Here is a 57,436-nt window from a genome sequence, read left to right as displayed (position 1 = left end):
CGGTGCACGACGAGCTGTCCTCCCTGCTCGGTCACCCGGTGACGGCCGCGGGCTCCGGCCCCGTGTCGGACCCCGGTTCGGTCCTCCACGGGTACCGGGAGGCGGCCCGCTGCCTCGACGCGATGACCGCGCTGGGCGCCGTGGGGACCTCCGCCTCCACCCACGAGATGGGGTTCGTGGGGCTGCTGCTGTCGGACCAGCTGGACGCCGAGAAGTTCATCGAGAGCACCATAGGCGCCGTACTCGACTACGACGAGCAGCGGTTGACCGAGCTGACCCGCACCCTGGACGCCTACTTCGACACCGGCGGCAGTCCCACGTACGCCGCCGAGAAGCTCCACGTCCATCCCAACACCGTGGCCCGCCGGCTGGAGCGGATCGGTGATCTGATCGGCTCCGACTGGCAGAAGCCGGAACGGTCGCTGGAGGTCCAGCTCGCTCTCCGGCTGTCCCGTATACGGCGGGTGCTGAGGGAGCGCGGGGAGCCGGCCGGCCGGCTTGCCGGGAGTCAGGAGGCATAGCCGAGTTCGCCGTCGTCCGGGTCGCCGAGGGCCGCCAGGACGTGCGCGGCGGATGCGAGCGTGACGTGCCGGTGCCAGCCGCGGTAGGAGCGTCCGGCGAAGTCGCGGATGCCCACCTGGTCGGCGACCCTGGCGAAGTCCCGCTCGACCCGGTGCAGGGTCCCGCGCAGCCGCATGAGGGACGCCGGCGGAACCGACGTCAGGTCGGTCAGCCACACCTCCCTCGGCCAGCGCCGGTCGTTCTCCCCCACGCCGAGGAGCAGGAGGTCCCCGAGCCGTGACCGCCGTCCCCGCTCCCCGGGCCGTGCGGGCGCGGCGGGCAGCGTCACCCGCACGGCGGCGACGAGCCCCGACTGCACGGCCGGCGTCCCGCTGTCGCCCGGCCACAGGACCGGCCTGCGCAGGGCCCGGCTCGCCCCGGTGATCTGGCGCACCGACCTCGGTGCGGTGTCGAAACCGGGCAGCGCCGGGTCCAGCACCCTCAGCCGCACCGAGTCGCTCACCCGGAGCATCAGCGGCATGCCCGTGGCGCGGATCCCCGCCACGGCCGAGGCGACGTCCACCTCACGGGCGTCCATCACCACGGGCCGGGCGGGCAGTCCCCACCCCGCCGCCTCCTGGTAGGCCTGCGCCGCGCACTCGCCGAGGGACTCCGCGCACGCGTCGTCCGGAATCGAGGCACGCCGCCGCCGGTCGTCGTCGAGCCAGCTCGTTGAGAGCTGCAGCCGCCAGTTGAGCGGCATGCTCGTCTCCTCGGACACCGCCCAGACACCCACGGCCTGCTGGGCGTTGAGCATCTGCCCGTGCTCGGGGAAGAAGCGCCGTTCCACACCGACCGAGTGCCGGCCGGCCTTCGGGATGACCATCGGGCGGACCACCCACGCCTGTGGTGGCAGGACACCGACCGCGAACCGGGCGAGGGCCCGGCGCACCGGCACCCACTCCCAGCTGGAGTCGCTGATGAAGTGATGCAGACTCTGTTCCGTCGCCTGTCCCCCGACCAGCGCGGCGATGTTCCGTATCGATTTTCGTCCCCGTGCCTCCAGTAGACCTCGTATGTACTCCATGCCCTTGCGACGTTGGTCGCTGCGGGGCAGGGAGGCGAACAGGAGCGAGCACAACTCCGGCAACGACACGTTGCACGAAGACACGTACGACGGCTCGCACGTGGTCGGACTCTGCGCTTGGTCAAGGCCCAGCGCGACCACATTCATGAACGGACCCTCCATCATGGGTAGACGGGAGACGATCCGAAGGGCTGCCCCACCAATGTGCGGTGCGCCGGGCACCGTTCCCAGGTCCACGGAGCACAGACTTACGGCGGCGGGCGGTGGTCGGACCAGCATCCCGTCCCGTGCGCCCCCGCTCCCCCGCCCCGGGGCCGGCCCGCGGGGTGTGCCCTCACCACCCCTCCCCCGGCCGACGTGCCGTATCGGGGGCCCCACAAGGGCACTTGACTCACGGTCGCGGCACGGTCACGGCCAGAACGGCGGTGTCGTCGTCCACGCCGGCGGCGAGGGTGTCCAGCAGGTCGCTCAGGGCCGCGACGGCCGCGGACGCGGTGGTGGGGGCGAGGGAGCGGGCGAAGTCCAGCAGTGCGTCGTCACCGTAGCGGCCGCCCGAGGCGTCGGTGCGGGCCTCGGTCAGTCCGTCGGTGTAGAGGAGCAGGGTGTCACCGGGGGCGAGGTGGACGGTGACGGTGGCGATGTCGGCGTCGGGCAGGGCGCCGATGAGCTGACCGCCCGGGGTGGGCAGGTAGTCGGCGCTTGCGTCGGCGCGCATCAGCAGTGCGGGCTGGTGACCGCCGCTGGCCAGGGTGACACGGAAACCGCCCTGGTCGTCAGGGGTGAGCACCCCGAAGGCGACGGTGCAGAACCGGGGTTCGGTGTCGTGGTACTCGTGGGTGAGCACGGTGTTGAGGTTGTCGAGGACGACGGCCGGGTCGGGGTCGTAGACGGCGGCGGCCCGCAGGGTGTACCGGGCGAGCGAGGTGACGGCCGCCGCGGCGGCGCCCTTGCCGCACACGTCGCCGAGGAACAGTCCCCAGGTGCCGGCGGCCAGGGGGAACAGGTCGTAGAAGTCGCCGCCCACCTCGTCGACGGAGGCGATGTGGTAGTGCGCGGCCACCTCGAGGCCCGGGACGTCGGCCAGCGCGGGCGGCAGCAGGGTCTTCTGGAGGGTGGTCGCTAGGCGTTGCAGGCGCTCGCGTTCGCGATCGGCCTCCTGGCGGGCGCGCAGCAGCTCGGTCTCGTAGGCGCGGCGGTCGGAGGCGTCGAAGACGGTGGTGCGGATCAGGAGGGGCTCGCCGTCGGGGCCGGTCTTGACGGTGGAGGTCACGAGGACGGGCCGGCGGCTGCCGTCCGCGGCCTTCAGTTCGAGCGCGATGCCGCTGATCTCGCCCTGCATGCGCAGCAGGGGCGCGAAGTGCGTCTCGTGGTAGAGCTTGCCGCCGACGGTGAGCAGGTCGGTGAAGCGCCGGCGTCCGACGAGGTCTTCGCGCCGGTAGCCGAGCCAGTCCAGCAGGGTGGCGTTGATCTTGGCGATTTCCCCGTCCATCAGGGTGGAGAGGTAGCCGCAGGGCGCGTTCTCGTAGAGGTCCTCGGCGCTGTCCTCCAGCAGGGCGGAGACCGGTGCCCGCTCGTCGGCCGCCTCCGTGCCGGGCTCACCCGCGTCTTCGGTCCCCCGCATCACCGGCTCACTCGGGACGCGAACGCGCCGATCGCCGCGGCGGTCGCCTCCGGGGCGCTGAGCTGCGGGCAGTGCCCCGTCGCGGTGAGGGTGACCAGTTCACTGCCGCCGATGCGGGCGTGGACGTAGGCGCCCACCTCCGGCGGGGCGATCGCGTCGCTGGAGCACTGTGCCACCAGGGTCGGCACGCTCACGTGGGCGAGGTCGGCGCGGTTGTCGGACAGGAAGGTGGCGCGGGCGAAGATCCGGGCGATCTTCGGGTCGGTCCGGCAGAAGCTGTTGGTCAGTTCCTCGCTCAGCTCCGGCCGCTCGGGATTGCCCATGACGACCGGGGCCATCGCCGCCGACCAGCCGAGATAGTTCGACTCCAGCGACTCCAGCAGTTCGTCGATGTCCTCGGCGCTGAACCCGCCCCGGTAACCGGCCGCGGGGTCGTCGATGTAGCAGGGCGAGGGGGTGAGCAGCACCAGTCCCGCGAAGCGCTCCGGCTCGGCGACGGCGGCCAGCGCGCCGATCATGGCGCTCACCGAGTGCCCGACGAAGGTCACGGGTCCCATGTCGAGGTCCCGGCACAGCTCCAGTACGTCCTCGGCGTAGCCGTCCAGGCCGGTGTACCGCTCCTCGCTCCACGCCGAGAGGTCCGAGCGGCCGGCTCCCACGTGGTCGAAGCGGACCACCCGGAAGTCCCGCTCCAGCGCCGGGACGACCAGCCGCCACATGTTCTGGTCGCACCCGAAGCCATGCGCCAGCATCACCACCGGGCCGTCCTCGCGGCCACTCACCGTCACATGGTTCCTGGTGCGTATGTCCATACCGGCAATAGTGCACTGTTCACCCACAAAGCTGCACATACTCGACCCAAACCTGTGTGCGGGCGGTCCACCGGGTCGATTCGCGGGCCGCGGTTCTCGCCGTTCCGGTCGCGGCACCCCTCGCGCGAGGGACAATGGTGGCGCCAGATCCCACCAGCGGAAGGCAGTCGTACACGTGAACGACTTCGGTCGCGCTGGGCGGCGCCGGCCGGCGTCCCCCACGTCCACCCCTGCCGACGGGCGGGACGACGTCCGGAGCGACGGCCGAGCCGCCCCGCAGTCCGAGTTCTGGGACCACCTGGTTCTGCTGAACGAGGCGAGCGCCAGCGTCGGAACCACGCTGGACCTGCAACGGACGGCGAAGGAGTTCGCGGACTTCGCCGTACCGCGCATCGCTGACGGCTGCGCCGTCGACCTCCTGGAATCGGTGCTGCGCGGCGAGGAGGGCGCCCGCTGGACCGGTTCGCAGCCTCCCGTGCTGCGGGCCATGGCGGTGGCCCAGATCGACCAGCTCGGGAGCCTGGAGCCCGACCCCGTCGGGGAGACCGCCACCAGCGACCCCACGCTCGTGGGCATGCAGTGCCTCATGGCCCGCGAGCCTGTCCTGATCAGCACGATCGGCGAGGACGACTACGAGCGGATCGCCGTCACCCGCAGCGCCGCGGCGGCGATGCGCAAGACCGGGGTGCACAGCTACATGGCGATCCCGCTGATCGCCCGCGGCGTGCTGCTCGGCCTCGCGGACTTCGTCCGCTCCACGGGCCGTCCTCCGTTCACGCACACCGACCTGGCCCTCGCCGTGCAGCTGGCCTCCAAGGCCGCCGTCTTCGTCGACAACGCGCGCCTGTACAGCCGCGAGCGGGACCACGTCGTCACCCTGCAGCGCAGCCTGCTGCCGCGCTCCACCCCGGCCACCCCCGGGCTCGACGTCTCGACCCGCTACGCGCCGAGCTCCGATCCGGGCGGCGTGGGCGGCGACTGGTTCGACGTGGTGGCGCTGCCCGGCGGGCGCACCGCCCTCGTCGTCGGCGACGTGATGTCGCACGGTCTGCCCGCCGCCGCCACGATGGGGCGGCTGCGTTCGGTGGCGCGCACACTGATGGCGCTGGACATCGCCCCGGAGCGCGTCCTCGCCCGACTGGACCTCGCCGCCCGCGACCTGGAGGAGGACCAGATCGCGACGTGCCTGTGCGTGGTGCACGACCCGTTCGACGGCGAGTACACCGTGGCGCGGGCCGGTCATCCGCCGCCGCTGCTGGTGAGTGCCGACGGCACGGCCCGCTACCTCGACGTGCCGGCCGGGGCGCCGCTCGGCGCCGGCGTGATCCCGTACGACGCGGCGCGCGTCGCGGTGGAGCCGGACAGCAGGCTGGTGCTGTTCACCGACGGCGTGATCAAGACACGCTGCGACGACATCGACACCCAGCTCCAGCGGCTGCTCGACGCGGTCGGCGGCCCGCGGACCCGGGAACTGGACGCGGACGGTCTGATCAGTGCCTGTCTGCCGCCCCAGCCCCGCTTCGACGAGGCGGTCATGGTCGTGGCGCGCAGTACGGCACCCGTCGCGGGCCTCGACACCGAGGAGTGGGGGCTGCCGGGCGACGGGTCGGCCGCCGGGGCGGCGCGCCGCCTCGTGCGGGAACGGCTGGAGCACTGGGGGCTTACGGACCTGGCCGACGTGACCGAGCTGGTCGTGAGCGAGCTGGTGGGCAACGCCCTGCGGTACGGGTCGGCGCCCGGCCATCTGCGTCTGCTGCGCCACGAGCGGCTCGTGGTCGAGGTGTCGGACACGGGACCCGACCTGCCCCAGATCCAGCACACCACCCTCAGCGACGAGGGCGGGCGCGGCCTGCAGCTGATCAACATGCTGTGCCGCCGCTGGGGGTCGTGCCGCACGCCCACCGGCAAGGTCGTCTGGGCGGAGCAGGACATCCCGGCCACGGCCCGCCCGCCGTCCTGACGGTCCGGCGCTCTGCGGGCGGTGCCCGCCGTTCCGTGCCCCCTCAGCCCCCTCCCGTGCCTCCCGTACGCCCACTTCGTGCGTTTCTGCCTCCCGTCGTGCGCCTTGTTCCTGGGGCAACAGGAGCCCGATCCTGACACTTCAGGACTGTGCCTCAAGGTGGTCACCGTGACGACGAGCAGTACCGACGACGACCCGGCGCCCGGCTCCGAACCGGCCGCGCAACCGCCCCCGGACTCACGCCGACGGCTCAGCAACGCGGCGACGCTGGCCTACGCGGTGACCGTCGTCGGTGCCGTGGCCGCCGCCGTGCTGAGCCCGCTCGGGGAACACGTCGTCCAGGCCTTCCTCGACGAGCCGACGTGTCCGGGCGCAGCCTGCGAGGGGAAGAATCCGCAGAACGAGGGGTGCGGCGACGACGCGCGCACCGTCAAACCCGGCGTCGGCAACCCGGCCGCCCTGCAACTGCGTTACAGCGAGAGCTGCCGTGCGGTGTGGGCGAGGATCCAGCAGGGCAACCCCGGTGATCTGGTCACCGTGCGGGTCGACGGGGGCACCGAGCGCTCCGCCGAGATCGAGTACGGCAACGACAAGTTCACTCCCATGGTGAGTGTGAAGGACGGCGAGTTCCGGGTCACGGCCTGCGCGGTCCCGAAGGCCGGGGGTGCCGGAACCTACGAGCGCTACTGCATCCACGGGACCGAGGCGTCGGCCTGGCGGTGAACGGCGGCCCGGCCGCGGCCCGGACTCAGCCCGGATTCGGCCCGGCACCGGGTGAGGGCCGCTGGGCCCTTCGGGGCCGGTGCCTGCTGAAACTCAGGTAGGCGAAGCTCTCTCCGTCGCGCGGGGCCCGGGACCAGGATCGCGTGGTGAACGTGTGGAGTCTGCCCCGGGTCAGCGCGAAGCGCGGCAGGGACAGACCGAGTTCGGTGTGCAGCGCCTTCACCATGCGCAGCTCCCGGTCCTGTTCGGTGTCCTCAGGGTGGAACAGCCGCTCCGGGTCCAGCGCCTCGGGTATCGCGCCGGAGCGCTGGATCTCCGTACCGCGCACGGTGAACGCGTAGACCTCCTCGCCGTGTTCGGCCACCGACAGGTGGAACGCGGCGGGGCGGTCGTCCGCCGACGTGTGCCGCGGGTCGCGCCACACCGCGACGGCGCGCCCTGCCGAGGAGGCGGCCGGAGCGAGGGACTGGGCCAGGCCGGACAGGTAGCGGCGGGAGTGGGCGTCGCACGCGAAGGCCCACCCTTCGTCCGTACGGCCCACGGCGACCACGGCCCGGTCCTCCCAGAGCTCGACGCCTTCCCTCTCATGGGGCTTGGGGGCCCTCCAGGACGCCGCGTGGCAGTCCGTCGGCGCGCTCAGTGCGGCGCCTTCCTCGCCGATCAGAGCGGGCAGGCCGGTGGGGTCGACGCCCTCGACCCAGACGCAGCGGTATCCGTCGTGCACCCGTCGGCGCGCCGCGGACTCCGTCAGCCAGGCGAGGCCCGGCGGGTCGAGGTCGGGCACCGGCTCCGGAACGGGGCCGCTCGCGCCCGCTCGCGGTGTCGCGAGCATCTCCCGCCCGCGCTCCGGGGTGACCAGGGGTCCGAGGACGGGGTCGGCGAGCAGGCCGATCGGGGCGATCAGCAGGGGCCCGGGGGCTTCCCACAGCGGCAGCGCCTCCCGCAGCAGCCGCCAGGCGGCGTCGGTCGCACCCCAGCGGGCGGACTCCCGGGCCTCGGCGACGGCGCGGCCCCACGCACCGGGAGGCGCGTAGCGATGCGTGCCGTCCCGCACGGTACGCAGGGCGTCCTCGGCGGCAGCGCGGTCGACCCCGCGGGCGGCCATCATCCTGAGCCAGTGGTCGCCCCCGCCGAACCGGTGTTCGTGGCGCGCCGGCTCCAGGGCCTCCACGGGCAGCACCTCGTGCAGGTAGCGCGGGTCGGCCGCCAGGTCGCCGTAGCCGCAGGAGCCGCCGGGACGGGACAGTTGGCGCAGCTGGTTCAGCAGTGCCCCGCTCCGGGGGCGCCCGAAGGACAGCGCTTCCTCCAGCAGGCGCAGGGCCTCCTCGTGCCGGCCGCTCAGGGCCAGCATGCGGGCCTCTTCCACGCGCGCGTCCTGGGCGCGTGTCGTCGCGTTCACGAAGTCGGGACGGTCCGCCCGGTCGGCGTGGAAGGCGCGGTACATGGCCTCCATCCAGGCGCGGAACGACGGGTGGCGCTCCGGCGGTTCGCCGCCCCAGCCCTTGTGGACGTAGAGCGCCCACTCGCCGTCCGCGTCGGTGTCGCCCGGGTCGAGCAGGGCGTGCGACATGTCGGAGTCCGTCTCCAGCCGCAGCGCGCGTCGCCACATCCCCGCCAGCAGGATGTCTTCCTCGCGCGCGTGGTCGTCCAGGTTCTGCTCGTACATGGGGGTCATGTCGAACGGATCACGGAACCAGTCGATGTCGGTCGTGCCGCCGAGTTCGTAGATCCCGGCCGTCTGGTCCACGTGCCACCCGTCGCTGACGGCGAGGAACTCCCGGTACGACGGCGGCAGCCGGCGTCCCAGCCGCTCCTCGGCCGCGGCGATCGCCGCCGCGTCCGCCCTTGGCCGGCCCGGCGGGGCGAAGGCGTCCTCGCTGTCGTCGTCCGCGCGCGGAACCCATTCCTCCTGCCAACGCCCCAGGAATTCGCGCCAGTTGAAAGTCTCGCCAGTCATGACCGTGATGGTTTCACCCGGCACTGACAACGCGGCCGCCCCGCTCACGGGGGTGGGCGGGGCGGCGGCGTGCGGTGGCCGGTGGGCTCACCGGCCGGTGTGCGGCATCAGGGCAGGGTCCATTTCTGGTTGGGGCCGGTGTGGCAGGACCACAGGTGGACGGGTGTGCCGTCACCCCAGGTGCCGCCCGACGCGTCGAGGCACTTGCCGGACTGCGGATTGCGGACCGTGCCGTCCGGCTGGGCCGCCCACACCTGGGCACCCGTGCCGTTGCACGTCCACAACTGGATCCGCGTACCGTCGGCACTCCCACCGCCCGAGATGTCCAGACACTTGCTCAGCGCCCGCAACGTCCCGTCACCGGGCACCGACCACCGCTGCGCGGCCGTCCCGTTGCACGCCCAGATCTGCACCTCCGTACCGTCCGCCGTCGAACCACCGTCCACATCCAGGCACTTGCCACCCACACCCTTCACCTCGCCCGTGCGGGGGCCCGGTTGCTGGGGGCCGCTCTGCTTGATGCGGATGTCGCGGAAGGAGACCTCGTCGCCGTCGCCGTGGTTCTGGATGCCGATGTGGCCCTGGGTCAGGCTGCGGGCCGGGTCGGTGTTGGTGAAGTCGTTGATCTTGCGGCCGTTGAGGAAGATCTCCAGCCGCTCGCCGGTGACGCGCAGTTCGTAGGTGTTCCACTCCCCCGGCGGGTTGAGCGCGGCGTCCCGTGCGGTGATGTCGGCCGACTTGTAGCCGTAGACGGAGCCCGTGGTGCGGTCGGCGGCGTCGGTGGCGTCGATCTGGATCTCGTAGCCGTTGTTCACCGCCGACCAGGGGTCGTCGGAGGCGGGGAAGCCGAGGAAGACGCCGGAGTTGTCGTCCCCGGCGGCCTTCCAGTCGAGCTTGAGGGAGTAGTCGCCGGTGAACTCCTTCGCGGAGTACCAGAGCATGCCCAGTCCGCCCTGTGAGGTGAGGGTGCCGCCCGCGAGGGTGAAGCCGCCCGGTCCGGCCTGCCGCCAGCCTGTGGTGGACGAGCCGTCGAAGAGGGAGGTGTAGCCGGTCTCGGGGCGGCAGTCGGCGTTGGTCCGGCCGGCGGCCCAGCGGATGCCGCCGAGCAGGTGCCGGCGGAAGGCCGGCTCGGTGTACGACTCGTCGGTGTGGCCGCCGCCGGTGTAGAAGGCCCGCCCGCCCCGGTAGTCGCTGCACCAGGCGATCGGATGGTCGCCGGACATGTTCCCGCCGGAGTAGCTGGACTCGTCCAGGGAGGCCAGGACGTGGGCGGTGGTGCGCGGGTTGGTGCGGTAGTTGTACCACTCGTCGGTGCGCTGCCAGGTCTCGCCGAGGTGGGCGGTGGCGTCGTGGGCCCGGTCCTCCACCTTGACGGTGGCGGACTGGATGGCCGGGTGCGAGTGGAAGAGGGCGCCGGCGAGTCCCGCGTAGAACGGCCAGTCGTACTCCGTGTCGGCCGCGGCGTGGATGCCGACGTATCCGCCGCCGCCCTGGATGTACCCCTCGAAGGCGGTCTGCTGGGACGCGTTGAGCACGTCGCCCGTGGTGGAGAGGAAGACGACCGCCTGGTACCGGGCGAGGTTGCCGGAGGTGAAGGTCTGGGCGTCCTCGGTGGCGTCGACGGTGAAGTTGTTCGCCGAGCCGAGGTCGCGCAGCGCGGCGATGCCGTCGTCGATCGAGGAGTGCCGGAAGCCTGCCGTCTTGGAGAAGACGAGGATCCGGTACGCGGGGTCGGCCGCCGCCCGTGCCTCACGAGCCGTCGTCGGGGCCTTGCCCTGTGCCGAGGGCTGGGCCACGGCCTGCGGGGTCAGGCAGAGGACGGCGGCGGTGAACAGGCCGAGGGCCGCTTTGAGTCGGGTGCGCATGTCGGTCGCCTCCTTTCTACGGCAGGGTCCATTTCTGGTTGGCTCCGGTGTGGCAGGACCACAGGTGGACGGGTGTGCCGTCACCCCAGGTGCCGCCCGACGCGTCGAGGCACTTGCCGGACTGCGGATTGCGGACCGTGCCGTCCGGCTGGGCCGCCCACACCTGGGCACCCGTGCCGTTGCACGTCCACAACTGGATCCGCGTACCGTCGGCACTCCCACCGCCCGAGATGTCCAGACACTTGCTCAGCGCCCGCAACGTCCCGTCACCGGGCACCGACCACCGCTGCGCGGCCGTCCCGTTGCACGCCCAGATCTGCACCTCCGTACCGTCCGCCGTCGAACCACCGTCCACGTCCAGGCACTTGCCACCCACACCCTTCACCTCGCCCGAGGTGCTTCCGCCCCCGGTCGTGGTGGTGAAGGAGAAGTCGTCGACGTCGAACAGCGAGCCGCTGCCGCCCTTGAACACGAGGTGGAGCGTGGTCGATCCGGCCGGTTGGCCGCCGAGCGTGGCGGTCACGTCCTGGAAGGTCTCCCAGCCGCCGGTCACCGGTACGGTCGCCGTGCCGAGCAGCGTGCCCGTCGGGGAGCCGGCGCGTACCTCGATCGTGCCGCCCGCGCCCGCCGAGGAGACCCGTGCGGTGAACTTGGTGGCGTTGGCCAGGGCGTACGGCTTGAAGGAGATCCAGTCGCCGTTCTCGATGTGGCCGACGGTCTTTCCGCCGTGCGCGGGCGTGTGGTTGACGACCTGGACGCCGGCGGAGTCGCCGTAGTGCTCGGCCTGGCGGTGGCTGGGCTGGGTGACGTGCTGGTCGTGCGTGGTGAGCGCGGGCTGGCCGTTCGCGCCCTTGTCCGTGTACTCGGCGTCGACGACGCCGAAGATGTTGGCGTTGGGGTCGTGCTCCCCGTCCGCGAGGGTCCGCAGGGTGCCGGTGCAGCCGGTGGCGGAGGTCTGCGGATGTCCGTGGCTGTCGTGGCCCACGATGAAGGTGACCTTCACCTTGGTGCAGTCGATGGTGCCGTCCTCGGGGTCGGTCACCGTCACCTTGAACGGGATGGCGTCCCCGAAGTCGTGGATGCTGCCGTCCACGGGCAGGTCGAGCCGTACGGTGGGCGCGGTGTTGCCGACCGTGATCTGCACCGACGCGGTCGCGGACTTTCCGGTGCCGTCGGTGACCTTCAGCGTGGCCGTGTACTGGCCGTTGGCCGTGTACGTGTGGGAGGGGTTGGCGGCGGTGGAGGTGCCGCCGTCGCCGAAGGTCCAGGCGTAGCCGAGCGCGTCGCCGTCGGCGTCGGAGCTGCCCGCCGAGGAGAACGACACGGCCAGCGGCGCCTTGCCGGAGGTCACGCTCGCCTTGGCCTGCGCCACCGGGGCGTGGCCGCCCGTGACGTGCTCGATGCGGTACAGGGCGGAGTTCGCGTCGCCGTTGAAGTACCCGGTGCCGTAGTCCAGGACGTACAGGGCGCCGTCCGGTCCGAAGGCCATGTCCATCACCTGGGTTCCGGTCCAGGGGAAGGAGTTGATGGACTGCACGGTGCCGTCGCCGGCGGACTCGATGCGCTTGATCCAGCGTCGGCCGAACTCACCCGCGAAGAAGTCGCCGTCGTACTCCTGCGGGAACTTCACCTCGGAGGTGGAGGAGGCGTCGTAGCGGTAGACGGGGCCGCCCATGGGGGATTCGGAGCCGCCGCCGAACTCGGGGACCGAGCCGCCGTTGTACGGGATCCACGCCGGCTGGGCGGGCGGCAGGTCGGTGAGTCCGGTGTTGTTGGGTGACGTGTTCTTCGGCGCCGAGCAGCTGAACTTGGCCCCGGAGGCGCCGGTGGCGAAGTTGTAGTCGGTGTAGGCGTCGTTGTTGCCGGTGCAGTACGGCCAGCCGAAGTTGCCCGCCTTGGTGATCCGGTTGAACTCGACCTGGCCCTCCGGACCCCGCGCGGGGTTCGCTGTGCCCGAGTCGGGGCCGTAGTCGCCCAGGTAGACGATGCCGGTGGCCTTGTCGACGCTCATCCGGAACGGGTTGCGGAAGCCCATCGCGTAGATCTCGGGCCGCGTCTTGGCGGTGCCGGGCGCGAAGAGGTTGCCCGCGGGGATCGCGTACGAGCCGTCGGCGTTCACCTTGATCCGCAGGACCTTGCCCCGCAGGTCGTTGGTGTTGCCCGACGAACGCTGGGCGTCGTAGGCGGGGTTGCGGGTGGAGCGTTCGTCGATCGGGGTGAAGCCGTCGGAGGCGAACGGGTTGCTGTCGTCGCCGGTGGACAGGTAGAGGTTGCCGGCGGCGTCGAAGTCGATGTCCCCGCCGACGTGGCAGCAGATGCCCCGGGACGCGGGCACGTCGAGGATCTTCTTCTCGCTGGCGAGGTCCAGGGTGCCGTCCGTCTTCAGGACGAACCGGGACAGCCGGTTGACCCCGTCGAAGGGGGCGAAGTCGGCGGCCGTCCCGTCCGCCGGGGCGTCACCGCCGGGCGTGCTGAGCTTGGGCGCGTAGTAGAGGTAGACGTGCCGGTTGGACGCGAAGCCCGGGTCCACGGCGACGCCCTGGAGGCCCTCCTCGTCGTGGCTGTAGACGTCCAGTTTGCCCGCGACGGTGGTGGTTCCCGCGGCGTTGGTCAGCCGCAGGGTGCCGTCGCGGGAGGTGTGCAGGACCGAACGGTCCGGCAGCACCGCCAGCGTCATGGGCTCGCCCGTCTCGGCAACGCCCTTGGCGAGCGTGACCTGTTGGAACTCGGGGTCGGCGAGCGCCTTGGCCGTGCCGCCCGGGTCGTCCGGCGCGGCGGCGGCCGGGGACACCGGCAGCAGACAGCCGACGGCGCAGGCCACGGCGGTCAGGAGGATGCGGACACGTCTGTGTCCGAGCGGTCTCGTGCGCACAACGGTCTCCCAATTGTGGGGTGGGATGGCACGGCAGGCCGCACCGGCCTGCCGGTGTTGCGGGCGCGCGCCGTCGCGCCGTCGAGACCGGTCGACTGGCTCAAGACCGGCTCATTTCAAGGAAGTTAGCGGTCTTTGTTGAGCTCCGTAACCTCTTCGACGCAAGATCTCGTTACTTTTTCTTCACTAAGGACAAAGTGGGTGGCGTGCCCCGAGGGCGGTGAGCAGGGCGTCCGCCGGGAGGGCCGGTGCGGTCCGGCCGCCGAAGCCGGTGGTCGTCGTGGCGGCGAGCAGGGAGTTGAGCACGGCCTCCTCGACGCCGTCCAGCACCGCCTCGAAGAGGGGGCCCAGTTCGGCGTCGGGCAGAGGGCTGCCGATGTCCGGTCGCGTGCCGAAGGCCACGGCGTAGTCGCCGCTGCCGTGGCTGTAGGCCGCGCCCGTGCGGGCCAGGGCGAACACGGCGCGGCGTGCGACGCGGGTCAACTGGCGGGCGTCGAGCGGGGCATCGGTGGCGACGACGATCATGCAGGAGCCGGTCTCCGCGGCCGCCTCCGGGGCGTCGGTGACGAGCCCGAGGGAGCGCGGGGTGACGGTACGGCCCAGGACGCGCAGGGTGCCGCCGAAGTTCGCCTGCACCAGAACGCCTGCCGTGCGGGGCGATCCACCCAGGTCGAGTGTGCGTGAGGAGGTCCCGATGCCGGCCTTGAACCCCAGCGCGATCGTGCCGGTTCCGGCGCCGACACAGCCCTCGGCCACCGGCCCGCCGCGGGCTCCGTCGAGGGCGGCGCGCACGTGCTCCTCGTGGACGGGCCGGGAGCGGATGTCGGAGAGGTGACCGTCGTTGCACTCCCCCACGACGGGGTTGAGACTCACCACGTCCTCGCAGCCGGGCCGTTCGAGCATCCACCCGACGAGGGCGTCGGCGACGCGGAAGGCGGACAGGGTGGAGGTGAGCAGCACCGGGGTCTCCAGCGCGCCGAGTTCGGCGACCTGGGTCGTGCCGATGAGCTTGCCGTAGCCGTTGCCCGTGAAGACGCCCGCGGGCAGCGGCGTGTGCGGCCCGACGGTGTCGGGCACGACGGCGGTGACTCCGCTGTGCACGCCGGGTGGCCGACGGACGGTGGTGTGGCCGACGCGGACGCCCGGTACGTCGGTGATCGCGTTGCGGGGCCCGGTGGGACCGCGTCCGACGACGAGGCCGAGGTCACGGGCCCGCCGCCTGCTGCCCGGTTCCTGGGCGGAGGGAGCGGTGGATTCCATGGGGCGGGACTTTACGCACCTGCGCCGCCGGCGGCCGTGGCCGCGTCCGCGCTCTCCCGCGCGCCTGTCCGGGTGACCGGGTTCGGCGTGCGGTAGGTGCGCAGCGGCGCGTTGGTCGCGGCCACCAGCGCGACGGCCAGTACGGCGGACAGGCCGCCGCTCACCAGGGCGAACGAGGCGGAGGTGGCCGAGGCGAGCAGGCCGCCGCGGAAGTTGCCGAGTTCGGGAGCGGCGACGCCGATGACGTGCTCCACGGAGGAGACCCGCCCCCGGTACGCGTCCGGCGTCTCCAGTTGGATCAGGGCGCCGCGGGTGACGACGGACACCGTGTCGGCGGCGCCTGCCACGGCGAGGCAGCCGAGTGCACACCACAACGGCCCGGCGACACCGAATCCGGCGAGCGCCAGACCCCAGACGCCGGCCGCGGTCAGCTGCACGAGCCCGGCGCGGCGCACGCGTGTCACGGTGCCGGAGAACAGCCCGGCGGTGATGCCGCCGACGGCGACGGCGGAGAGGACCAGGCCGAGGGTCCGCGGGTCGCCGCCGAAGCGGATGTCGTTGACCAGGGGGAAGAGGGCGATGGGCATGGCGAGCAGCGTGGCGGACAGGTCGGTGGCCAGGGAGCCCCAGAGCGTCGGGCGGCGCAGCACGACGCGCAGGCCGCCCCGCTCCGGCCGGCGCACCCGGCCCGCCGCCGCGGCGCCCTCGGGCTTCATCGCCGGGAGCCGGTACAGGGCGAGCACGGAGATCGCGACGGTCGCGGCCTGTACGGCGTAGGCGGCGGGGAAGTCCCAGCGGGCGATGATCAGTCCGGCCAGCGCGGGGCCGGCCAGCATCGACGCCTGGAAGGAGACGCTGGTCAGCGCGAGCCCGGCCGCGACCTGGTCGGCGGGGAGCAGCCGGACCGGGAAGGTGCGCCGGGCGGGGGCGCCGAGCGCGCTGCAGGCGGCGCCCGCGGCGACCAGGACGAACAGCAGCAGGACGCTGCGGTTGCCGGCGAGTGCCTGGGCGCACAGCCCCGCGGCGGCCAGGAGTTGGCCCGCGGTGGTGGCCCGCACGAGGGTCCGGCGGTCGACCGCGTCGGCCAACGTGCCGCCGAGCAGCCCGAAGAGCACCATCGGCAGTCCGGTCGCGAGTCCGATGGCACCGGTTCCCACGGGGCTGCCGGTCAGGTCCCAGACCTGGGCGAGCACCGCCACGGTGGCTGTCTGCCCGCCGAGTTGGGACGCGGAGGAGCCGATCCACAGATCGCGGAACGCACGGCTGTGGCGAAGCGGCCGGGTGTCGAGCAGGCGAAGCCGCCCGCTCATCGTGGTGGCTCGTCGAGGTGCCGCACGATGCGCTGCCGCATCGACCGCCGTTCCAGCGCCTGCCGCAGGTCGGCGACGACGGCGGTCAGGGCGTACGGGATCTCGGCGTCCAGCTCGGCCACCGTCGCGTGGGTGGCGCGCCACTCGGCCTCGAGGAACGGCACGAGCGACCGGCCGCGCTCGGTCAGGTCGATCCGCCGGGTGCGGGCGTCGGGCCCCGGCTCGGAGGTGACCAGGCCCTCCTTGCGCATGGCGGCGACGGTCTGGCTGATCGCGGAGTGCGACCGGCCCAGGGACGCGGCGAGCTCCCGGATGGTCAGCGGCCCGGTGTGGGCGAGCCGGATCAGCGGAAAGGCGAACCGAGGCCGCACACCCTCGATGCCGCGCTCGACGTAGACCTGTTCGATCTCGGCGTCCATGGCGGCCAGCAGCTCGTGCAGCGAGTGCCAGGGGTCGGGCAGGGCTGTGGGGTCAGGAGATGTCACAGCGCTAATATAACAGCGCTTGCACAATCGCCCGGCGGCCCTGAGCCAGGAATGGGCGCCGGCTCACGCCGCTCCGGCGCGGAGGCGACGTACGAGGAGGTGTGCGCGCGGATCGGCGTCGAAGTCCGGCGCGGTGAACGCACGACGGTCGCCGCACCGGGTGTCCGGTGTGGCGACCGTCGGTTTTCGCGGGTGTTACTCCGTTATCTTGAGCAGCTTGTTCGGCGTGCCCTCACTCGGGTTGGTGATCTTGTCGGCCGTCGCGCCGTCGGTCAGGGCCGTGGCGACCTGGTCCGGCGTGGCGTCCTGGTGGGCGGCGAGGTAGACCGCGGCGGCACCGACGACGTGGGGGGTCGCCATCGACGTGCCGGAGATGGTCTTGGTGCCCTCGTCGCTGTCGTTCCAGGCCGAGGTGATGTCGGAGCCGGGCGCGTAAAGGTCCACGACCTCACCGAAGTTGGAGAAGTCCGACTGGGCGTCCTCCTTGGTGGAGGAGGCGACCGTGATGGCCTCCTGCACCCGCGCCGGCGAGCCCTGCCCGGCGTCGGTGGACTCGTTGCCCGCCGCGACACCGAAGGTGATGCCCGCGGCGATGGCCTTGCGCACGGCCTCGTCGATGGCCTCGTCGGCGCCGCCGCCCAGGCTCATGTTGGCGACCGACGGGCCCTGGTGGTTCTGGGTGACCCAGTCGATGCCGGCGACGACCTGCTCGGTGGTTCCCGAACCGCTGTCGTCCAGCACGCGCACGGCGACGATCTTCGCCTTCTTCGCGACACCGTGCGAGGCACCGGCGATGGTGCCGGCGACGTGCGTGCCGTGGCCGTTGCCGTCGTCGGCGGACTCGTCGTTGTCCACGGCGTCGAAGCCGTGGGCGGCGCGGCCCTCGAAGTCCTTGTGGGAGATGCGGACTCCGGTGTCGATGACGTACGCGGTCACGCCCTCGCCGGCGCCGTCGGGGTAGGTGTACCTGCTGTCCCCGGCGGTGTCGGCCTGGTCGACCCGGTCCAGACCCCAGGACGGCGGGTTGTCCTGGGTGGCGTTGATGGAGAACTTCTTGTTCTGGACGACCTTGTCGACGGCCGGGTCGGCGGCGAGGCGCTTGGCCTCCGTCTCCGAAAGGCCGTTGGCGGAGAAGCCGTTGACGGCGGAGCTGTAGCTGCGCTGCAGCTTGCCGCCGTATTCCTGGGCCAGGTCCTTCTTGTTGGCCTTCTCGTCGAGGAGGACGACGTAGCTGCCGGCGACGGCACCCTCGGCGTTGGCGCCGTAGACCTTGCCCTCGGCCGGCTCGGCCGCTCCGGCGAAGGACGTGCCGAGCACGCCGACACCCGCTGCGGCGGCGACGGCGGTGACGGCTGCGGCGAGCTTGAATCGGCCCGTGCGCTTATGAGTTGTCATGAAGAGGGAACTCCTCGTCATTTTTTGTGGGGGGATGGACCCCGGGGAGAAAGATCTCCCGGGGCTGGCTCGAAACCCTGACGGATTGACGCGTCTACTTCAAGCCCCCGAGGCAGCTGTGATTCATGCAACAAAACGTCAAAAAATGGAACCTCGGTGCACGGACACATTCGTCACACACCGGGCACACAATGGGAGCGCTCCAACACGGATGAGAAAAGGGGAAATTCGCAAGCTTTCCCTGTGTTGTCCGTCATATCGCTGCCCGGCGGCTACTGGATGCGGTCCCCGGCGGCCGCAAACGGCGAGGCTCGGGTGGCGACGGTGAACGGCGCTCGATGGGGCATGACTTGAGCGGACGCGACGCAGTCCGCGACTACTCCGGCTTCGACTGCTCCGGCTTCGGCTGCTCCGGTGGGGTCATGGCCCACCGTATGGTCCGCGTCAGGGCGTGACCCGTGGGGCGTACGGCGATGTCCTCGGCCAGTCCGACCAGGGGGAGGCGGGGCAGCCACAGCATGCTGCGGGCCCAGGGCGGGAGCAGCACGACGGCGTTGGCGGCGAGGCCGCCGTAGAAGGGCCTGGCCGCCAGGGGCAGGGGCGGCCGGAGCAGCACGAAGCGGGCGGCGGAGAGGGCTTCGGGGGTGGCCCGGAGCTCGGGCCGGTACGCGTCGAGCCGCTCGGCCAGCTCCCGCCGGTTCCGGGGCGGATCGGTCACTCCCAGGGCCTCGGCGACCCGGGCGGTGTCGGCGACGTAGGCGTCGTAGCCGGCGGCGTCGAGCGGGTGGGCTCCGTAGCGCTCGTGGGCGCGCATGAAGCAGTCCGTCTCGGCGGCGTGCACCCAGCCGAGCAGGTGCGGGTCGGCCGCGTGATAGGCGAGACCCTCGGCCGTCGTCCCGCTGATCCGCTGGTGGATGCCGCGGACACGGTCGACGGCGAGCTGGGCGTCCTCGGCGAGGCCGAAGGTGGTGACCGCCAGGAAGGTGCTGGTGCGTTGCAGCCGGCCCCAGGGGTCGCCCCGGAAGCCGGAGTGGGCGGCGACGGCAGCCATGGCGAGGGGGTGCAGGGACTGCAGCAGCAGGGCGCTGAGCCCGCCGATGAACATCGACGCGTCGCCGTGCACCGCCCGGATCGGACGGTCCGGACCGAACCAGCGCGGTCCGGGTGCCTGGTGGATCCGGGCCCGGGTGGCCGCCCCGTCGGGCCCCGCCACCCGCCGGAACAACGCCCTGCCCAGGCTCGCGCGCACATCCACCGACATCGCTGCCTCCCGATCCCTCTCCCTCAGTGTCCTCCATGCCGGGAGGCCGGGGACGGGGACGGCCAACGGTACGGGTACGGGCGCCGTCGTGCCCCCTTTCCGGGCACCGATAGAGCTGCCGCCCACCCCCTGCGTCCGCCAGAATGGGGGCATGGACGTTCCCCGGCTGCTGGAGGCGGCCTCGCTGCTGGTGCCGGTGGAGGTGGCCGCCGAGAACGACGTCACGGTGGACGACGTCTGGGATTGCCTCGCCCACGACGAGTGGGAAGTGGCGCTCGGGCTGCTGGAGGAACTCGGGGACGACGTCCGCCCGCTTCCGCTCGGCTTCTGGCAGGCTCTCGCCGGCGCCGCCGAGCGGTTGCGGCTGGAGAGGAGTGCCGCCTGGTGCCACTGGCGCTGTGGCGAGGCGCGACACGGCGTCGTCCGGGCCGATCTCACCCTGAGGCCCGCCCACGAAGCCCGTCGGCGGACGCCCTTTTCGGGGGCCGGGGTCCTGCGGCCCATGTGGGACATCGGCCGTCGCACCCCCGCCGGCGAACCGGACCTCTGTGTCGCCGGACTCTGGGTCGAGTTCATGCCCCTGTTGGAGCCCGGCGGCCGGGCCACCGTACGTCTTGCCCCCCTCACCCCGTCGAACTGGCGGCACCTGCGGCCCGGGCAGGTGATCACCATGCACGAGGACCGGAGCATCGCCGGGACGGCCGTGGTCCTGGAAGTGCGGCGGCCTTGAGCAGCGCGGTCACGGGGTGCAGGCGTCGGCGATCGACAGGCTGTTCTCGTAGAGGTGGTGCCGGGTGATGCGGCCGTCCTCGACGGTGAGGCGCAGCGCGAACGGGCCCTCGAAGGACTTGCCCGTCGCCCGTACCCTCCCCGACAAGTGGCCCGTCAGCACGGCGTCGTTGCCGTCGACGAGGAAGGCGTCGACGCGGGCGCGCGCGTCCTCGGGCACGGTGTGTTCCGTCAACTCCGTGAACTGCGCGGCGCATTCGGCGGCGGTGGACCGGGGGCGGATCCACGGTACGGCGGGATTCTCGGCGAGCAGCCAGTCGACCTCGTCGGCGAAGAGCTCGACCAGCCGCCCGGTGTCCCCGGCCAGCCGGGCGGCGAGGAACTCCTGGACCACGGCCCGGGTCGCCTCGGCGGTGGAATGCGCGGTGCCGGAACTCACCTCGTCCACGGCGGACTTGACGGTCATGGCGCTCTCCTCCTGATGGCGGCCGGATCCCGACGGCGTCGTTCCGTCGGTGGTCTCGATCCTGCCGGTGGAGGGCGCAGAGGTCGATTACCTCGGAGGTCATCATGAGGGCAGGGACGAGCGGCCCTGTGCCGGCCCGCGCCTACGGCTTTCGCGCCAGGCCCGCGGCGATCAGGTGTTCCCAGACGGTGAGTTCCCGTTCGCCCTTGCCGTCCCACGGGCCGTCGACCGCGTCAGGACACCACAGGGGCGCCGGCACTATCCCTGGTACGAGGATGTCGAGGCCCTCCAGCAGCGACGCGATCTCCTCGTCGGTGCGCCAGCGGCCGCGGCCGAACGTCCGCTGGAGGACGCGCTCGGCCTCCGCCGTCTCCGCGTTGCCCCCGGAGCGGAAGTGGCTGACGAAGAAGTAGCTCCCCGAGGGCACGTGGTCGCGCCAGTGGCGGACGATCCCCGCCGGGTCCTCGTCGTCGTTGACGTGGTGAAGGACGGCACTGAAGATGACGGCGACGGGGCGGTCGAAGTCGATCAGGTCCAGGGTGTCGGGGTGGGTGCGGACCGCCGAGGGGTCGCGTACGTCGGCCATGACGACCCGGGTCCGGTCGTTCTCCTCCAGCAGCGCACGGCCGTGGACCAGCACCTGCGGGTCCGTGTCGACGTACACGACGCGGGACTCGGGAGCGTGCCGCTGCGCGACCTGGTGCACGTTGTCGGCGGTCGGAAGGCCGCTGCCCAGGTCGACGAACTGCCGTACGCCGGTGGTCGTCGCGATCCGGCGCACCGCCCGGACGAGGGCCGCGCGGTTGGCGAACGCGATGGCCACCGAACCCGGGAGGTCACGCTTGAACACGTCTCCGACCTCGCGGTCCACGGCGTAGTTGTCCTTGCCGCCGAGCAGGTAGTCGTAGACGCGGGCGATACTGGGCCGGGTCGCGTCGATCGCAGAGGCTGCATCCGTCACAGCCGTCATCCTCCCCCTCACCCCTTCCCGCCGCCCGCCACTTGGGAATCCTTGACGCACACGTGGTGGCCGCGGCGGACGGAGCCCCGGGAAAAGGGTGTGCGGTTCCCGCCGCGCGCACGCTACGGTTCCCGTGTTCAGGTGCGCAGGCTGCGGCTACTTCGCCTCTCAAGCGGGTAACGCGGGTTCGAATCCCGCCACCGGCGCCGTGCCGGTGTCGTCCAGCGGCCCAGGACGCCTACAGTGCGCCGCTGCCGACCTTGATCTCTGAACACCTGCGGCATCAGCCGTCCCCCGCCCGGGGGCGGCCGGCCGGCGGTGTCCGGCGGCTTGCCGCGTTGCGGACACGGCGGGTCCGGCCGCGTTCGGCTAGCAGTCGGAGCGCGTCCGGGTCGAGCACGGCCGGCATCGCCGCGACCGTACGCCGGCACCAGTCGGACGCGCCGACGAGTTCCTCGGCCGTCCATGGCTCCCCCAGGACGACGGCTCTGACCAGCCGCCATTCGCGCAGGCGGCGGGCGGGGAAGTCACGCCCCGCGATCACCTCTCCCACGCGCCGGGCCCAGTCCGCGAACCCCGGTTCGGTCAGCAGCCGCGCGGCCCGCCGGTCCGGATGGCGACCCACCGCACTGTCGGCCATGACCTTGTCCGGGTCGCGCAGCACGGCGGCCACCAGCTCGGCCTCGACCGCGTCGAGCGCCCGCAGATGGTCGGCGAAACGCCGGTGCTCGGAGGGCTCTTCCTCGAAGGCTTCCACCGTTGGCTCCTCAGTCTCCACTCGAAGCCCGCACCCGCAGTTCCGGAAGGATGGACACCTGCCGTCGGGGACGATCAGGTTCGGTCACCCGGGCCGCGAGGAGTTCCACCGCGGAGACGCCCACCTCGTGCTTCGAGGGTGCGACGGCGCTCAGGGGGAGGTCGCCGAGGCCGGCGACCTCGTCGTCGTACGACACGATGGCCAGGTCGCCCGGGACCGTGAGGGCTCGGGCCCTGAGCCGTTGCAGGAGTACGAGCGCGTCGCCGTCGGGGTGGACCACGGCCGCGTCGATGTGACCGGCCGCCACCGCGTCCAGGAAGCGTCCCATCGCGCTGTCGTACCGCGGGGTGCCGGGGCGGTCCGTCCCCAGGTCCAAGTGGCCGACGTCGGCGGGCGGTTGGAGTCCCGCCAGGTGAAGGCCCGCGTGGAAGCCCTCCTCCAGGAGCGGGGCGGTGGGCGTGCTGCCGCGGGTCAGCAGCGCGATGCGGCGGCGGCCCCGCGTGACCAGGTGGTGGACGGCGAGGCGGGCGCCGTGGACGTGGTCGGTGACGACGTGCTCGACGGCGGGGCCGACCAGCCGGGGGCGCCGCTCCACGAGGACGAGCGGAATGCCGAGGTCCTCGTACCACGCGGAGTCGGTGTGGGTCGCCGCCGCGGCGGTGGGCGCCAGCAGCAGGCCGTCCACGCCCGCCTCGACCATCGCCCGGACCTGCGCGCGCTCGCCCTCCACGTCGTACTCGGAGATGCGCAGCAGCAGACGGGCTCCGCGCGCCGCCGAGGCCTCCCGCACGGCCTTGATCACCTCGGGGTAGTAGTACGTGGCGGACGGCACGACCATGCCGAAGGTGAGCTCGCCCGTCGTGTGCCGGGGCGCGGCGCCGGCGGTGCCGGCGGGGGACGGCGTCCAGTCCTCGGGGAGCCTGGCGCCGCCGTGGACGCGTACCACGAGCCCGCGTTCGGCGAGGGCCTCGACGTCCTTGCGGACGGTGACGGGTGACACCCGCAGTTCCGCCGCGACCTCGGTGACCCGCATCGAGCCGTGGCGGCGCACCTTGCGCAGGATCGCCTGAAACCTGTCCTCGGCGTGCACGTGAACTCCCCCTCGTCGTCCTGGCCCACGGGCCGCACCCTACGCGCCCGGGTGTCGTTTCCGCACGTTCGATTTCGAAAAACGAAGAAGTGAGCGAATGAGCGACCAAACCGTTGCTGATCGATGAAAGCGCGTGCTAGAAACCGCGCACCACCGCACCACTCCCCCACTGCGGAACACCGTCGCGCTGCACCCCGGAGGTTTCCCCGTGCCCTCAACCTGGTCCCGCCGTGCCTTCGTCCAGGCCGCCGCCACGGCATCACTCGCCGCCGCCGTCACCGGCGTCACGATCCGTCCTGGTTTCGCCGCGGAATCGGCCACCGGCAGCGCCGAGTTCGCGGCCCTGCGGGCCAAGTGGCGCGAGCTGATGCTCGGGACCGCGTTCAACCCGGCCGCCGAGCCGTTCCGCAGGCTCCTCGCCGACCTCGGCGCCAATGCGCGGACGTACCTCGACACCATGGCCCCCGCGTCCGGTTCGCTCTGGCCCGACCTGGTCTGGGCCGATCCGGACCCCGACACCGACTCCGAGTCCTACACCTACTCGGCGCGGATCGTCACCAGCTACAACCGCCTCAACACCATGGCCCAGGCCTACTGCCAGCCAGGCACCGGCCTGACCGGCAGCGCCGAGGTGCGCGACGCCGTCATCGCCGGTCTCGACCACGTCAACTCAGAGGTCTACAACGACCGCACCGCGTGGTACGGCAACTGGTGGAGCTGGCAGATCGGCGCCCCGCAGGCGCTCATGGACACCTGCGTGCTGCTCCACGAGCACCTCACGCCGACCCGGATCGACGCCTACTGCCGCGCGGTCGACCACTTCGTGCCCGACCAGGTCTTCGACAGCTACACCGGCACGAGCACCGGCGCCAACCGCGTCGACCTGTGCCGCAGCGTCGTCCTGCGCGGCATCGTCGGGGAGAGCCCGGACAAGGTCGCCCTCGCCGCGCGCTCCCTCGACCCGGTGTTCCCGTACGTCACGTCGGGCGACGGGTTCTACGCCGACGGATCGTTCATCCAGCACCGCAACGTGCCGTACATCGGCGGCTACGGAGCGGTCCTGCACGACGGCGTGGGCCGTCTCATGGCGCTGCTGAGCGGCTCGTCGTGGGAGATCGGCGGCCGGGGCGCCCGATTGTTCCTCGACACCGTCGACCGTGCCATCGCCCCGTTCATCTACAACGGCCTGATGATGGACAACGTCTCCTCCCGGGGCATCAGCCGGGCGGGCACCTCCGACCACAGCCGCGCACACGCCCTGATGGCCACCATTCTCCTGGTCGGCCAGGGCGCGACCGCGGAGGAGAACGCCCGGTGGCGTGCGATGGTCAAGGGCTGGCTGCGCCGGGACTACCACTACCCGGCGCTCAGCAACCCCGGCCTGGGTCTCACCCGGACGTCGCTGCTCCAGACCTTGCAGGACGACGACTCCGTCAAGGCCGCGCCCGAGCCGACGGAGCACCGGCTGTTCCACAACATGGCCAGGGTCACCCACCGCCGCCCGGGCTGGGCCGCGTCGGTGTCCATGGCGGCCAAGCACATCGCCCACTACGAGTTCGGCAACGGCGAGCACGCCCGCGGCTACCACACCGGCGCCGGCTGGCTCTCCTGGTGGGGCGACGACTTCGGTCTCGAGCACTACTCGGACGAGTTCTGGCCCACCGTCGATCCGTACCGCCTCCCCGGCATCACCGCCTCCCGCAAGCCGCTCCCGGACGGCGCGGGCGGCAACTGGGGGCAGCCCTGCCCGGACGCCACCTGGGTCGGCGGCACCACCGACGGACGGTTCGGTGCCACCGGTCAGCACCTCAAGGGGCTGCTCAGCACGATGAGCGCGCACAAGTCCTGGTTCTGGCTGGACGACTGCGTCGTGTGCCTCGGCGCGGGCATCACGTCCCGCGACGGGTTCGCCGTCGAGACGACGGTCGACAACCGCAACCTGGGCGCGAAGGGCGCGCCCGCCCTGACCGTCGACGGCACGGTCCAGCCGTCCACCCAGGGCTGGACGCGTTCCTTCGCCGACGCGCGCTGGGCACACGTCGCCGGGCAGGCCGGCTACGTCTTCCCCGAGGGGACCGAACTCAAGGCCGTCCGTGAGGAGCGGACCGGGGCGTGGCGCGACATCAACGCGGGCGGCCCGACGACGCCGATCACCCGCCGCTACCTGACGCTGGTCGCCGACCACGGCGTCGACCCCGCCGACGCGTCCTACGCGTACGTGCTGCTCCCGGGCGCCGGTCCCGAGACCACGGCCCGGCGGGCCGCCGACAAGGGGTGGCTCAAGATCCTGGCCAACAGCCGCGAGCAGCAGGGCGTCCGGGTCCCCGGGCTCGGCTTCACGGCCGTCAACTTCTGGGCCCCGGGCACGGTCGGCAAGATCACCTCCAGCGCTCCCGCCTCCGTGCTGGTCCGGGAGAACCGGGACGGCACGGCCACCGTCGTCGTCTCGGACCCCATGCGCGCGGCCAAGTCCCTGGAGATCGTCTGGAAGCGCACCGTGTCGGCGGTGCTGTCCAAGCCGGCCACGGTGACGTCCGCCGGCACCGGCTCCACTCTCAGGCTCACCTTCGGCAACCTCACCGGCCAGGCCGGCGCTCCGCAGAAGGTGACGGTGCGCCTGACCTGACGTGACCGTTCCGGGGGCCCGCGGCACGTCGCCCGGGCCCTCGGCCCCACCTCCGTCCTCCCCCTCCCCTGACCCCTCCTGTCCTCCCCTCCCCCCACGCGCTCTCCCACGCCCCGCGCGCCACGACCCCACGCACACAGCCGGAATGGAGACGACCATGGCCCCCACCCGAATGCGCACGTTCCGCATGTCCCGCGCCGCCCTGAGCTTTGCCGCCGGGACAGCCGCGATGTCCCTCGTCATGGCGACGGACGCCCACGCCGCCGTCCTGTGGGACGGCAACGCCTCCAAGGGCATGGGTGTGTTCGAGGCCGTCCTGTGCCCGTCGCCGGGTGGCGCGAGCGTGAAGAACTGGGGGGACTCGCACGGCGACTTCTTCGAGTTCCTGAAGCCCGCCGGTTCCGAGCGCTGCGAGGGCCACAGCATCAACAGGCCCGAACTGCTGCGCAACGGCGCGACGCTCTGGTTCGGCTGGGACTCCATGACGAAGACGGGCAACGCCCAGACCGTCTTCCAGTGGAAGTCCAACGGCACCAACGACCAGAACCAGCAGAACTACCCCGTGATCATGAAGGTCGAGGACAGCCGGCTCAAGGTCTGGTACGTCGCACCGGGCGAACAGTGGATCGCCATCGGCAGCGCTCCGTGGACGCCGGAGTCCTGGCACGCGGTCCAGCTCGGCATCACCACCAGCTCGGGCACCGGCGGCTCGGCCGAGGTCTGGCTGGACGGCGCCCGCATCGCCCTCAGGACCGGCATACGGACCTGGGACGACCTCGGCAACAAGCCCCGCTGGGGCACGTACGGCTCGACGATCCAGGAGGTCTCCTCGACCACCTGGGTCGACGACCCGGCCCTGGGCGAGACACGCGGAGACGTCGACTGAACCGCTCCTTCGTGTGATGATCGACCGACCGCGCCTGCGGCGCCGCCCCCTCGATGCACGTTCCTCATGTTCGTTTGATTGTTCGAACAGAAACGTTCACAAGCGATCGCGTGAACGCTAGACTGCGGATCAACCGACCATTGACGACGAGGGGGCTCGGTCACGTGCACGCCGAGGAACGGCATCAGGAGATACTGCGGCGCCTGCGTGAGCGCGGTTCGATCCGCGTCACGGAGGTGGCCACCGAGCTGGGCGTTTCCACCATCACCGTGCGCCGTGACGTCGAGGCGCTGGCCGAACGCGGACTCGTCGAGCGGGTGCACGGCGGTGCCGTCCTGCCGGAGAACGCCGGGCCCGGGGCGGCGGCCACGCCCTACCGGGGCGGTGGCGAGCGGGTGTTCGGCCTGATCGTGCCGGCCGCCGACTACTACTACCCCGAGGTGATCAAGGGGGCCCGGGAGGCCGCCGCCGAGCGCGGCATCCGCCTGGTGCTGGGCATCTCGCAGTACAACCCCGACGAGGAGCGGGCCCAGGCCCGGCAGATGCTGGACGACGGCATCGACGGGCTGCTGGTCACTCCCTGCGGCCCGGCGCACGAGCGGAGCTGGCCCGCCGAGCTCGACGTGCCGTACGTCCTGGTGGAGCGCCGCCCCGAGGACGACGCCACGGGCGCCGAGCGCGTGGTGACCGATCACGTCCACGGCGCCCGGATCGCCGTACGGCATCTGGTCGAGGCGGACCGGGAGCTGATCGGGCTGCTGCTGCGCGAGGACAGCCCGCACGGCGCGCTCGTGCTGGACGGCTACCGCAGCGGCCTCACCGCGGCCGGGCTGCCGCCCGCCGACGAGGCGCTGTTCCGGCTGCCGCCGCCGGGCGGCGACGCCGCCGAGCGGGAGCGGGTGCTCGCCGCGTTCACCGACGCGGTGGCCGAGGGCCGGCTCGACGCGGCGGTCGTGCACAACGACCACGACGCGATCGTGGTCCTCCAGCGCCTGCGGGCCCGCGGTGTGGAGGTGCCCGACGACGTCGCGATCGTCGCCTACGACGACGAGGTCGCCGCCCTCGCCGACATCCCCCTGACCGCGATCGCCCCGCCGAAGCACGCGGTGGGCGCCGCCGCCGTCGACCTGCTCGCCCAGCGGATCGCCGATCCGGCCCGGCCCCGGCACCGCATCGCGATCCTGCCCGAACTGCACGTGCGCTCGTCGAGCGCGTAAGTCCTTCCGCACGACTGGAGAGCCCTCATGTTCACGATCACATCCGAGGGTTTCTCCCTCGACGGCCGTCCGCTGCGTCTGCTCTCGGGCGCGCTGCACTACTTCCGCGTGCTGCCCGAGCAGTGGCCGCACCGGCTGCGGATGCTGCGCGCCATGGGCCTGAACACGGTCGAGACGTACGTGCCGTGGAACCTGCACGAGCCGCGCCCCGGCGCGTACGACTTCGCCGGCATCGCCGACCTGGACCGCTTCCTGCACGCCACGCGCGAGGCCGGACTGCACGCGATCGTGCGCCCGTCGCCGTACATCTGCGCGGAGTGGGACAACGGCGGGCTGCCGTGGTGGCTGCTCGCCGACCCGGAGGTGCGGGAGCTGCGCTGCCGTGACGCGGGCTACCTCGCGCACGTGGACCGCTGGTTCGACGAGCTCGTCCCCGTCATCGCCCCGCATCAGGTCACCCGGGGCGGCAACGTCCTGATGGTGCAGGTGGAGAACGAGTACGGCTCCTACGGCACCGACACCGGCTACCTGGAGCACCTGGCCGCGGGGCTGCGCTCGCGCGGGATCGACGTGCCGCTGTTCACCTCGGACGGCCCCGACGACTTCTTCCTCACGGGCGGCACGCTGCCCGGAAGCCTGGCCACCGTGAACTTCGGCAGCCGCGCCGGCGAGGCGTTCGCCTCCCTGGCCCGGCTGCGGCCCGAGGATCCCGCGATGTGCATGGAGTTCTGGTGCGGCTGGTTCGACCACTGGGGCACCGACCACGTCGTCCGCGGCCCCGAGGACTCCGCCGGGACCCTGGCCGACATCCTGGACTCGGGCGCGTCCGTGAACATCTACATGGCGCACGGCGGCACCAACTTCTCCACCTGGGCCGGCGCCAACACGGCCGATCCGGCGACCGGCGAGCGCTATCTGCCGACGGTCACCTCCTACGACTACGACGCGCCGATCGACGAGCGGGGCGGCGTCACCGACAAGTTCCACACCTTCCGCAAGGTGCTCGCACCGTACGCGGACGGCCCGCTGCCGGAGCCGGAGCCGCCCGCGCCGCTGCTGCCGGCCGGGCGGGTCGAGCTGACGGAGTCGCTGCGGCTGTTCGACGCGCTGGACGCCCTGGCGGGCCCGGAGGCCGAGGCGCCGCTGCCGCCGGCCTTCGAGGACCTGGGCATCGGGCAGGGCCTGGTGCTGTACACCGGGCGCGTGCCGGGCCCCCGCCAGCCGTACCCGCTGTCGGTGCAGGGCCTCGCCGACCGGGCCCACGTGTACGTCGACGGGGCACCGGCCGGTGTGCTGGAACGGGACGGGACCGAGGTGGTGCCCGACGTCCCGGTCCCCGGGGCCGGGGCGCGGCTGGAGCTGCTCGTGGAGTCCATGGGGCGGATCAACTACGGCGCCGGGCTCGGCGAGCGCAAGGGCGTCCGGCGCGTGCTGCACACGCAGCAGATCCTGCACGGCTGGCGGGCGCGCGCCGTGGAGCTGGGGCACGGCACGCCCGGGAAGCTGCCCTGGGACGCCTACGCGTCGTCCGGGCGCGGCCCGCTGTTCCTGCGCGGCCACCTGGACGTGACCGAGCCCGGTGACGCGTATCTGGCGCTGCCCGGCGCCGGCAAGGGGTACGTGTGGGTCAACGGCTTCTGCCTGGGGCGCCACTGGACGTCCCGCGGCCCTCAGCGCACGCTGTACCTGCCGTGGCCGCTGCTGCGCGCGGGCCGCAACGAGATCGTGGTGCTGGAACTGGACGCGGACTCGGGCACCGTTCCCGCGGCCGTCGAGGTCCGTGACGCCCCCGACCTCGGCTGACGCAGGTTCGTTCCGCCACCTCCCGCACGGAAAACGAACACGCGTGAGATCGAAAAGCGAACATCACTGATTACTTGTTCGTTTCCTATTGACTCTGATCGCACTTGGCCGAAAGATGTGCGTCATTCGCACCGAGCTCCCCAGGAGTCAGCAATGAAGCCGTCCTCCCCCGCTCTCGCCGCCACCGCGGCCTGCCTCGCTCTCCTCGCCACCGCCTGCGGCGGACAGGACCAGGGCGAGACGGGCACCGGCAGCGCCGAGCAGCCCGTCGAGATCACCTACTGGTCCTGGATGCCGGGGACCAAGGAGATGGCCGCCGAGTTCAACCGGACCCACAAGAACATCAAGGTCAAGTTCTCCGAGATACCGGCCGGACTCAACGGCGGCAACGACAAGCTCGCCAAGGCGGTCAAGGCGGGCAACGCCCCGGATGTCATCAACGTCGAATACCAGTCACTGCCCGACCTGGTCACCCAGGGCCTGCTGCGCGACTCCACCGAGGAGCTGGGCAAGGCCGTCGAGGACTACGCCCCCGAGGCCGTGCGCAGCCTGGTGACCCTGGGCGGCAAGACGTGGGCCGCGCCCTACGACGTGGGCCCGCAGACCCTCTACTACCGCAAGGACCTGTTCGCCAAGTACGGCGTGGACGTGCCCAAGACCTGGGACGAGTTCGAGGCCGCGGCGAAGAAGGTGAAGACCGCTTCCAAGGGCAAGGCCCGCATCCTGGACTTCTGGGGTGACGACGTCGCCACCTGGGCCGGACTCGCCCAGCAGGCCGGCGCCCGCTGGTACGGCTCCGAGGGCGACGCCTGGAAGGTCGACATGACCGACGACGCCACCAAGAAGGTCGCCGGCTACTGGAAGAACCTGGTCAAGAACGACCTCGTCCGCAACCACAAGGCGTGGAGCCCGGAGGCCACCAAGGCCGTCACCGACTCCCGGTCGATCGCCCTGCTCGGCGCGTCCTGGAGCGCCGGCGGCATCAAGACCACCTACCCCAAGCAGGCCGGCAAGTGGGCCGAGGCTCCGCTGCCGCACTGGGGCACGCCCGCCACCGGCGCGGTCGGCGGCTCGTCGTTCGCCCTGTCCAAGACCACGAAGAAGGCGGAGGCCGCCGCCGAGTTCGCCATCTGGGCCACCACGAACAAGGCGGCCGTCAAGTCCCGGCTCGCCGCCGGCACCTCCAGCGGCCTGCCCGCCGCCGAGGAGCTGCGCGGCACCGCCAAGGAGTCCTTCGACGCCGGCTTCTTCGGCGGCCAGGACATCTACGAGGTCGCCGGTTCCCAGGTGCCCCTGATCGCCGAGGGCTGGGTGTGGAGCCCGGTGCACAACTCGACCTCGCAGACCCTGCAGACCGAGCTCGGCAAGGCCCAGAAGACCGGCGAGTTCTGGCCCGCGTTCCAGGCGGGACAGCGCTCGGCCGAGAAGTCGATCACCGACCGCGGGCTCAAGCTCGCCAAGTGACGTCACGCCCCGAGAGCCCGGCTCCCCCGTGCGGAGCCGGGCCCGGCACCAAGGAGCTCCACCCATGGCATCGACCCGGCCCGGCCGCGGACGGCACGCCGCGCCCGCCCTCTTCCTGGCCCCGTTCCTCGTGCTCTTCGCCGCCACCCTCCTCGCCCCGATCGGCTACGCGATCTGGATGAGCCTGTTCCGGGAGCAGTCGGCCTCCGGACTCGGCTTCGGCGGCACCGAGACACTGTTCGTCGGCCTCGACAACTACCTGCGTGCCCTGGACGACCCGGGCTTCAGGCGCGGCTTCGCACACATCGCGCTGTACTGCCTCATCTACATCCCCGTGATGGTGGGCGGCGCCCTGGCCCTGGCCCTGCTGGTCGACTCGACGCTGGCCCGCGCCAAGCGGTTCTTCCAGCTGGCCTACTTCCTGCCGCACGCGGTGCCGGGACTGATCGCCGCGATCATGTGGGGCTTCCTCTACACCCCGGGGCTCAGCCCCGTCATCGACTTCCTGTCCTGGTTCGGCGCGGACTGGGACCTGCTCGGCCCCGACGCGGTCGTGTTCTCCATGGCCAACGCCGCCACGTGGCAGTGGATCGGCTACAACATGGTGATCTTCTACGCGGCGCTCCAGGCCGTGCCGCGCGAGACGCTCGAGGCCGCCGTGGTCGACGGGGCGGGCCAGCTGCGCACCGCCTGGTCGGTGAAGATGCCGATGATCCGCTCCTCGGTCGTCCTCACCACGCTGTTCACCGCCGTCGGCGCGATCCAGCTGTTCAACGAGCCGGAAGTGCTGCGCAGCCGGTCGTCCTCGATCTCCCCCGACTGGAGCCCGGTCATGTACATCTACCAGGCCGCCTTCACGGAGCACGACTACGGTCTGGCCGCCGCGGCCTCCCTGCTCCTCGCCGTCCTGGGCGCCGCACTGTCCTTCGTCATCACCAAGCTCGGCAACCGCTGGAAGGAGGCGTGAAAATGGCCGTCGACACGCTCACCGCGGCGCCGCCCGCCGCCTCCTCCCCCTCGGACGAGGAACACCGCCCGCAGCCCGTGGGCACGTTCTCCTGGTCGTCGCGGGCGATCGTCAACACGCTGCTGGCGATCGTCGCCGTGTACACCCTCATGCCGCTCAGCTGGCTGCTGGTCAACGCCACCAAGGACAACGGCGACCTGTTCGGCAGCCCCGGCTTCCTGCTCGGCGACTTCAACCTGTTCACCAACATCGCCGACCTGTTCTCGTACCAGGACGGCGTGTTCGGCCGCTGGCTCGTCAACAGCCTGCTGTACTCGGTGGTCGGCGCGCTCGCCTCGACCCTGATCTCCCTGCTGGCCGGCTACGCCTTCGCGACGTACTCCTTCCCCGGCCGCGAGAAGGTGTACGGGCTGGTCCTGCTCGGCATCCTCGTGCCGCCCACGGTCGTCTCCCTGCCGATGTACCTGCTCGCCTCCGAGGCCGGCATCGTCAACACCTACTGGGCCGTGCTGATCCCGAGCCTGGTCAACCCGTTCGGTGTGTACCTGGCCCGCGTGTTCGCCGAGGCGTACGTGCCGCACGAGACGCTGGAGGCGGCCCGCATGGACGGCGCGGGTGAGATGCGCGCGTTCCGCTCGGTGGCCCTGCCGATGCTGTCACCCGCGTTCGTGACCATCTTCCTGTTCACCTTCACCGCGAGCTGGAACAACTTCTTCCTGCCCCTCGTGATGCTCAACGACTCGTCCCTCTACCCGGTGGGCCTCGGCCTGTTCAGCTGGAACGCCGTACTGCCGCAGGAACCCCAGCTGTACGCGCTGGTCGTGACGGGCTCCCTGCTGTCCGTCGTTCCGCTCGCCGTCGCCTTCCTCTCGCTGCAGCGCCACTGGCGTTCCGGCCTGACCGCGGGAGCCGTCAAGTGACCCCCACGCCCCACCGCCGCCCCCGCACCGTCCTGGCGATGGACCTGCCGGTGCACGCGGCCCTCTTCGACCGGGCGGCACTCGACCGGCTCACGGCGCTCGCCGACACCGACCCCGCCCTCGTCGTCCGCGACTTCGCCGACCCGGCCGTCGCCGGCGTCCTCGCGGAGGCGGAGGCGCTGCTCACCGGCTGGGGCTGCCCGCCCCTGACGCCCGAGACCCTGGCCCGCATGCCGCGGCTGCGTACCGTGATCCACGCGGCCGGGTCGGTCAAGCACCATGTGACGGACGCCTGTTGGGAGCGCGGCATCACCGTCGCCTCGGCGGCCGCCGCGAACGCCGTGCCGGTGGCGGAGTACACGCTCGCCGCGATCCTGTTCTCCGGCAAGCGCGTCCTGCACACCGCGCAGGTGTATCGCGAGAAGCGCTCCTGGGTGAACGCCCTCGACGTCATGGGGAGCGGCGGCAACCACCGGCTCACCGTCGGTGTCGTCGGCGCGTCCCGCATCGGCCGCCGGGTGACGGAGCTGCTCCGCCCGTTCGACATGCGCGTACTGCTCCACGACCCGTACGTGGCCGACGACGAGGTGCGGGCGCTGGGCGCCGAGCCGGTCGGGCTGGACATGCTCGCCGAGCAGAGCGACACGGTGTCCATTCACGCGCCCGAACTCCCAGAGACCCACCACCTGTTCGACCGGCGGCGCCTCGCCCTCCTGCGGGACGGCGCGACCCTGATCAACACCGCGCGCGGTTCTCTCGTCGACACGGCCGCGCTGACGCAGGAGCTGGTCTCGGGCCGGCTCAACGCGGTCCTGGACGTCACCGACCCCGAGATCCTGCCGCCCGACTCGCCCCTGTACGAGCTGCCGAACGTGCTGCTCACGCCGCACATAGCGGGGTCCCTCGGCAACGAGCTGGGCCGGATGGCGAACGCCGCGCTGGACGAGTTGGAGCGCTACGCGAGCGGGCTGCCGTACACCGACCCGGTGCACCCGGAGCAGCTCACGCGCTCGGCGTGACGGTGTCCCAGTGGGCCGTCCGGTCGCACCAGCGTCGCAGGAGCGCGCTGTCGTGGCCGATGGCCAGCAACCCGGCCCCGGTCGCGGCGCGGTAGTCCTCCACCGCCGCCACCAGGGCCGCGGTCGTGGACGCGTCGAGCATCGCCGTCATCTCGTCGCAGATCAGCCAGCGGGGCCGCAGCGCGAGGGCGCGCGCGAGGCAGGCGCGTTGGAGTTGGCCGTCGCTGACCTCGTGCGGGCGCCTGCCCAGCAGTTCGGGTGTCAGTCCCACGGTGTCGGCGAGTTCGGCGACCCGTCCGGCCGCCTCCGCGCGGCGGCCGGTGGCGCGCAGCGGTTCGGCGATCAGGTCGGTGAGCCGCAGCCTCGGGTCGGCGGAGAGCCTCGGCTGCTGGAACACGACGCCGAAGGCGGTGCGCAGGTCACGTGGGGCGCGGTGGCGCCAGTGCCGTACGGGGGTGCCGTCGACGCGCAGGGTGCCGGAGTGCGGGCGGTGCAGCAGGGCGGCGACACGGGCCAGCGTGGACTTTCCGCATCCGCTGGGCCCGAGGAGACCGACGGCTTCGCCGGGCTCGACCGTCAGGGACGCGTTCCGCACCACGGGGGCGTGGCGGTCGTAGCCGGCGGTGATGGCGCGCAGTTCAAGCACGGACGTCCTCCTGGGCTGTCGCGGTGCGGGCGGTTTCCGGCCCGGAGTGCGGGTGATGGCAGGCGACTCCCCCGGCTGTCGCCGGTGTGGTGGCGCAGGCGGCCGTGGCGCGGTCGCAGCGGGCGGCGAAGGCACAGCCGTCGGGCAGGTCGCCGAGTTCGGGCGGCATGCCGGGGATGGGGACGAAGTCCCGCTCGGGAAGGGCCCGCAGGAGGCCGCGGCTGTAGGGGTGCCGGGGGCCCGGTGCGCCGAAGAAGCCGGCGGCGTCGGCCACTTCGACGATGCGGCCCGCGTACATGACGGCGACCCGGTCGGCGATGCGTTCGGCGGCCGCGAGGTCGTGGGTGATGACGAGGAGGGCGCGTCCCGCCTTGCCGGTGTCGTTGCCGCCGTCGCCGGTGTCGACGTGGCGGCGCAGTTCGTCGACCGTGCGGTCCACCAGGTCGCGGTCCAGTCCCGTGGTGGGTTCGTCGGCGAGCAGCAGGGGCGCGCCGCCGACCAGGGCCAGGGCCGTCGCGGCGCGCTGGGCGAGGCCGCCGGAGAGCTCGTGCGGATGCCGGTCGAGGTGATCGGCGGGGAACGCGGCCCGTCCGGCCGCCGCCTCGCCCGCGGCACGCAGGGCGGCGCACCCTCGGACGCCCGTCAACTGGGCGACGGTTTCCTCCAGTTGGGACCGGATCGTGCGTACCGGTGTGAGGTGCGCGGCCGGGCTCTGCGGGACGAGGCCGATCCGGCGTCCGCGCACGGTGCGGGCCAGGGTCCGCTCGTCGGCCGCGAGGAGGTCGAGGTCGCCGAGGCGGGCCTCCCCGGCGACCTGGGCGTTGGCGGGCAGCAGGCCCAGCAGGGCGGAGGCGAGGACGGACTTGCCGCAGCCGCTCTCCCCGATCAGGGCGAGGCACTCGCCTGCCGCCACGTCGAAGTGCGCGTCGGTGACGGCGGCGACGCGGCGGGCGCCGGGCATGAGGAAGCGCACCGACAGGCCGCGTACCGACAGCACGGGGTCTCGCTCGGTCACAGCATCAGCTCCGATCGCCGGCGTGGGTTGATCCGCTCGCGCCAGGCCCCGGCGAGACCGGCGATCGCGAGGGTCGGGACGATGACGAACAGGCCGGGGAAGAGGGTGGGCCACCACTGGCCGGCGAGCAGGGAGCCGCGCGCGGTCTGGATGAGGGTGCCGAGGCTCGCCGTGTGGGTGGGCAGCCCGAGCCCGAGGAAGGACAGCGCCGACTCGTGCCACATGGCGTGCGGGATCATCAGTACGGCGGCCAGCGCGGCCTGGGGCAGCACGCCGGGCAGCAGATGCCGCACCGCCACCCGCCACCGGGAGGCGCCGCCCGACACGGCCGCGTCGATGTGGGGCCGGGACCGCAGCGACAGGACCTCGGCGCGGACGATGCGGGCGGTCGACAGCCAGTGGGTGAGGGCGACCGAGACCACCACGGGCCAGACGCCGGGCCGGAACATGGCGACGACGAAGATGCCGAGCAGCAGGTGGGGCACGGACGAGAACGTGTCGACGAGCCGCATGACGGCGCGGTCGGTCCAGCCGCCCAGCGCCCCCGCGGCGGCGCCCACCGCGGTGCCGACGACGGTCGCCGTGAGGGCCGCGGCGACGCCGACGAGCAGGGAGACGCGCAGCCCGTGGACGCAGCGCAGCAGCAGGTCGCGGCCGACGTCGTCGGTGCCGAAGGGGTGTTCCCAGGACGGGGGTCGCAGCTTGGCGGCCAGGTCGACGGCCTGCTGGTCGAGCTGGACGAGCGGCGGGACGAGGAGAACCGTGAGCACGGTCGCCGTCAGCAGCGCGGCGGAGAGCCGCACCCGGACGGTGCGGGACGTGCGCCGGCCGCTGCCGTAGGACCGCCACCGGGGTGCGGCGCCGGCCTCAGCCATGGGAGTCACATTTCACTGAGCTTCACTCTCGGGTCGATCAGGCCGTACAGGAGGTCGGCGAGCAGGTTGCCGACGAGCACGGCGACGGTGGCGAGGGCGGTGAGGGCGGCCAGCAGCGGGAAGTCGACGGCGGTGGCCGCCTCCACGGTGGCCGCGGCGATGCCGGGCCAGCTGAAGACGCTCTCCACGAGCAGGGCGCCGGTGATGAGTTCGGGGACGCGGGAGCCGATCAGGGTCAGGACCGGCAGCAGTCCGGACCGCAGCGCGTGGCCGAGCAGCACGGTCCGTTCGCTCAGCCCTCGGGCGCGTGCGCCGCGCACCGGGTCCTCGGCGAGCGCGTCCCCGACGCCCTGGCGCACGTAGAGCGCGAACCACGGCACTTGGGAGAGGGCGAGCACGCCCGCGGGCAGGACGAGGTGGCGGGCGACCTGTCCCGCGGTGACCTGTTCGCTGCCGGTGTCGGTGAGGCCACCGGCCGGCAGCACGCCCCAATGGACGGCGAACAGCCACACGGCGAGCAGCGCGATCCAGAAGACGGGCGCGGCCTCGAGGACGTACGCGAGGGAGGTGACGGCCCGGTCGGGCCAGGAGCCGGGCCGGCGGGCCGCGAGCACTCCCAGCAGGGTGCCGGCGAGGACGGCGGTGCCGAACGCGACCGCGCACAGCAGCGTCGACCACACCAGGCGCTCGCCGATCACCTGGGCGACCGGCTGCCGCAGCACGCTGGACTGGCCCAGGTCGCCGGTGAGCGCGGAGGTGAGCCAGTGCCACCAGCGCTCGACGAACGGCTCCCCCACGCCGAGGTTGGCCCGCAGCCGGTCCAGGGTCTCCTGGTCGGCGCCGAGCGCCGCGGTCCCGGCGTAGGCCTTGACGGGGTCGAACGGGGAGGCGGCGGCGATCGCGAATACGCCGAACGTGACGACGAGGAGGACGGGGACCGCGGCGAGGGCCCGACGTCCCGCGAGGCGGGCCATCGCTCCCCAGGGCAGGCGCGTCATTTCTTGGGCTGCCAGTCCTCGACGTTCCACCACGGTCCGCTCGCGAAGCCGTGCTCGTGCGGCTCGACCTGTGTGGTCAGCCCGTCCCAGCGGTCGGCGAGCACGTACAGGTGGTCGATGTGGGTGAGGAAGGTGTAGCCGGGGTCCTTCACGAGCTCGCGCTGGACCGTGTCGTACGCGGACTTGCGCGTGGCCGGTTCCTGGCTGCGCCGGCCGGTGTCGAGGGCGCGGTCCACCGCCGGATTGTCGTAGTGGGCCATGTTGTTGAAGCCGTCGCCGGCGAGTGAGGAGTGCAGGAGGGTGTAGAGGCCGAAGTCGGGGTCGCCGGTGCTGCCGAAGCCCGCGAGGACGGCGTCCTTCCCCATCCGCGGCTCGATGACCTCCCAGGTGGCGCTCTCCACCCTGACGTCGATGCCGGCCTTCTTGGCGTCGGAGGCGTAGGCGAGGGCGTGGTCCTGGCGGACCTTGTCGCCGGCGGGGTAGAGCAGGGTGAACGCGGCGCGGCGGCCGTCCTTCTCCCGGATCCCGCCCTTGCCGGGCTTCCAGCCCGCCTCGTCCAGGATGCGCCGCGCCTTGCCTGGGTCGTGGGCGCGTTCGACGCCCTTCGCGAACCAGGGGTCGTCGGCGGGCACCGGGCCGTACGCGGGCCGGCCCGCGCCGTCGAGGATCTTGTCGACCATGGCGCGGCGGTCCACGGCCGCGTCGAGGGCGCGGCGCACCGCGCGGTCGCCGGTGACCTCGTGCCCGGTGGGCAGCGTGACGGCGCGGTAGTCGTAGGACGTGGCCCGGTAGGTGCGCCTGCCGTCGTCCTTCGCGAACGTGGCGGCGAGGTTCGGCGGGAGGACGGCGCCGTCGAGGTCGCCGGAGCGCAGTCGGGTGGCGCGTACGTCGTCGTCCTCGACGATCGCGACGGTGACCTTCTTGACCTTCGGCGCGCCGCCCCAGTAGCGGGGGTTGGCCTTGAAGGTGAGCTTCTCGCCCTTGCGCCAGTCGGCCAGGACGTACGGTCCGGTGCCCACCGGCCGGGTGTTGAAGGAGCCGGTGTTGGGGTCCTGTTTCCCGGCGACGTGCTCCGGGACGACGGGCAGCACCGTCCGTCCGGCGAAGGGCGCGTACGGGTACTTGAGCGTGAAGACGACCTTGTCGTCCCCGACGGCCCGCACGTCCTCGACGGCGGCGAGTTCGCTGCGGGCCGTGTTGTTGGTCCCGGCGTCGAGGACGGTCCGGTAGGTGAAGACCACGTCGGCGGCCGTCAGCGGTTCGCCGTCGCTGAACTCCACGCCGTCGCGCAGGGTGTAGGTGTAGGTGCGGCCGCCGTCGCCGATCTCGGGGAGGGCCTTGGCCAGCGCCGGCTTCAGCCGCATGTCGGCGTCGCGGGCGAGCAGGCCGTCGAAGATCTTGGAGTTGCCGTCCTTGCCGTAGCCGAGGAGCGGGCTGAGGGTGTCCGGCTCGGACGCCACCGCGATCACCACGGAGTCGGCGGTCCTCCTGCCGCCCGCGCCCCCTCCCGCGCCGCCGGGTGCCGAGCAGGCGGTGACCGCCATGGCCGTCGCCGCCACGACGGCGGCACCCCGTATCCGACTGGTCGTCATGCGCCCCCACCTCTTGTTGGTGATCAAATGCTGTTGCATATTAATCGCAATAAGGGGCTGAGTGCAGCCCGCCCCCGTCGGGGTACGCGGGACGTGCCACGCCGAGCGGGCGGCGCGGGGAGGACGGGTGGTTCACCCGCTCGATACGCGTGCCGTGTGCCGGCCCGTGCCGTGTGCGAGGTTGACAGGGCAGCCGGCCCGTCGACGGCGCAGGGCGGCGGCCGGCCGGAGGCGTGAGCGCGGCAGCGGCAATCCGACCCCCACCGGAGGAACGGCATTCCATGGAATCCAAGCCCTTGAAGCAGGCAGCGCAGAAGGTCGCCGAGACGGTCCGGGGCGAGGGCCCCGGCCCGGAGGAGGGAATTCCCGGGAAACCGGGGGCCGAGACCCCGCCCGTGGCGGAGCCCACCGAACCGCGCGAGCCACTGCCGCCGAAGCCGGACCAGAGCGGCCCGGACACCATGTCGCCCACCGGCCAGGAGACCGGCGCGGACCAGGCCCGCGTGGCCCAGGCCGGCAGCTACCTGACCACGGCGCAGGGCGCGCGGCTGTACGACACGGACCACTCGCTGAAGGCGGGCCCGCGCGGCCCGGTGCTGCTGCAGGACCATCACCTGCGCGAGAAGGTCATGCACTTCGACCACGAGCGCATCCCGGAGCGCGTGGTGCACGCGCGTGGTGCGGCGGCCCACGGCGTGTTCAAGAGCTACGGCACGGCCGAGACGGTGACGAGGGCGGCGTTCCTCGCCAAGGACGCCGAGACGCCGGTCTTCGTCCGCTTCTCCACGGTGCTGGGCTCGCGCGGATCGTCCGACACGGTGCGGGACACGCGTGGATTCGCGACGAAGTTCTACACGACCGAGGGCGTCTTCGACCTCGTCGGGAACAACATGCCGGTGTTCTTCATCCAGGACGCCATCAAGTTCCCGGACATCATCCACGCGGGCAAGCCGCACCCGGACCGGGAGATCCCGCAGGCGCAGAGCGCCCACGACACCTTCTGGGACTTCGTCACCCTCCACACCGAGGCCACTCACCACACGATGTGGAACATGTCCGACCGGGGCATCCCGCGCTCGTACCGGATGATGGAGGGCTTCGGCGTCCACACGTTCCGCCTGGTCGACGCGGCGGGCGGGACGACCCTGGTGAAGTTCCACTGGAAGCCGAAGCTGGGCGTGCACTCCCTGGTGTGGGAGGAGGCGCAGCTCATCAACGGCATCGACCCCGACTTCCACCGCCGGGACCTCGCCGACGCGATCGAGGCGGGCGCCCACCCGCAGTGGGAGCTGGGCATCCAGACCTTCCCGGACACCCCGGACCAGACCTTCGAGGGCATCGACCTGCTCGACCCGACGAACCTCGTGCCGGAGGAGCTGGCGCCGGTGCAGCCGGTCGGGCTGCTCACCCTGAACCGCAATCCGTCGAACTTCTTCGCCGAGACCGAGCAGGTCGCCTTTCACGTCGGGCATCTCGTGCCGGGCATCGACATCACCGACGACCCACTGCTCGCGGGGCGGCTGTTCTCGTACCTGGACACCCAGATCACCCGGCTGGGCGGCCCCAACTTCCCGCAGCTGCCCATCAATCGCCCGCACGCGCCGGTCAACGACATGCTGCGGGACGGCATGCACCAGACCGCCGTGCATCGCGGTGTGGCGCCCTACCGGCCCAATTCCCTCGACGGCGGCTGCCCCTTCACCGCGGGCGCGGACACCGGGGCGTACATCGAGACGCCGGTACGGGTCCCGGAGGCCACGAAGGTGCGTGAGGCGCCGGAGTCCTTCGCCGACCACTTCAGCCAGGCCCGCAGGTTCTGGCTGAGCATGAGCCCGGTGGAGCGGGAGCACATCATCGGCGCGTACACCTTCGAGCTCGGCAAGTGCTACGAGCAGGCGGTCAAGGAACGCGGGCTGCGGGTCCTCGCGAACATCGACGCGGAGCTGTGCGCGCAGGTCGCCGCCGGTCTCGGCCTGCCGGCCCCGGAGCCTTCGGAGACGCCGGCGGACGTCGAGCCGAGCCCCGCGCTGTCCCAGGTCGGCCGCACCTGGCCCACGGACGGCCGCGTCATCGGCATCGTCACGGACGCGGACGGCGATCTGGACGGCGTGCGCGCCGTGCGGGAGGCCGTGCTGCGCGGCGGCATGGTGCCGCTGGTCGTCGCGCCGACGGGTGGCACGATCGGCTCGGGCGAGGCCGCGCTGACCGTGCAGCGCACGTACGTGACCGCGCGGAGCGTGGAATTCGACGCGGTGCTGCTCGCCGGGGCGCCCGGTGTGGGCAGCGACGCGCGGGGCGCCCGCGACGCCAAGGTGCCGCCGGGCTCGGCCGGACTGACGACGTGCGACCCGCGCGTGACGCTGCTGCTGGCCGAGGCGTACCGGCACGGCAAGGCCATCGGCGCCTGGGCGGGCGGCGACGCCGCGCTCCAGGCGGCCGGGGTGCCCGCCGACGCGCCGGGCATCGTCGTGGGCGACAGCGCCACCGGGGCCCTGGAGCGGATCACCGGCCTGCTCGGCGCGCACCGTGTCTGGGAACGCTTCACACCGGGAGCGTGACCGGCCCCGAACCACCCGAACAATGTGACTCACATCACAGTTCGAGGGGTCGTACGAGAAGGGCGCCGGAAACGTGTGAAGGGCGCAATGTCGCCCACAGCACAGGGAGTTGATCCTCATGCGTACACGTTTCGCTTTCGGAGTCATCACCACGGCCCTCCTCGCGGGGACGCTGGGCCTCGGTGCCCCGCAGGCCGGTGCCGCCGTCGAGGAGTCCCGTCGGGTGGCCGTCGCCGCGCAGGCGGCGGAGGCGCCCGCGGGCTGGATCCTCCGCGGCAAGTACTGGACGCGCGGCGGGTGTCTGGAGGCGGGCCAGGAGGGGGTGCAGCGGGGGCACTGGGACGAGTTCCAGTGCGCGAACGGCCGCTTCTTCTGGAACCTGTGGACGAACCGCTGACACCGGCGGCCGTCCCGTGACACGGGGGGGCGGTCAGGAACGGGGGGTGACCGCGGGCGGGTTCGGAGCCGGTGCTCCGGGCCCGCCCCTGCGTGTTGCCGCCGGGCGGGGTCCTCAGGCCGGGCTCGCGCGGGTGCGGTCGGGGCAGGGCGGGTCGTAGCGCAGGCCGGGGAAGTGACGGGACCACTGGGCGCGGCTGAGGACGCCGCGCACGTGGTCGCAGGCGTGGGCCAGCGCGTGCTCCGGGTCGGTGTACCAGACCTGGACGCTCCGGTGGGCGGTGACGGTGACGATCGTGCCGTCCGCCGAGAGGTGGCGCACCTCCTTGACCGAGCCGGCGGGGTTGGTGAGGGAGGCCAGCGGCGCGGGGCGCGTGCGGTCGGTGACGTCCCAGACCCTTACCGCGCCGTCCACGCCGACGGTCACCGCCGTACGGCCGTGGGGGGCGAACGCCACGCCGGCCACGACGTCGGCGTGGCCGGGGAGTTGGCCCAGTTCGCGGTGCCGGGGCAGCCGGCCGACGTCCCACAGCCGCGCCGTGCGGTCGTCGCTTCCGGAGAGCAGAGTGCGTCCGTCGGCGCTGTAGGCGAGGGCGTCCACGAAGTGCCGGTGGCCGCGGAGGACGGCGACGGCGGACGCCCGGCGCGGGTCGGTGATGTCCCAGACACGGATGGTGCGGTCGTCGGAGCCGGAGGCCAGGGTGCGGCCGTCGGGGCCGAAGGCCACGGGCTTGACGTTCCCCAAGTGTCCGCGCAGTTCGTCGAGGAGACGGGGGCGCGCCGGGTCGGTCGTGTCCCAGAGCCGGATCGTGTCGTCCCAACTGCTGGTGGCGGCCATGGTGCCGGTGCGGTTGAGTACGACGGAGTAGACGACGTCGGTGTGCCCGGTGGCCTTCGTCGTGGGCGGTGCCGGGCGGTGGGGGTCGGTCACGTCCCACACCCGGATCACGCGGTCGGTGCCGACGCCGATCAGTGACGTCCCGCCCGGGTGGAAGGCGAGGGTGTGGAAGCCGACGCCGCCGCAGTCGATGGTGCCGAGCCGGCGCGGGCGCCGGGGCACCGCCATGTCCCACAGGAAGATGTGCGGCCCGTCGGCCATCGCGAGCATGCGGCCGTCGCGTGTGACGGCCGGTGTGTGACCGGTCGGCATGCGGCCGGGCGGCTCGACGGCCAGGGCGCTGAGCAGGGCGTTGCGGGTGCGCTCGCCCGGCGCCCACCGGTAGGCGGCCAGCGCGATCTGCGCGGCGAGTGACTGGTCGTGCGGGCTGAGGTGCACGGCCGCGTCGGCGGCCCGCAGGACCACGGCGTGGTTGCGCTGCCTCGTCACGGTGCTCTGCGCGTGCACGGCGAACCCGGCGGCGGCCACGGCGCACACGAGCAGCACCACCAGGGCGCCGACGAGCCTGCGCAGCCGGCGGACCTGACGGCGGCCACGCCGCTGCTGCTCCGCCTCCGCGGCCTCGCCGGCGTCGAGGAAGGCGCGTTCCCGTGCGGTCAGCGCCTGCCTCGGGAGGTCCCTGACGGCGGCCAGGCGCACGCCCCGGTACAGGGTGTCGGGGTCGTGGTCCAGGGACTCCCAGACGGCGGTGGCCTCGGTGAGCGTGCGCAGCCGGCGGACCTGTTCGCGGTCCTCGCTCAGCCAGTCGCCGAGGCGGGGCCAGCAGCGGATCAGCGCCTCGTGGGTGATCTCGACGTGGTCCCGGTCGACGGTGAGCAGGCGTACGCGGGTGGCGTGTTCGAGGACGAGCGCGGTGTCGGGGGTGTCGTCGAGTTCGTGTCGCGGCAGGCGGCGCTTGGTGTCCTCGGTGCCCTCGCCGAGGGCGACGAGCCGCAGGAGGAGCCGTCGGGCGAGTTGTTGCTGGGTGTCGGTCAGGGCGGCGTGGAAGGCCTCGGCGGTCTGGGCGAGCGCGCCCTCGAAGCCGCCCGCCGCTCGGTATCCGGCGAGCGTCAGGGCGTTGCCGCGCCGACGGCGCCAGGTCTCCAGCAGGGCGTGCGAGAGCAGGGGCAGCGCGCCCGGCCTGCCGTGTGCGTCGGCCATGAGGGCGGCCAGGAGGGCGCCTTCGACGGTCAGTCCGGCGCGGGTCGCGGGCCGGACGACCGCCGCGCGCAGTTCGTCGGAGGTCATGGGGCCGACGGGGAGGTGGGCGTCGCTCAGGGCGTCGACCAGGCCGGGGAGGCGGGTGCAGTGCGTGTAGAAGTCGGACCGCACGGCGAGCGCGACACGGGTGCGGCTGTCCGGGGTCTGGGCCGCGTGGAGCAGTGAGGCCACGAAGGCGTCCCGCTCCGCCGGGTCGCGGCAGACGGTGAAGACCTCCTCGAACTGGTCCACCACGACCAGGAGTTCCCCGGATTCCCCGCGTTCCCGGCGTTCCCCGGTCACCTGGTCCGGGTCGGGCCGCGCGGCGAGGATCTGCCGCGCCACCCGGTGCAAGGTCCGCGGCTCCGCGGCGAGTTCCGCGTGCAGGGAGCCCGGGGTGACGCCGGCGCGGGCCGCCAGCCGGACGGCGCATTCCTCGAGCGGATGCGGGCCGGGGGTGAAGATCAGCGGGGGCACATCGGAAAACCTGGGGAGCACACCCGCGCGGAGAACCGACGACTTCCCCGATCCGGAGGCGCCGAAGAGAACGAGCAGCTTCCTCTTCTCCAGGTGCTCGACAATCCGTTCGGTGAGTTTCTCCCGGCCGAAGAAGACATCGGCGTCGGACTGCTGGAATGCGGCCAGGCCGACATAGGGCGCGCGGGCCGGATCCTCACCTTCACCCTCCTCCCCGCCGGGCGCATGCCGGGCGCCGGGGGTGCGCGCCGGGGCGCACGCGGCGGCCGTCCTGCGCCACTTCAGCTCCCATTCGCCCTCGTCACCGCCGCAGGCACGGACGTAGGCGAGGGTGACGGCCAGGGTGGGAAGTTGACGCCCCGCCGCGGCCCCGGACAGCGTCGCGATCGCGTAGTGCGCCCGCCGCGCGAGTTCCCGATAGGTGGGATTCCCGGCCCGCTGCCGCAGTTTCCGCAATTCCGCGGCGAATTCCAGCAGCGGTCCGCCGTCCGCGTCCAGCGGCCGCTCTCCACGTGGCATCTCTCGGCAACCTCCCCCGGGGTCGTCCGGATTGTTCACCATGCGTTTGTTCAGTGCCAGTCCACCGATCGTGAACAACGGGACCGGGCTAGAAACGGTTCGGCGGGCAGGCGGCGCACCGACGACGGCCGTCCGCCACACGGTTCCCCCTTCCAAGCGCTCTTCCCAGGAGGAGTCATGCACGACTGCGCCGGTCAGGTCCCGCCGCCCAAAGGACGCTTCGACGAGGTGTTCAGCGCCCTGCTGCCGCGGCTGTACCGCCGGTCGGCCCAGCTGGCGGGCCGGACGTCCCACACCGCGGAGGACGCGGTCCACGACACGTACCTCAAGCTGGCGGCCCGCCCGCAGCCCTTCCTCGACCACCCCGACCCCTACGCCTACGCGTTCCGCGCCCTGCTCAGCGTCATCCGCGACCGCCTGCGACGCGAACGCAGGACGGTCCCGTCGGCGGAGGCCGAGACGCGGGCGGCCGGCGGCACGTGGGACGGCGGCATGGACGGGCGGGCCGGGGAGATGGACGTGCGCCGGCTCCTCGCCTCCCTGACGCCGCAGCAGGCGGCCGCCGTGGTCCTGGTGGACCTCCACGGCCACACCCTCGACCAGGCGGCGCACATCCTCGGCGTCCACCGCGGCACGGTCGCACGAACGCGCACCCGGGCTCTCGAACATCTGCGCCGACGCGTGACTCGGTGATGCGTCCGCGCCGGCGCACTGCTCAATGATGCTTCCCTGTCGGCCGGCCTCTACCGGTCAGGGCTCCCAGCGCGGGGAGGCTTCCGCTGTGGTCGTCCCGGGCATTGAGGCGGGGGCGGCGGGCACGGGCCCGTGGCGGCGGAGGAGTCGTTCGCGGGCCGGGGGGTGGAGGTTGGCGCGCGTGAGGTCGTGGTCGTAGTGCGCCAGCAGGCGCGGGTGCATGACGCGGCGCCACAGAGGGCCGCACCAGGCCAGGACGATCATCGAGGCGTAGCCGGAGGGGAGTTGCGGGGCCTCGTCGAAGTGGCGCAGGGTCTGGTAGCGCCGGAGCGGGTTGGCGTGGTGGTCGGAGTGACGCTGGAGCTGGAAGAGGAGAAGGTTGCTGACGGTGTTGTTGCTGTTCCAGCTGTGGCGCGGGGCGACCCGTTCGTAGCGGCCGTCCGGGCGGCGCTGCCGGAGCAGCCCGTAGTGCTCCAGGTAGTTCACGGTCTCCAGCAGACCGAAACCGAGGACGGCCTGGATCAGCAGGTACGGCAGCACCGACCAGCCGAAGCCCGCGGTGAGGGCGCCGAACAGCAGCAGGGACAGGGCCCACGCGGTCAGCACGTCGTTGTGCCTGCTCCAGACGCCGCGACCGCGCCGGGACAGCCGTCGCTCCTCCAGCCGCCAGGCGGACCGTACGCTCCCGGCGACCGCCCGGGGCAGGAAGGCCCAGAACGACTCCCCCATGCGGGAGCTGGCCGGGTCCTCCGGTGTCGCCACGCGTATGTGGTGCCCGTGGTTGTGCTCGACGTAGAAGTGCCCGTAGCAGGTCTGGGCGAGGGCCATCCTGCTGAGGCGCCGTTCCAGCTGCTCGCGCTTGTGGCCGAGTTCGTGGGCGGTGTTGATGGCGACGCCCGCGACGACGCCGGTGGTGGCGGCCAGCCCCAGCCCCGCGGCGAGCGACAGGTCGCCGTGCGCCCACTGTCCGCACGCCCAGACGAGTGCGGCGAACTGGAGGGGGAGGTACAGGTACGTGCACCAGCGGTAGTAGCGGTCCTCCGCTAGGCGGGCCATCGCGTGTTCGGGAGGGTTCTCGCCGTCGCCGCCGGTCAACTGGTCCAGCAGCGGGACGAGGACGAAGGCGAAGAAGGGGCCCCACCACCAGAAGACGCTCAGCCCCGTCACCGAGGCGAGTGCCCCGGCCTGGAAGGGCAAGGTCGGTACCGCGAGTCCCAGCAGCCACAGATAGCGCTTCGGGTCCCGCCACTCGGGTGCTGCCATTTCGGTCGAGCCGTCCATTCGGACTCCTTGGATGTCCCACGCCCTCCAGCCGCCACGACGGGCCACTGGAGGGCGTGCCTGTGGGGGAGTCACGACTGTGGCAGGAAGAATCGACCGCTGACAAAGGGGACTTCGTGTAAATGTTCTGACGAGTGGTCAGTAGCGGGAGGCGGGGCTCATCGCTTGTGCGACACCCCGAGCTCGACGAGGTAACGCTTCGTGACGCGGCCCCCGTACCGCCCGTCGATCAGTGCCGCGACGCACTCCAGCAGCCCGCTGCGCGCCCCGTACGGCAGGGCCCGGTGGCCCGAGTACGTGCGCAGCACGTCCAGGTACTCCGCCGTGGTGTACGTGAGGTCCTGCTCGTAGCGGCGGAACACCGTCGGGCCGAACCGGCCGCTGCGCGCCACTTCCTCGGCGTGGTCCGAGGCGTCGACGTCGGCGGCCCTCGGAGGCCGCAGGCCGGGCGGCGTGTCCGGGTCGAAGCACTCGTAGCAGCGCTGGACCTCGACGAAGAACTCCTCCGTCCCGCCTCTCACGTGCTGGGTGCGCACCACGGCGAGGGCACCGCCCGGACACAGCGCGTCGGCGGCCTTGGCCGTCCGCACCGCCGGGTCGATCCAGTGGAACGAGGTCGCCGCGAGGACGACGTCGAAGGGGTCGCGGGGCAGCGGCCAGCTCTCGAACTCCGCCGTGACCACCTCGGCGGCCGGCGCCCCGGCCAGGTTGCGCCGGGCGACGGCGGCCATGTGCCGCCCCGCCTCGACCGCCGTGATCCGGCAGCCCCGCTCGGCCAGGGGCACGGTCGCCTGCCCGGTTCCGCAGCCCAGCTCCAGGACGCGGCTGCCGGGGCGGGCACCGGCGAGGTCCGCGAGGTCGTCGTACAACTCCGGCGGATAGCCGGGCCTGGCCCGGTCGTACAGCTCCGCGTCCTCGTCGAACGTCCGGCTCAGGCTCGCCCGCCGTGACTCCTCCGGCCTGTCGTCGCGTCCCGGGTGTCCGCTGCTGTGGGCCATGCGGAGCAGCGTAGGCGTGCGGAGCGGAATCGGCAGTACGGCCGGGCAGGTGCGGCGCCGTCTCAGTCGCCGTTCCCCTCCCCCTCCCCGTCCCCGTCGAGCACGCGGTCGTCCAGGTGTGCGCCGTAGTAGGCGCTCTGCCGGGCCATGATGTCGCGCATGGGTGTGTCACGGGAGACTCCGTACACCGTGCCCGGGAAGTCCAACCCCCGCTGCACTTCCCAGAGTTCGTCGTGCTGATCCGGGGCGAAGAGCCGCGCCGGGTCGCCCGCGGCGATCCAGCCGATGGGGACGACGGTGCCGGGCGCGAGTCCGGAGTTGATGTGCAGCACGCTGTTGATGCGCAGTTCGGCTCCCGCGCCGGCCACCGAGCCCGGGAACAGCGAGGCGCCGGTGGCGACGAAGACCTCGTCCTCCACCGTCGCCCCGTTGACGTGGGCGTGCGGACCGATCAGCACCGCGTCGCCGATCGCCGCCGGGTGCCGGGCGCGCCCGCGGACGAGGGCGTTCTCCATCACGACCGTGTCGGCGCCGACGCGGACCTCCCCGTCCTCGGCGGTGAGCACGGCGCCGTGCAGGACGCGAGCGCCCTCGCCGAGCACCACCGCGCCGCAGAGGGTGGCGGAGGGCGCGACGTAGGCGGACGCCGGGACGAACGGTCGTCGACCGCGGTGTTCGATCAGCATGTGCCGGCTCCTTGCCGTCGTGTGGGCCGCAGTGCGGGGCCGTGGTGAGCGCCCCCCTCAGTTCAGCACGGCCCGCTCGATGAGCGTTTGCAGGTACAGACCCCGTTGGGCGTCGAGTCCGGGCGGGGTGTGGGTGCGCACGGCGGTGGCGAAGTCGCGGCGGAGGACGGGCCAGCATTCCTCGTGGTCGATGTCGGCCGTGTCGTAGACCACCGGCGGCTCGGCGCCGAAGAGTTCGACGCGGGTCCGGACCCGGGGCACGTTCACCGCGCCGGACAGCGACGCCTGACTCACGGCGCCGTTGGCGTGTTCGCAGGTCAGCTCGATCCAGCGGCGGGGGTCACCGGTGCCGCGGATGTGGACGACGGGGCCGATCGCGGCGTCGAGGAGGTCGAGGAGGTGCGGGCCCAGGTCGAGCAGGGCGCCGTGCTCCAGACGCCAGCCGGTGGCGAAGTCGCCGCCGAGGAACGCGCCGTGGAGGTAACAGGCGCGGGCGCCGGCCACGTCGGCGTTCCGGGCGGCGTCGAGGAAGGCCCGCGTGGTGGGGTGATACCGCTTGGTGAGGACGAGTTGGGAGACGACTCCGGCGTCGGCGACGGCGTCCGCGAGCCGGCGCGCGGACGCCAGGTCCGGGCCGAGGGGCTTCTCCAGAAGGAGGGCCTTGCCCTGTTTCGCGGCGAGGGGAGCCAGTTGGGCCTGGACGGCGGGCGGGACGGCGAAGGCGACGGCCTCGCAGGTGTCGAGGAGTTCGTCGAAGCCGGCGGCCACGCGCGCCGCGTACGGGGCGGCGGTCTCCCGCGCGGCCTCGGGGCGGCGGGCCCAGACGGCGGCCAGCCGGGTCTCCGGGCCGGCCGCCAGCATGCGGGCGTGCATGGCCCGGGCCCAGGGGCCGGCGCCCACGAGGCCGACCTCCACGGGTCGGTGGGGCCAGGGAGCGGATGTGCGGGTCACGGTGTTCCTGCCTTGCGTGCGGTGGCCTGCGCGGTCAGGGCGCGAGGCGGTTGAGGCGGGCGTCGGCCCGGGCCGCGGAGTAGAGGAACTCCACGACCATGGCCGCGGCGCCCATCAGACCGGCGTGGTCGCCGAGGCGTGAGGTGACGATCTGGAGGCCGGCGGTCGTGCGGGGCATCGCGCGCTGGTACAGCAGCTCGCGCACCCCGGTCATGAAGGGCACCCCGGAGAGTTCCCCGGCCAGCATCAGCACCCCGGGGTTGAGGAGGGTGACGACGGTGACGAGGACCTCGCCGACGCGGCGCCCGGCCTCCCGGGCGAGGCGGACGGCGTCGGGGTGACCGTCGGCGAGGAGGCGGCGGACGTCGGACCCGGACGCGGTGTCCAGGCCGAGCGCCGACAGTTGCCGGGCCAGCGCGCGTCCGCTGGCGACGGCGGCGAGGCAGCCGCGCGAGCCGCACGTGCACAGGGCGTCGGGCCGGTCGTGCAGCCGGATGTGCCCGATGTCTCCGGCACCCCCGTCGATGCCCCGGAACACCCGGTCGCCGATGACGACGCCCGCGCCGATGCCGGTGGACACCTTGACCAGGACGAAAGCCGAGCAGTCCCGGTGGTTGACCTGGTGCTCGGCCAGCGCCATGAGGTTGGCGTCGTTGTCGACGAAGACGGGGACGGGCCCCTCCTCCATGCTGCGGCCCACATGGTGGGCGTAGGCCCGCTGGAGGCGTTCGCGGACGGGGTACTGGTCCCAGCCGGGCATGCTGGGCGGTTCCACGACCCGGCCGGTCCCGAAGTCGACCGGGCCGGGCACGGAGAGCCCGATGCCGCAGACTGCGGCGGGTGCCACGCCGGCGGCGGCGATCAGGTCGGGGAAGCACGCCGCCGTCCGGTCCAGTACGTGGTCGGGGCCCTCGCCGATGTCCAGGGGTCCGGTGTGCTCGGCGAGGATCGTGCCGGTCAGGCCGAGGACGGCGAGACGTGCGTGCCGGGTCCCGAGGTCCACGGCGAGGACCGACGCGTGGGCGGGGTCGAACTCGATGCGGTCGGAGGGCCGGCCGCCCGTGGAGGTGCCGCTGGTGTGCCGCAGCCAGCCGGCGCGGTTGAGCAGGTCCAGGCGCTGGCCGACGGTGGAGCGGGACAGTCCGGTGACGTGTTGCAGGTCGGCGCGGGTGTTGGCTCTGCCGCTGCGGATCAGGTGCAGCAGGTCGCCCGCGCTGGCCTGGTTCGGCGTCATCGGTGGTTCTCCCATGGCGTCAGCTCTTGTCGGCGCCGCTGGTCAGTCCCTCGGTGAGGAGGCGTTCGGCGGCGAAGAACAGAAGTACCACGGGAATCGTCAGGACCACGGAACCCGCCATGAGGACGGTCTTGGGCACCTCGATGCCGTTGGACAGCTGCGCGAGACCGAGGGACACGGTCCAGCTGTCCGGGTCGGCGGCCAGGAACAGCAGGGCGAACAGGAACTCGTTCCAGGCGATCATGAAGACGTAGAGCCCGGTCGCCATGAGGGAGGGCAGGGCGACCGGCAGGACCACCTTGCGGACCGTCTGGAGCCGTGTGCAGCCGTCGAGCGCCGCGGCCTCCTCGATGGAGTACGGGACGGTGAGGAGGTAGTTGCGCAGCATGTAGATCGACACCGGCACGGTCTGGGCGACGTAGACGACGGCGAGTCCGACGAGGCTGGAGGACAGGCCCATCCTGGCGAAGATGACGAACAGGGGGACCGCCAGCAGGGTCGCGGGGAACATGTAGACGGCCAGGAACAGGGCGCTGACCTGGCGGTGGCCGAAGAACTTCAGGCGGCTGACGGCGTAGGCGCCGGGCACCGCGGCCAGCAGGGTGAGGACGACCGTGCCGAGGGACACGAGCGCGGAGTTGAGCAGGAACTTCAGGAAGCCCTGTCCGCCGTCGTCGGTGGAGCGCAGCACGTCCTCGTAGGTGCTGAGGGTGAAGTCCTTGGCCGAGATCCACAGGGAGCCCGGTTCGAGCAGCAGCGCGTCGATGGGCTTCAGGGACAGCAGCACCATGTAGTAGAAGGGCAGCAGGGTGATCACTGCGAGGAACGCGATGACGATCCACCGCAGGACACCGAAGAGCCTGTCCTCGACCTGGGCCCGGGTGAGGGCCGCCTTGCGGGTCGTCACGCTTCCTCCTGGACCTTGTTGGCGAAGAACTTGAAGTAGATGCCCAGCAGGACCATGAGGGAGAGGGCCAGGACTAGCGCCTGGGCGGCCGCGGCTCCCACGTCGTAGCGGGCGGTGAGGAAGTCGTAGACGCGGACGGCCGCGACGTCGGTGCCGGCGCCGCCGCCGGTCAGCAGGTAGACGTCGTCGAACTTGTTGAACGTCATGATGAACCGCAGGACGCACAGCAGCGCCATGACCGGCATCAGCTGGGGCAGCAGGATGTGGCGGAACCGCTGGGAGGGTGTGGCCCCGTCGACCGTGGCGGCCTCCTCCAGGGCGTCCGGGACCGCCTGGAGCCGGGCGAGGATGAACAGGAACGCGAAGGGGAAGTAGCGCCAGATCTCGAAGACGATCACCGTCAGCAGGGCCAGCGGGATCTCGAAGTGCAGTCCCAACAGGCCGACTTCGTACTCGCGGGTGGAGAGGAAGGCGATGGGGTCGTCCCAGCCGAACAGGCGCCGGCCCCAGTCGTTGACGACGCCGTACTGCGGGCTGAGCGCGACCTCCCAGACGAAGGCGACGGCCACGACGGGGGCGACGTAGGGCAGCAGCATCGCGGCGCGCAGCAGTCCGCGGCCCCGGAAGGGGGCCCGCAGGGCGAGCGCGGCGATCAGCCCCAGGGCGACGGAGCCGAGGGTGGAGCCCGCGGTGTAGATCAGGGTGGTGCTCAGGCTGGACCAGAAGCCGGCCGAGTCGAAGACCTGGTCGAAGTTGTCCAGGGACCAGTTGCCGAACAGGCCCATGCCCTGGATGTCGACGAGCTTGGCGTCCTGGAACGCGAGCAGCACGGTCCACAGGATGGGCAGGACGACGACCACGAGGACGACGACGAAGGTGGGCGAGACGAACGCGAGGCCCGCGCGGTTGGCGCGTCGGCTCGCGGTCATGGGGCGGTCGCCGCGGGCGGGCGGCCGGTGTTCGGACCGGGGTCCGGTGTCCCGGCGTCGTGGTGCGCCGGCTGGTGCTGTTGTCATGAGGGGACCTTTGTGACGAGCAGGCGGACGGCTACTGCAGGGACTTCTTCAGGGCGGTGACTTCGTCGTCGGCCTCGCGGGCCGCCTCGGCGGGTGTGAGCTGTCCGCCGGTCATGGCGCCGATGGCCTTCGGCACGGGCAGTTCGCCGTTGGTGGCGCCGACGAGTGCTCCCTCGCCCTGGGTGATGCCCCAGCGGCCCATGTTGCTGACTCCGTCGGCGAGTTGGTTGAGCAGGCTCGCGGGGAAGACCTGGTCGAAGGGCTTCTTGGTGTCGACGCCGATCTCGCTGTGGCGCCAGGCCTCGAGGTAGCGGTCGGGTTCGGCCGCGGTGCCCTTGCGGACGGGGATCTTGCCCTCGGGTGCCATGCCGAACCAGGACTCGTAGCCGGAGCCCATCACGTACTCGACGAACTCGCGGGAGGCCGCGGTCTCGGCGGTCTTGGTGGTCACCCAGGAGGTGATCTCGCCGAACTGGGCGGCCTCGGTGGCGTCGGGGCCCCGCATGGCGGTGACGATGCCGCTGTTGTCCGACAGGTACCGCGGGTCGTCCTCGCACTCGGGGCAGCTGGGCAGGGCGTCCTTGCGGAGGCCGGCGAGTTCGTCCAGCAGGAACGAGGACCAGATGATCATGGAGGACCGGCCGGCGAAGTAGGTGGCGCGGGTGGAGTCCACGGTCTGGGTGCCGGGGGCGCCGTAGACGCGGGCGAGTCGGTCGTAGGTCGTGAACGCGGTGCGGCAGCGCGGGGATGCGAGGGCCACCTCGTGCCGTTCGTCGACGAGTTGGCAGCCGTTGGCCAGTGCCAGGCTCTCGAAGCTCTGCGAGGTGAAGACGTCGCCGGGGTCGGTGGCGGCCGAGATGCCGTCGTTGCCCTTGGTGGTGAGCGCCTTCGCGGCGGCCAGGGCCTTGGCGTAGGTGTCCGGGGCGGCCAGGTCCTTCTTGTCGAACTGGTCCTTGCGGTAGACGAGCAGTTGGAGCCAGGCGTCGGAGGGCACGCCGAGGCTGGTGTCGCCGTCGGAGGTCAGGTCCAGCGCGTTGGCGTTGAAGGTGTCGCGGCCGAGTCCGTCGATGATCTCCTTCGGGATGTCGGTGTTGAGCAGCCCGTTGGTGTACATCTGCCAGACCTGCCCCATGGGAGCCGCGCCGATGACGTCGGGCAGCGTGCCCGAGGCCGCCGCCGACATGATCAGCTGCGGCATCTGGCCCTCGTCGACGCCGACGAGCTTGACCTTGATCCCGGTCTCCTTCTCGAACCCGTCGATGATCTTCCGCGTCGCGGCGACGCGGTCGGGGAGGTTCTCCTGGGACCAGACCGTGATCTCGCGGTCGGGTGCGCCGGGCCCGGTGCTGCCGGCGCAGCCCGTGAGCAGGCCTGTTGCCAGGGCTGCCGTGATGCCCACCGCGGTCGCCCTCGACCGCCGGCTCTTGGTGTGCATTGCGTGTCCTCGTTCCGGCTTACGTCTGCTGGGCACGCATCTCAGCATTAGTTTTGCTTGTTGACAAGACATAAGTTGGGGTTATTGTCGACGCAACCGCACCCGCAAACCTTTCCGGAGCCATCCGTGGAACGCGTCGTACAGTTCACCGGCCCACGCCAGGTGGAGCTCGCCGAGCACGCCCGAGCCGAGCTGCCGCCCGGCCACCTGAGAGTGCGCACCCGTTACTCGGGCATCTCGGCGGGCACCGAGCTCACCGCCTACCGCGGGACGAACCCGTATCTGACGCGGACCTGGGACCCGGAGGCCCGGCTGTTCCGCGAGGGCGCGGCCGGCATCGAGTACCCCGTGGCCGGCTGGGGCTATTCGGAGGTCGGCGAGGTCGTCGAGGTCTCCCCCGAGCTGGCCGGAACCCCGGGGCTGCCGACCCCGGGGGACATGGTGTGGGGCATCTGGGGCCACCGCAGCGAAGGCGTCGTCCCGGCCGAGCGCATGATCGGCCACACGCTTCCCGCCGGTCTGGAGCCGCTGGCCGGCGCCTTCGCCCGGGTCGGCGCCATCGCCCACAACGCCGTGCTGGCGGGCGACATCCACCTCGGCGAGGACGTCGCCGTCTTCGGGCAGGGCGTCATCGGGCTGCTCACCACGCGCCTCGCCCAGCTCAGCGGCGCCCGCGTCACGGCCGTCGACGCCCTCGACGGCCGCCTGGAGACCGCCACGCGCTACGGCGCCCACCGCACCCTCAACGCCCGCACCGACGCCGTCGCCGAACGCATCCGGGAGGCGACGGACGGGCTCGGCGCCGACCTCGCCATCGAGATCAGCGGCGCGTACCCCGCCCTGCACGAGGCGCTGCGCTCGGTCGCCGCCGGCGGTCGCGTGGTGGCCTCCGGCTTCTACCAGGGCGACGGGGCCGGGCTGCGACTGGGCGACGAGTTCCACCACAACCGCGTCCAGCTGGTCTGTTCCCAGATCGGCGGCGTGCCCCCGCAGTTGTCGCACCGCTGGACCGTCGAGCGCCTGCAGCGGACCTTCCTGCGGCTGGTGGCCGAGAAGCAGGTGGACGTCACCTCCCTGGTGAGCCACGTCGTCCCTGCCGCCGACGCCGCCGACGCGTACGTACTGCTGGACGAGCGGCCCGCCGAGGCGCTTCAGGTCGTCCTGGAATTCTGAGAGTCCCGAAAGGCCCCCTCATGCTCAAGACCGCCGTTCAGGAACAACTCCTGCCCGGGGACACCCTCCAGGCCAAGTGGGACTTCGCCCAGCAGGCCGGCTACGACGCCGTCGAGCTGCGCGGCAGGGGCGAGATGCACTTCGCCTCCCGCCTCGACGAGCTGCGGCAGGCGCGCAAGGACGGCGTCGTGATGCCGACCGTGTGCGTCGACATGCCGCACTTCCTCGGCGCCTTCGACGAGGACCTGCGCCGCGACGCGATCGCCCAGATGAAGTCCCAGCTGACCGTCATCGCCGAGATCGGCGGGGTGGGCGCGCAGACCCCGGCCTCCTACGGCATGTTCTCCCGCCGCCTGCCGCCCTTCGAGCCGCCGCGCGGCGAGGCGGAGGACCGCGAGGTCCTGCTGGCCGGCCTGACCGAACTCGGCGAGCACGCCCGCAAGGAGGGCGTCACGCTGTTCCTGGAGCCGCTCAACCGGTACGAGGACCACATGGTGAACCGGCTCGACCAGGCGGCCGACCTGATCCGCGCCGTCGGTCTCGACTCGGTGCGGATCGGCATCGACAGCTACCACATGAACATCGAGGAGAGCGACCCGGCCGCGGCGATCCTGGCCCACGCCGACCTCATCGGCCACGCCCAGGTCTCCGACTCCAACCGCTTCCAGCCCGGCGCCGGACACCTCGACTGGCCCGCCTGGCTCGGCGCCCTGCACACCATCGGCTACGACGGCCACCTGGCGCTGGAGTGCCGGCTGACCGGCGATCCCGTCGAGGCCGTGCGGTCCGTCCCCGACTTCCTCAAGAGGTCCGGCGCGTGAAGTCCCTCGCCGACCGCCCGGTCCGGCCCGCGCCCACCGCCGCCGCAGACCTGACACTGCGGCGCGGTGCGGCGCGGGTCCTCATCGACAACTGGACCGGCGCCTCCACCGTCCCCTCCCGCACCCTGTACCCGCACCAGTGGAGCTGGGACTCCGCCTTCGTCGCTATCGGGCTGCGCCACCTGTCGGTGCGCCGCGCGCAGCGCGAACTGGAGTCGCTGCTGGCGGGGCAGTGGGCCGACGGCCGCATCCCGCACATCGTCTTCAACCCGGCGCTCCCCCACGACGCCTACTTCCCGAGCCCCGACTTCTGGCGCTCGTCCCACGCCGGCCGGGCGGCGGGCGCGCCGTCGGCTCCCGAGACGTCCGGCATCGTCCAGCCTCCGGTGCACGCCCTCGCGGCCTGGCTCGTGCACCGGGCGGACCCCGCGGAATCCCGGCGCAGGGGCTTCCTCGCCCGCGTCCTGCCCCGGCTCACCGCCTGGCACGACTACCTCCTCGCGCGCCGCGACCTGGGCGGCGGAGGGCTCGCGGCCGTCGTCCACCCGTGGGAGCCCGGCATGGACAACAGCCCCTGCTGGGACGGGGCGTTGGGGCGCGTCGAGCCCGCCCCGCCCGGCGCGTTCCGGCGCGCCGACCTCAATCACGGCCACCCCGCCGACCGCCCCACCGACCTGGACTACGGCCGCTACGTCCAACTGGCCACCGACTACCGCGAGTCGGGCTACGACGACCGCGTGGCACGGCACGGCTTCGCGGCGGAGGACCCCTGCTTCAACGCGCTGCTGATCGTCAGCGAGTCGGCCCTCGCCGCCATGGCCCGCGAGCTGGGGGCCGACGACGCGCCGCACACCGAGCGCGCCGAGGCCCTCACCCGGCATCTGGTGACGCGGCTCTGGGACGAGGAGGCGGGCCTGTTCCGCGTGCGCGACCTGCGCACGGACACCCTCGTCGACGAGCGCGGCGTGACGGGCCTCGTCCCGCTCGCCGTGCCGCACCTGCCGCCGGACATCGTCCGCCGCCTGCACGGCACGCTGGACGGCCCGCACTTCAGGGCGCCGGCCACCCGGCTCG

General features: G+C 72.3%; 47 protein-coding genes (2 of these 47 running past the window's edge). 18 read left to right on the top strand and 29 right to left on the bottom strand.

Annotated elements, in window-relative coordinates; genetic code table 11:
* A protein-coding gene (locus ACZ7D7_RS22705; RefSeq protein WP_470826507.1) for a helix-turn-helix domain-containing protein crosses the window boundary here: on the top strand, positions 1–521 show its 3' end. Its footprint begins 1,441 nt before the window's first position; the window shows 521 of its 1,962 coding nt (coding positions 1,442–1,962); its start codon lies off the left edge, out of view; the stop codon is at positions 519–521.
* Here ACZ7D7_RS22705 and ACZ7D7_RS22700 read toward each other — a convergent pair.
* From ACZ7D7_RS22700 to ACZ7D7_RS22690, 3 genes are all read right to left on the bottom strand, one after another.
* Positions 509–1,735 (bottom strand): IS701 family transposase, encoded by a 1,227-nt coding sequence (locus ACZ7D7_RS22700; protein ID WP_470826505.1) that lies wholly within the window; start codon positions 1,733–1,735, stop codon positions 509–511. The genes ACZ7D7_RS22705 and ACZ7D7_RS22700 overlap by 13 nt on opposite strands.
* A 244-nt stretch (positions 1,736–1,979) precedes the next feature.
* Entirely contained in the window at positions 1,980–3,209 is a 1,230-nt protein-coding gene (locus ACZ7D7_RS22695; RefSeq protein WP_470826503.1) for a PP2C family protein-serine/threonine phosphatase, read from the bottom strand.
* A complete protein-coding gene (locus tag ACZ7D7_RS22690; protein WP_470826501.1) occupies positions 3,209–4,021 on the bottom strand; it encodes an alpha/beta fold hydrolase in 813 nt (270 codons plus the stop codon). Before ACZ7D7_RS22690 ends, ACZ7D7_RS22695 begins: the two co-directional genes overlap by 1 nt.
* A gap of 175 nt (positions 4,022–4,196) precedes the next feature.
* Here ACZ7D7_RS22690 and ACZ7D7_RS22685 point away from each other — a divergent pair, with 175 nt between their 5' ends.
* Both ACZ7D7_RS22685 and ACZ7D7_RS22680 read left to right on the top strand, forming a co-directional pair.
* Positions 4,197–5,981: an ATP-binding SpoIIE family protein phosphatase gene (locus tag ACZ7D7_RS22685; RefSeq protein WP_470826500.1), complete on the top strand. Its 1,785-nt coding sequence runs from the start codon at positions 4,197–4,199 to the stop codon at positions 5,979–5,981.
* A 168-nt stretch (positions 5,982–6,149) separates the two neighbouring features.
* A complete protein-coding gene (locus ACZ7D7_RS22680; RefSeq protein WP_470826498.1) occupies positions 6,150–6,704 on the top strand; it encodes a DUF2690 domain-containing protein in 555 nt (184 codons plus the stop codon).
* Positions 6,705–6,729: 25 nt separating this feature from the next.
* On the opposite strand, the gene ACZ7D7_RS22675 is transcribed toward ACZ7D7_RS22680, so the two are convergent.
* From ACZ7D7_RS22675 to ACZ7D7_RS22640, 8 genes are all read right to left on the bottom strand, one after another.
* Positions 6,730–8,661, bottom strand: coding sequence for an SMI1/KNR4 family protein (locus ACZ7D7_RS22675; protein ID WP_470826497.1), 1,932 nt, complete (start codon positions 8,659–8,661; stop codon positions 6,730–6,732).
* A 107-nt stretch (positions 8,662–8,768) separates the two neighbouring features.
* Positions 8,769–10,526, bottom strand: a complete 1,758-nt coding sequence (locus ACZ7D7_RS22670) for a lectin (protein ID WP_470826496.1) — start codon at positions 10,524–10,526, stop codon at positions 8,769–8,771.
* Positions 10,527–10,542: 16 nt separating this feature from the next.
* Positions 10,543–13,398, bottom strand: a complete 2,856-nt coding sequence (locus ACZ7D7_RS22665; RefSeq protein ID WP_470826494.1) for a lectin — start codon at positions 13,396–13,398, stop codon at positions 10,543–10,545.
* 186 nt (positions 13,399–13,584) lie between these two features.
* Entirely contained in the window at positions 13,585–14,658 is a 1,074-nt protein-coding gene (locus ACZ7D7_RS22660) for a P1 family peptidase (RefSeq protein ID WP_470826493.1), read from the bottom strand.
* An 11-nt stretch (positions 14,659–14,669) separates the two neighbouring features.
* Positions 14,670–15,968, bottom strand: a complete 1,299-nt coding sequence (locus ACZ7D7_RS22655) for an MFS transporter (protein WP_470826492.1) — start codon at positions 15,966–15,968, stop codon at positions 14,670–14,672.
* Positions 15,965–16,453, bottom strand: coding sequence for a MarR family winged helix-turn-helix transcriptional regulator (locus ACZ7D7_RS22650; RefSeq protein WP_470826491.1), 489 nt, complete (start codon positions 16,451–16,453; stop codon positions 15,965–15,967). The genes ACZ7D7_RS22655 and ACZ7D7_RS22650 overlap by 4 nt, the downstream gene beginning before the upstream one ends.
* A 195-nt stretch (positions 16,454–16,648) precedes the next feature.
* Positions 16,649–17,848: a S8 family peptidase gene (locus ACZ7D7_RS22645; RefSeq protein ID WP_470826490.1), complete on the bottom strand. Its 1,200-nt coding sequence runs from the start codon at positions 17,846–17,848 to the stop codon at positions 16,649–16,651.
* A gap of 376 nt (positions 17,849–18,224) precedes the next feature.
* Positions 18,225–19,109 carry an oxygenase MpaB family protein gene (locus ACZ7D7_RS22640; protein ID WP_470826489.1) on the bottom strand — a complete coding sequence of 295 codons (885 nt, stop codon included), beginning with the start codon at positions 19,107–19,109 and terminating at the stop codon, positions 18,225–18,227.
* Between the two features lie 151 nt (positions 19,110–19,260).
* Between ACZ7D7_RS22640 and ACZ7D7_RS22635 the strand changes: the two genes are divergently transcribed.
* The gene (locus tag ACZ7D7_RS22635; protein ID WP_470826487.1) at positions 19,261–19,839 is read left to right on the top strand and encodes a hypothetical protein; all 579 of its coding nucleotides are present in this window, start codon (positions 19,261–19,263) and stop codon (positions 19,837–19,839) included.
* Positions 19,840–19,848: 9 nt separating this feature from the next.
* On the opposite strand, the gene ACZ7D7_RS22630 is transcribed toward ACZ7D7_RS22635, so the two are convergent.
* The 4 genes from ACZ7D7_RS22630 to ACZ7D7_RS22615 form a co-directional block, all read right to left on the bottom strand.
* Entirely contained in the window at positions 19,849–20,304 is a 456-nt protein-coding gene (locus ACZ7D7_RS22630) for a nuclear transport factor 2 family protein (protein ID WP_470826485.1), read from the bottom strand.
* Between the two features lie 142 nt (positions 20,305–20,446).
* Positions 20,447–21,274, bottom strand: a complete 828-nt coding sequence (locus ACZ7D7_RS22625) for an SAM-dependent methyltransferase (protein WP_470826484.1) — start codon at positions 21,272–21,274, stop codon at positions 20,447–20,449.
* A 274-nt stretch (positions 21,275–21,548) separates the two neighbouring features.
* Positions 21,549–22,022 carry a hypothetical protein gene (locus tag ACZ7D7_RS22620; protein WP_470826482.1) on the bottom strand — a complete coding sequence of 158 codons (474 nt, stop codon included), beginning with the start codon at positions 22,020–22,022 and terminating at the stop codon, positions 21,549–21,551.
* A gap of 10 nt (positions 22,023–22,032) precedes the next feature.
* Complete coding sequence (locus ACZ7D7_RS22615; RefSeq protein ID WP_470826480.1) at positions 22,033–23,112, bottom strand: LacI family DNA-binding transcriptional regulator; 1,080 nt, start codon at positions 23,110–23,112, stop codon at positions 22,033–22,035.
* A gap of 208 nt (positions 23,113–23,320) precedes the next feature.
* Here ACZ7D7_RS22615 and ACZ7D7_RS22610 point away from each other — a divergent pair, with 208 nt between their 5' ends.
* The 8 genes from ACZ7D7_RS22610 to ACZ7D7_RS22575 all read left to right on the top strand — a co-directional run bounded on the left by ACZ7D7_RS22610 (position 23,321) and on the right by ACZ7D7_RS22575 (position 34,014).
* A complete protein-coding gene (locus ACZ7D7_RS22610; RefSeq protein ID WP_470826479.1) occupies positions 23,321–25,738 on the top strand; it encodes a polysaccharide lyase 8 family protein in 2,418 nt (805 codons plus the stop codon).
* A 157-nt stretch (positions 25,739–25,895) separates the two neighbouring features.
* Positions 25,896–26,624, top strand: coding sequence for a heparin lyase I family protein (locus tag ACZ7D7_RS22605; protein ID WP_470826477.1), 729 nt, complete (start codon positions 25,896–25,898; stop codon positions 26,622–26,624).
* Between the two features lie 140 nt (positions 26,625–26,764).
* Positions 26,765–27,841 (top strand): LacI family DNA-binding transcriptional regulator, encoded by a 1,077-nt coding sequence (locus ACZ7D7_RS22600; protein ID WP_470826475.1) that lies wholly within the window; start codon positions 26,765–26,767, stop codon positions 27,839–27,841.
* A gap of 27 nt (positions 27,842–27,868) precedes the next feature.
* On the top strand, positions 27,869–29,644 hold the full coding sequence (locus ACZ7D7_RS22595) for a glycoside hydrolase family 35 protein (RefSeq protein ID WP_470826473.1): 1,776 nt from the start codon (positions 27,869–27,871) through the stop codon (positions 29,642–29,644).
* A 153-nt stretch (positions 29,645–29,797) separates the two neighbouring features.
* Positions 29,798–31,108, top strand: a complete 1,311-nt coding sequence (locus ACZ7D7_RS22590) for an ABC transporter substrate-binding protein (protein ID WP_470826472.1) — start codon at positions 29,798–29,800, stop codon at positions 31,106–31,108.
* Positions 31,109–31,172: 64 nt separating this feature from the next.
* Positions 31,173–32,075 (top strand): carbohydrate ABC transporter permease, encoded by a 903-nt coding sequence (locus tag ACZ7D7_RS22585; RefSeq protein WP_470826470.1) that lies wholly within the window; start codon positions 31,173–31,175, stop codon positions 32,073–32,075.
* Positions 32,076–32,077: 2 nt separating this feature from the next.
* Positions 32,078–32,995 (top strand): carbohydrate ABC transporter permease, encoded by a 918-nt coding sequence (locus ACZ7D7_RS22580; protein WP_470826469.1) that lies wholly within the window; start codon positions 32,078–32,080, stop codon positions 32,993–32,995.
* A 38-nt stretch (positions 32,996–33,033) separates the two neighbouring features.
* Positions 33,034–34,014, top strand: coding sequence for a hydroxyacid dehydrogenase (locus tag ACZ7D7_RS22575; RefSeq protein ID WP_470826655.1), 981 nt, complete (start codon positions 33,034–33,036; stop codon positions 34,012–34,014).
* On the opposite strand, the gene ACZ7D7_RS22570 is transcribed toward ACZ7D7_RS22575, so the two are convergent.
* The 5 genes from ACZ7D7_RS22570 to ACZ7D7_RS22550 are packed head-to-tail and all read right to left on the bottom strand — an operon-like array spanning position 33,998 to position 39,140.
* Positions 33,998–34,660: an ABC transporter ATP-binding protein gene (locus tag ACZ7D7_RS22570; protein WP_470826468.1), complete on the bottom strand. Its 663-nt coding sequence runs from the start codon at positions 34,658–34,660 to the stop codon at positions 33,998–34,000. The genes ACZ7D7_RS22575 and ACZ7D7_RS22570 overlap by 17 nt on opposite strands.
* Complete coding sequence (locus ACZ7D7_RS22565) at positions 34,653–35,675, bottom strand: ABC transporter ATP-binding protein (protein ID WP_470826467.1); 1,023 nt, start codon at positions 35,673–35,675, stop codon at positions 34,653–34,655. Before ACZ7D7_RS22565 ends, ACZ7D7_RS22570 begins: the two co-directional genes overlap by 8 nt.
* A complete protein-coding gene (locus ACZ7D7_RS22560; protein WP_470826466.1) occupies positions 35,672–36,550 on the bottom strand; it encodes an ABC transporter permease in 879 nt (292 codons plus the stop codon). Before ACZ7D7_RS22560 ends, ACZ7D7_RS22565 begins: the two co-directional genes overlap by 4 nt.
* A 5-nt stretch (positions 36,551–36,555) precedes the next feature.
* Complete coding sequence (locus tag ACZ7D7_RS22555) at positions 36,556–37,524, bottom strand: ABC transporter permease (protein ID WP_470826654.1); 969 nt, start codon at positions 37,522–37,524, stop codon at positions 36,556–36,558.
* A gap of 20 nt (positions 37,525–37,544) precedes the next feature.
* A complete protein-coding gene (locus ACZ7D7_RS22550) occupies positions 37,545–39,140 on the bottom strand; it encodes an ABC transporter substrate-binding protein (protein WP_470826465.1) in 1,596 nt (531 codons plus the stop codon).
* Positions 39,141–39,421: 281 nt separating this feature from the next.
* Between ACZ7D7_RS22550 and ACZ7D7_RS22545 the strand changes: the two genes are divergently transcribed.
* On the top strand, positions 39,422–41,698 hold the full coding sequence (locus ACZ7D7_RS22545) for a catalase (RefSeq protein ID WP_470826464.1): 2,277 nt from the start codon (positions 39,422–39,424) through the stop codon (positions 41,696–41,698).
* A gap of 118 nt (positions 41,699–41,816) precedes the next feature.
* Entirely contained in the window at positions 41,817–42,095 is a 279-nt protein-coding gene (locus ACZ7D7_RS22540; protein WP_470826463.1) for a hypothetical protein, read from the top strand.
* 114 nt (positions 42,096–42,209) lie between these two features.
* Here ACZ7D7_RS22540 and ACZ7D7_RS22535 read toward each other — a convergent pair whose 3' ends face one another.
* The gene (locus tag ACZ7D7_RS22535; protein ID WP_470826462.1) at positions 42,210–45,167 is read right to left on the bottom strand and encodes an nSTAND1 domain-containing NTPase; all 2,958 of its coding nucleotides are present in this window, start codon (positions 45,165–45,167) and stop codon (positions 42,210–42,212) included.
* 177 nt (positions 45,168–45,344) lie between these two features.
* On the opposite strand from ACZ7D7_RS22535, the gene ACZ7D7_RS22530 reads away from it, so the two are divergent.
* Positions 45,345–45,860, top strand: coding sequence for an RNA polymerase sigma factor (locus ACZ7D7_RS22530; protein WP_470826461.1), 516 nt, complete (start codon positions 45,345–45,347; stop codon positions 45,858–45,860).
* A gap of 57 nt (positions 45,861–45,917) precedes the next feature.
* Here ACZ7D7_RS22530 and ACZ7D7_RS22525 read toward each other — a convergent pair whose 3' ends face one another.
* The 8 genes from ACZ7D7_RS22525 to ACZ7D7_RS22490 form a co-directional block, all read right to left on the bottom strand.
* Positions 45,918–47,141, bottom strand: a complete 1,224-nt coding sequence (locus ACZ7D7_RS22525; RefSeq protein WP_470826460.1) for an alkane 1-monooxygenase — start codon at positions 47,139–47,141, stop codon at positions 45,918–45,920.
* Positions 47,142–47,299: 158 nt separating this feature from the next.
* Positions 47,300–48,139 (bottom strand): class I SAM-dependent methyltransferase, encoded by an 840-nt coding sequence (locus tag ACZ7D7_RS22520; protein ID WP_470826459.1) that lies wholly within the window; start codon positions 48,137–48,139, stop codon positions 47,300–47,302.
* Positions 48,140–48,201: 62 nt separating this feature from the next.
* The gene (locus ACZ7D7_RS22515; RefSeq protein ID WP_470826458.1) at positions 48,202–48,825 is read right to left on the bottom strand and encodes a gamma carbonic anhydrase family protein; all 624 of its coding nucleotides are present in this window, start codon (positions 48,823–48,825) and stop codon (positions 48,202–48,204) included.
* A 57-nt stretch (positions 48,826–48,882) separates the two neighbouring features.
* The gene (locus ACZ7D7_RS22510) at positions 48,883–49,776 is read right to left on the bottom strand and encodes a Gfo/Idh/MocA family protein (RefSeq protein WP_470826456.1); all 894 of its coding nucleotides are present in this window, start codon (positions 49,774–49,776) and stop codon (positions 48,883–48,885) included.
* A gap of 34 nt (positions 49,777–49,810) precedes the next feature.
* A complete protein-coding gene (locus tag ACZ7D7_RS22505) occupies positions 49,811–51,025 on the bottom strand; it encodes an ROK family transcriptional regulator (protein WP_470826454.1) in 1,215 nt (404 codons plus the stop codon).
* Between the two features lie 4 nt (positions 51,026–51,029).
* Positions 51,030–51,917: a carbohydrate ABC transporter permease gene (locus ACZ7D7_RS22500; protein WP_470826453.1), complete on the bottom strand. Its 888-nt coding sequence runs from the start codon at positions 51,915–51,917 to the stop codon at positions 51,030–51,032.
* Positions 51,914–52,933, bottom strand: a complete 1,020-nt coding sequence (locus tag ACZ7D7_RS22495; protein WP_470826452.1) for a carbohydrate ABC transporter permease — start codon at positions 52,931–52,933, stop codon at positions 51,914–51,916. Before ACZ7D7_RS22495 ends, ACZ7D7_RS22500 begins: the two co-directional genes overlap by 4 nt.
* Positions 52,934–52,964: 31 nt before the next feature.
* The gene (locus ACZ7D7_RS22490; protein ID WP_470826450.1) at positions 52,965–54,368 is read right to left on the bottom strand and encodes an ABC transporter substrate-binding protein; all 1,404 of its coding nucleotides are present in this window, start codon (positions 54,366–54,368) and stop codon (positions 52,965–52,967) included.
* Positions 54,369–54,494: 126 nt separating this feature from the next.
* On the opposite strand from ACZ7D7_RS22490, the gene ACZ7D7_RS22485 reads away from it, so the two are divergent.
* The 3 genes in view from ACZ7D7_RS22485 to ACZ7D7_RS22475 are tightly spaced (at most 20 nt apart) and all read left to right on the top strand, a layout consistent with a single transcriptional unit that may run on beyond the window.
* Entirely contained in the window at positions 54,495–55,541 is a 1,047-nt protein-coding gene (locus tag ACZ7D7_RS22485) for a zinc-dependent alcohol dehydrogenase (protein WP_470826449.1), read from the top strand.
* 20 nt (positions 55,542–55,561) lie between these two features.
* Positions 55,562–56,362 (top strand): sugar phosphate isomerase/epimerase family protein, encoded by an 801-nt coding sequence (locus ACZ7D7_RS22480; RefSeq protein WP_470826447.1) that lies wholly within the window; start codon positions 55,562–55,564, stop codon positions 56,360–56,362.
* Positions 56,359–57,436 carry the 5' portion of an MGH1-like glycoside hydrolase domain-containing protein gene (locus ACZ7D7_RS22475; protein WP_470826445.1) on the top strand. 287 nt of this gene lie beyond the right edge of the window, so the window shows 1,078 of its 1,365 coding nt (coding positions 1–1,078); it begins with the start codon at positions 56,359–56,361; the stop codon falls past the right edge of the window. Before ACZ7D7_RS22480 ends, ACZ7D7_RS22475 begins: the two co-directional genes overlap by 4 nt.

It is taken from the genome of Streptomyces sp. NPDC037054 (assembly GCF_055606745.1).
This window is presented reverse-complemented; position numbering and strand designations above follow the sequence as displayed.

Coding starts and splice junctions, on each gene's coding strand:
- ACZ7D7_RS22540 (WP_470826463.1), top strand. CDS start 41,817: ATGCGTACACGTTTCGCTTTCGGAGTCATCACCACGGCCCTCCTCGCG.
- ACZ7D7_RS22550 (WP_470826465.1), bottom strand. CDS start 39,140: ATGACGACCAGTCGGATACGGGGTGCCGCCGTCGTGGCGGCGACGGCC.
- ACZ7D7_RS22635 (WP_470826487.1), top strand. CDS start 19,261: ATGGACGTTCCCCGGCTGCTGGAGGCGGCCTCGCTGCTGGTGCCGGTG.
- ACZ7D7_RS22625 (WP_470826484.1), bottom strand. CDS start 21,274: ATGACGGCTGTGACGGATGCAGCCTCTGCGATCGACGCGACCCGGCCC.
- ACZ7D7_RS22490 (WP_470826450.1), bottom strand. CDS start 54,368: ATGCACACCAAGAGCCGGCGGTCGAGGGCGACCGCGGTGGGCATCACG.
- ACZ7D7_RS22495 (WP_470826452.1), bottom strand. CDS start 52,933: ATGACAACAGCACCAGCCGGCGCACCACGACGCCGGGACACCGGACCC.
- ACZ7D7_RS22695 (WP_470826503.1), bottom strand. CDS start 3,209: ATGCGGGGGACCGAAGACGCGGGTGAGCCCGGCACGGAGGCGGCCGAC.
- ACZ7D7_RS22675 (WP_470826497.1), bottom strand. CDS start 8,661: ATGACTGGCGAGACTTTCAACTGGCGCGAATTCCTGGGGCGTTGGCAG.
- ACZ7D7_RS22575 (WP_470826655.1), top strand. CDS start 33,034: ATGGACCTGCCGGTGCACGCGGCCCTCTTCGACCGGGCGGCACTCGAC.
- ACZ7D7_RS22580 (WP_470826469.1), top strand. CDS start 32,078: ATGGCCGTCGACACGCTCACCGCGGCGCCGCCCGCCGCCTCCTCCCCC.
- ACZ7D7_RS22555 (WP_470826654.1), bottom strand. CDS start 37,524: ATGGCCCGCCTCGCGGGACGTCGGGCCCTCGCCGCGGTCCCCGTCCTC.
- ACZ7D7_RS22595 (WP_470826473.1), top strand. CDS start 27,869: ATGTTCACGATCACATCCGAGGGTTTCTCCCTCGACGGCCGTCCGCTG.
- ACZ7D7_RS22520 (WP_470826459.1), bottom strand. CDS start 48,139: ATGGCCCACAGCAGCGGACACCCGGGACGCGACGACAGGCCGGAGGAG.
- ACZ7D7_RS22660 (WP_470826493.1), bottom strand. CDS start 14,658: ATGGAATCCACCGCTCCCTCCGCCCAGGAACCGGGCAGCAGGCGGCGG.
- ACZ7D7_RS22585 (WP_470826470.1), top strand. CDS start 31,173: ATGGCATCGACCCGGCCCGGCCGCGGACGGCACGCCGCGCCCGCCCTC.
- ACZ7D7_RS22700 (WP_470826505.1), bottom strand. CDS start 1,735: ATGAATGTGGTCGCGCTGGGCCTTGACCAAGCGCAGAGTCCGACCACG.
- ACZ7D7_RS22590 (WP_470826472.1), top strand. CDS start 29,798: ATGAAGCCGTCCTCCCCCGCTCTCGCCGCCACCGCGGCCTGCCTCGCT.
- ACZ7D7_RS22605 (WP_470826477.1), top strand. CDS start 25,896: ATGGCCCCCACCCGAATGCGCACGTTCCGCATGTCCCGCGCCGCCCTG.
- ACZ7D7_RS22480 (WP_470826447.1), top strand. CDS start 55,562: ATGCTCAAGACCGCCGTTCAGGAACAACTCCTGCCCGGGGACACCCTC.
- ACZ7D7_RS22530 (WP_470826461.1), top strand. CDS start 45,345: ATGCACGACTGCGCCGGTCAGGTCCCGCCGCCCAAAGGACGCTTCGAC.
- ACZ7D7_RS22560 (WP_470826466.1), bottom strand. CDS start 36,550: ATGGCTGAGGCCGGCGCCGCACCCCGGTGGCGGTCCTACGGCAGCGGC.
- ACZ7D7_RS22630 (WP_470826485.1), bottom strand. CDS start 20,304: ATGACCGTCAAGTCCGCCGTGGACGAGGTGAGTTCCGGCACCGCGCAT.
- ACZ7D7_RS22690 (WP_470826501.1), bottom strand. CDS start 4,021: ATGGACATACGCACCAGGAACCATGTGACGGTGAGTGGCCGCGAGGAC.
- ACZ7D7_RS22505 (WP_470826454.1), bottom strand. CDS start 51,025: ATGGGAGAACCACCGATGACGCCGAACCAGGCCAGCGCGGGCGACCTG.
- ACZ7D7_RS22515 (WP_470826458.1), bottom strand. CDS start 48,825: ATGCTGATCGAACACCGCGGTCGACGACCGTTCGTCCCGGCGTCCGCC.
- ACZ7D7_RS22535 (WP_470826462.1), bottom strand. CDS start 45,167: ATGCCACGTGGAGAGCGGCCGCTGGACGCGGACGGCGGACCGCTGCTG.
- ACZ7D7_RS22545 (WP_470826464.1), top strand. CDS start 39,422: ATGGAATCCAAGCCCTTGAAGCAGGCAGCGCAGAAGGTCGCCGAGACG.
- ACZ7D7_RS22640 (WP_470826489.1), bottom strand. CDS start 19,109: ATGTCGGTGGATGTGCGCGCGAGCCTGGGCAGGGCGTTGTTCCGGCGG.
- ACZ7D7_RS22645 (WP_470826490.1), bottom strand. CDS start 17,848: ATGACAACTCATAAGCGCACGGGCCGATTCAAGCTCGCCGCAGCCGTC.
- ACZ7D7_RS22525 (WP_470826460.1), bottom strand. CDS start 47,141: ATGGACGGCTCGACCGAAATGGCAGCACCCGAGTGGCGGGACCCGAAG.
- ACZ7D7_RS22655 (WP_470826492.1), bottom strand. CDS start 15,968: ATGAGCGGGCGGCTTCGCCTGCTCGACACCCGGCCGCTTCGCCACAGC.
- ACZ7D7_RS22670 (WP_470826496.1), bottom strand. CDS start 10,526: ATGCGCACCCGACTCAAAGCGGCCCTCGGCCTGTTCACCGCCGCCGTC.